A 57,671-nucleotide genomic window follows, 5' to 3' on the forward strand; every position below is an offset into this window, starting at 1 on the left:
ACACCAGGTGCCGCACCTGTTCGCCGAGGCGGGCCGCGGCTCCCTGGGCGACGATGCCTCCGTAGCTGTGACCGACCATGACGACCGGCCGGTCGACGTCGCGGACGAACCGCACCAGGTCGCCGACGTGGGTCTCCAGGCCGGTGTCCGGGCGCGCTTCGGCCCGCCGCTCGGCCAGACCGGGAAGGGTGGGGGTCAAGACGGTGTGCCCCCGCCGGCGCAGCGAGGTGGCGACGCGGTCCCAGACCCAGCCTCCCAGCCAGGTTCCGTGGACGAGGACATAGGTGGCCATGGGGCTCCTTGGCGCGGTGTGATGCGGTGTGGTGCGGCGTGATGCGTGTAGTGCGGTTTGGTACGGCAGGGTGGCCGGTGCGGCCGTCGCCGGGCCGCGCGATCGGCCGGTCACATGAGCAGGGAGATGTCGCCGCGCCCTCGCGAGACGCAGGTGGTCATGTAGCCGGCGGCGCGTTCGTCACCGGACAGGCAGGTGTCGCGGTGGTCGACCTCCCCGTCGACGACCTGGAGCACGCACGTACCGCAGACGCCTCCTTCGCAGGAGTGCTCGAGCCTGACGTCATGGCGGTGCAGGGCGTGCAGCAGCGACTCGTCCGCCGCCACGGTGATGGTCTTACGCGAGACGGCCAGATGCGCCTGGAAGGGCTCACCGCGGCGCTCACCGGGTGGGACGACCGTGCTGAAGCTCTCCCCGCGCACCCGCTCCGGCGCCCGGCCCGTCGTGGCGGCCTCGATCGCGGTCATCAGCCGAGCCGGGCCGCAGTGGTAGATCGTGGCGGACGACGGCAGCCCGGCGACCAGCTTCCCGACGTCAAGGCGCGAGCCGGCGGAGCTGTCGTGGACGGTCAAGGGCAGTCCGCAGCCGGCGAGTTCCGGCAGGTACGCCGCCTCGCCCGCCGAGCGCACGCAGTAGTGGACCTCGCCTCGGGCGTCGGCGGGCAGGTCGTGCAGCAGCCCGAGGATCGCCGTGACGCCGATACCGCCGGCGACGAACACGTGGTGACCGGCCTCCGCGTCGATCTCGAACCCCGGTTGGGGGTAGGAGACGTAGACGTCGTCGCCGACGTCCAGGTCGTCGTGGAAGAGCATCGACCCACCACGGCCGGCGGGCCGCCGCAGGACGGCGAACCGATAGCGGTCGGTCGCCGTCGGGGATCCGATGAGGGAGTAGTCCCGGCGTGTCCCGTCCGTGTGCTGTACCTGGATGTGGTCGCCGCCCCGGAACGGCGGGAACTCGGGGCGGTGGCGGGGCACCACCTCGATCTCGCGGACGTCGGGTGTCACCGGCCGCGCGGCGGCGACACGGGAGGCCATCAGCAGTCGTACGGTCATGTCCGGTCACCGGGACCAGTTCGGCCTCGGTCACCGGGCCGTTCGGCGGGGGAGGGGTCGCCCGGCCAGTCCGGCAGGGGCCGGATGGCCTGCCCGGGGCGGACCCGGGCGCCTCGCACGATCTGGCAGTTCAGCCCGGAGCGGCCGGTGAGCGGGGTGAAGACCGGCTTGTCGATCAGCCGTTCCAGGTAGTGGCACGGCACGTTGAGACGGCCCGCGAAGACGACGGCGTCGCCGATGGCGAAGTAGGTCCCCAGCAGGTCGTTGAGGGGCGCGCCCCGCGTGACCATGTTGCGCCGGCTCTCCTGGCCGCTGAGCCGGATGCCGGTCTCGGCCTCGACCGCGTCCAGGGTTTCCTGGGCGATCAGCGTCAACTGCCGGTCGGCGTGGGGGAGGTGCGCGTAGTGGCCGCGTCCGGTGGCATAGCGGTCGCCGCGGATGCCGACCCCGGCGAGCAGTTCGGCTTCCTCCAGGGCGTGCATCTCCACGCCGGCGGTCTCGGCGGCGAACACCTCAAGGAGGGCGCCGCTCCAGAGGACGGCGGTGGCGTCGGCATCGGATACGGCTCCCGGAGCCCGGGGATCGGATGCGGCTCCCGAAGCCTGAGGATCGACGGAATGAGACATGATCCGAACGTTCCACAGATCGCGGCCGCGGCCAAGACCGGATCGGCCAACCTCCCGCGGCCAAGCGGGAGTCGCCCAACCCTCTGCGGCCAAGAGCCGGTCGGCCCCCGGCTAACCCTCCGCCGCCACCGCCACCGCCCGCGCCCACCGATAGTCCGCCTTCCCGCTCGGCGAGCGCTGGATGTGATCCGTGAACACGACCGCGCGCGGGATCTTGTACCCCGCGAGGTGGGTGCGGCAGTGGGTCTGGAGCGCGGTCAGGTCCAGGGAGGCGGCACCGTCGCGGAGTTGGACGACCGCCGCGACCCGGTTGCCCCAGCGCTCGTCCGGGACGCCGGCGACCAGCGCGTCGTAGACGTCGGGGTGGGACTTGAGGGCCTGCTCGACCTCCTCCGGGTACACCTTCTCGCCGCCCGTGTTGATGCACTGCGAGCCCCGGCCGAGCACGGTCACGATGCCGTCGGCGTCGACCGTCGCCATGTCACCGAGCAGCACCCAGCGTTCGTCGCCGCGCTGGAAGAACGTCTCGGCCGTCTTCTTGGGGTCGTTGTAGTAGCCGAGCGGGACGTGCCCGCGCTGGGCGATGTGGCCCGGTTCGCCGGGAGAGACGGGGTCGTACGTCGCCGGATCGACCACCTGCGTACGGGAGTTGACCCGCAGCCGGAAGCCCTTCTCGGGGCCCGAGTCGTCTGTCGCGGTGCCGTTGAAGCCGGACTCCGACGAGCCGAAGTTGTTGAGGAGCATGACGTTCGGGGCGAGCGCGGCGAACTGGGCGCGGACCGTCTCCGACATGATCGCGCCCGATGAGGAGACGCTGAAGAGCGAGGAGAGGTCGGTGCCGCGCAGGGGGCCGTTCAGGGCGTCGATGAGGGGACGCAGCATCGCGTCGCCCACCAGGGACACGCTGGTGACCTTCTCCTTCGCGATGGTGCGCAGCACCTCTTCGGGCACGAACTTGCGGTGGATGACGAGGCGTTGGCCGAAGTGGAAGCAGATGAAGGCGGTGAGCGTCGACGTGCCGTGCATCAGGGGCGGGGTCGGGAAGAACGTGATGCCGTCGCCGCCGGCCGCCACCCGCTCGGCCACCTCCTCGGGCCTCGTCACCGGCTCGCCGGTGGGCGCGCCCCCGCCGAGTCCCGAGAAGAAGAGGTCCTCCTGGCGCCACATCACGCCCTTGGGCATGCCCGTCGTGCCGCCGGTGTAGATGATGAACAGGTCGTCCGCGGAGCGCTCCGGGAACCCGCGCTCGGGCGACCCGGACGCCTCCACCTCCGCGAACGTCACCGCTTCGGGCCCGGCCGTCGCGCCGGACGCCGCCGCGTCCCCGACCCGTATCAGATGCCGCAGCTTCTCCGCCCGCGGCAGCGCGGCGACGACCCGCCCGCCGAATTCCGCGTCGAAGACGAGCGCGGCAAGATCGGCGTCCCGGTAGAGATAGGCCAACTCCTCTTCCACGTAGCGGTAGTTGACGTTCACGGGGACTATGCGCGCCTTCAGGCACGCGAGCACCGTCTGGAGGTACTCGACGCCGTTGTAGAGGTGCAGGCCCAGATGCTCGCCCGGCTTGACGCCGTGGTCGATCAGATGGTGCGCGAGACGGTTGGCGGCCGCGTCCAGCTCCGCGTACGTGAGGGTCCGCTCCGCGCCCGTGCCGGGGTGGTCCACGTACAGCAGCGCCGCACGGTCGGGCACCACGTCGACGACCGACTCGAACAGGTCGGCAAGGTTGTACTCCACCGCTCCTCCTGACCCTGACGCCATCCCGTGTGGCGGTCATGAGAGCAGAGCCGCGCACAAGTGGGAAGGGGCCCCGCAGAAGAAAACTGACTACCTGTCAGAAAACTATTGAACTGGCACGTCGCCTCCTGCAACCTGTTCCAGGTCTGAAGACGGGAGGACGGCTATGGGTGGTACGGAACATCTCTCCGGTACGGAACATCTCTCCGTAGAGCGCGAAGGCGCCACGCTGATACTCACGCTCAACCGGCCGGAGGCCAGGAACGCGCTCTCGCTGCCGATGCTCGTGGGCCTGTACGACGGGTGGGTGGCCGCCGACGAGGACGACGCGGTGCGCTCCGTCGTGCTCACCGGGGCGGGCGGCGCCTTCTGCGCGGGCATGGACCTCAAAGCGCTCGCGGGGCAGGGCATGGGAGGCGAGGAGTACCGCGACCGGCTCAAGGCCGACCCGGACCTGCACTGGAAGGCGATGCTGCGCCACCACCGCCCCCGCAAACCCGTGCTCGCCGCCGTCGAGGGGCCCTGCGTGGCCGGCGGCACCGAGATCCTGCAGGGCACCGACATCCGCGTCGCGGGGGAGTCCGCGACGTTCGGGCTCTTCGAGGTCAAGCGCGGCCTGTTCCCCATCGGCGGCTCGACGGTGCGCCTGCAGCGGCAGATCCCGCGCACCCACGCCCTGGAGATGCTGCTCACCGGCCGCCCCTACTCGGCCCGGGAGGCAGCCGACGTGGGACTGATCGGTCATGTCGTCCCCGACGGCACCGCCCTGGAGCGGGCCCTCGCCATCGCCGAGCGGATCAACGCCTGCGGCCCGCTCGCCGTCGAGGCCGTGAAGGCGTCCGTGTACGAGACCGCCGACATGACGGAGGCCGACGGGCTCGCGGCCGAACTCAAGCGGGGCTGGCCGGTGTTCGACACCGCCGACGCCAAGGAAGGCGCCCGCGCCTTCGCCGAGAAGCGCCCGCCCGTCTACCGCCGCGCCTGACCCGAGGAGCCGCCGCCGTGACCGAAGTCCTCAGCGCCCCGCTCGTCGTCGAGTTCCCCTTCACCCGCTCCCTCGGCCCCGTCCAGTCCGCCTTCCTCACCGGCCTGCGCGAACGCACCGTGCTCGGCGTGCGCACAGCCGACAAGAAGGTGCTCGTGCCGCCTGTCGAGTACGACCCGGCCACCGCCGAAGAGCTGCGCGACCTCGTCGAAGTCGCCGCCACCGGCACCGTCACCACCTGGGCCTGGAACCATGAGCCCCGCCGCGGCCAGCCCCTCGACACCCCCTTCGCCTGGGTCCTCGTGCGCCTCGACGGCGCCGACACGGCCCTGCTGCACGCCCTCGACGCCCCGGGCCCCGACGCCGTACGCACCGGGATGCGCGTCCGCGTCCGCTGGGCCGCCGAACGCACCGGCGCCATCACGGACATCGCCTGCTTCGAACCGTACGAGCAAGTCGATGCGACGGGCCGTCAAGTCACCGCGCACAGTGGTGAGTTCGCGGGCGCGGCGGCCGTGACCGGGATCGTCGCGCCCGCCCGGCTCGACTACACCTACAGCCCCGGCCGCGCCCAGTCCCAGTACATCCACGCCCTGTCCGGCCGCAGGACGGTCGGCGAGCGCTGCCCGTCCTGCCGCAAGGTGTACGTGCCGCCGCGCGGCGCCTGCCCGACTTGCGGGGTCGCCACCGCCGAGCAGGTGGAGGTCGGGCCGTGCGGCACCGTCACCACCTTCTGCATCGTCAACATCAAGGCCAAGGGCCTCGACATCGAAGTGCCGTACGTCTATGCCCACATCGCCCTCGACGGCGCCGACCTCGCCCTGCACGCCCGGATCGCGGGCATCCCCTACGACCAGGTCCGCATGGGGCTGCGCGTGGAACCCGTGTGGAGCGAGGGCGGCCGCTACCCAGACCACTACCGGCCCACCGGTGAGCCCGACGCGGACTACGACACGTACAAGGAGCTGGTGTAGATGGCGCACGCCGCCCACGACGCCGCCGGGGCACGGGACGTCGCGATCGTCGCCTTCGGGCAGACCGACCACCGGCGCGGCAGCGACGAGCTCTCGGAAGTCGAGATGCTCATGCCCGTCCTGCACGAGGTCCTCGCCGCCACCGGCCTGAAGACCAGCGACATCGGCTTCACCTGCTCCGGCTCGTCGGACTACCTCGCCGGGCGTGCGTTCTCCTTCACCATGGCCCTCGACGGCGTGGGCGCCTGGCCGCCGATCTCCGAGTCGCACGTGGAGACGGACGGCGCCTGGGCGCTGTACGAGGCGTGGGTGAAGCTGCAGACCGGCGAGGCCGACACCGCGCTCGTCTACTCCTACGGCAAGTCGTCGCCCGGCTCCGTGCGCGACGTCCTGACCCGCCAGCTCGACCCGTACTACCTGGCGCCGCTGTGGCCGGACTCCGTCGCCCTCGCCGCACTCCAGGCGCAGGCGCTCATCGACGCGGGCGACACGGACGAGCCCGCCCTGGCCGGGGTCGCGGCCCGCAGCCGGGATGCCGCGCGCGCCAACTCCCATGCGCAGCTGGTTGGTTCGGTGCCGCAGGGTGACTACGTCGTACGTCCCTTGCGTACCGGGGACTGCCCGCCGATCGGCGACGGGGCCGCCGCCGTGGTGCTCGCGGCGGGGGAGCGGGCCCGGGAGCTGTGCGGACGCCCCGCGTGGATCCGCGGCATCGACCACCGCATCGAGCCGCACAGCCTGGGCGTGCGCGACCTCACCGACTCGCCGTCGACACGGCTCGCGGCCGAACGCGCCGGGGCCTTCGAGAGGCCCGTGGACACCGCCGAGCTGCACGCGCCGTTCACCTCGCAGGAGGTCGTCCTGCGCACGGTGCTGCGGCTCGGCGACGACGTGACGGTCAACCCCTCCGGCGGCGCGCTCGCCGCCAACCCGGTCATGGCGGCCGGTCTGATCCGGCTCGGCGAGGCCGCGGCCCGCATCCACCGGGGAGCGTCCGACCGGGCCCTCGCCCACGCCACCTCCGGCCCCTGCCTGCAGCAGAACCTGGTCGCCGTCCTGGAAGGAGACCCGCGATGAGCAGCGTGTCCGGCAAGGAACCCGTCGCCGTCGTCGGGATCGGCCAGACCAAGCACGTCGCCGCGCGGCGCGACGTGTCGATCGCCGGACTGGTCCGCGAGGCCGCCCGACGTGCCCTGCTGGACGCCGAGTTGACGTGGGCGGACATCGACGCCGTCGTCATCGGCAAGGCGCCCGACTTCTTCGAGGGCGTGATGATGCCCGAGCTGTACCTCGCCGACGCCCTCGGCGCCGTCGGCAAACCCATGCTGCGCGTCCACACCGCGGGCTCGGTCGGCGGCTCCACCGCGCTCGTCGCCGCGAACCTCGTCGCGGCCCGCGTGCACGGCACGGTCCTCACCCTGGCCTTCGAGAAGCAGTCGGAGTCCAACGCGATGTGGGGCCTGTCGCTGCCCGTCCCGTTCCAGCAGCCGCTGCTCGCCGGGGCGGGCGGATTCTTCGCGCCGCACGTCCGCGCGTACATGCGGCGCACCGGCGCCCCCGACACGGTCGGCTCGCTGGTCGCGTACAAAGACCGCCGCAACGCGCTGAAGAACCCCTTCGCACACCTCCACGAGCACGACATCACGCTGGAGAAGGTGCAGGCCGCACCCATGCTGTGGGACCCCATCCGCTACTCCGAGACCTGCCCGTCCTCCGACGGGGCGTGCGCGATGATCCTCACCGACCGCGCCGGAGCGGCCCGCGCGCCCCGGCCGCCCGCCTGGCTGCACGGCGGCGCGATGCGCAGCGAGCCCACCATGTTCGCGGGCAAGGACTGCGTGTCGCCGCAGGCCGGGAAGGACTGTGCGGCCGACGTCTACCGGCAGGCGGGCATCGCGGACCCGCGCCGCGAGATCGACGCCGTCGAGATGTACGTGCCGTTCTCCTGGTACGAGCCGATGTGGCTGGAGAATCTGGGCTTCGCCGCGGAGGGCGAGGGCTGGAAGCTCACCGAGTCCGGTGTGACGGAACTGGATGGTGACCTTCCGGTGAACATGTCGGGCGGTGTGCTTTCGACCAACCCCATCGGCGCGTCCGGGATGATCCGCTTCGCCGAGGCCGCGCTCCAGGTGCGGGGGCAGGCCGGTGAGCACCAAGTGCCCGGTGTGCGCAGGGCACTCGGGCACGCGTATGGAGGGGGTTCGCAGTTCTTCTCCATGTGGCTGGTCGGCGCGGAGCCGCCCACGACGTGATTCGCGACCCGCCTCGCACAGGAATCCGTCCTGCCGTCGCGGCCTGTGCTGCGCCGGAGGTGAAAGCTAGGCTGGCGGCGGACGACGCATCGGGAGGAGCACGGACGTGGCCGAGAGCACCATCACCCAGCAGCATCCGCTCGCGGGTTGGGACAAGCCGGACCTCGACCTCAGCACCGCGGAATGGCGGTCGAGCAGCGACGGTCGCGGGGACGTGGAGATCGCCTTCGTGGAAGGCTTCATCGCGATGCGCAACGGCGGCCGGCCGGAGAGCCCCTCCCTGATCTTCACGCCCGCCGAGTGGGGGGCGTTCGTGCATGGGGCCCGGGAAGGGCGGTTCGACCTGACGTAGCGCGTACGGGGTCGACGGTTCGACGTCGCGCAGCGCGTATGTGGGCGCGTCGCGTCCATCTCTGCGACCGGGCCACCCCCATGTCTGTGCGACCCGGCCCCGGTCCTCCTGCACGTCAGGGGGGCCGGGGCCCGACGCGTATCAGGAGGCGACGCCCGCGGCGGTCGCGTCGGCGGCGTCGCCCGCCTCGCCCTCGACGAAGGTGCGGACCACCTCGATGTCCCCGATCCGCGCGGGATCCACCCGCCTCGGGTCGTCGCCGAGGACGACGAGGTCGGCGCGCTTGCCGGGCGTGATGCTGCCCGCGCTGTCCTCCCAGTGGCAGGCGTACGCCGCGTCGGTGGTGTACGCGCGCAGCGCCGCGTCCACGTCGATGCCCTCCTCGGGGCCGATGACCGCGCCCGACGCGGAGGCCCGCTCGACCATGAACTGGATCGCCCGCAGCGGCGCCCCGTCGGCCACCGGCCGGTCCGAACTGCCCACCAGGCGCACCCCGTGGTCGAGGAAGCCACGGCCCCGGTACAGCCACGGCGCCCGCTCCGCACCCATGATCGCGGCGTAGTCGTCGCCGAAGTACCGCAGGAAGTTCGGCTGGACGACGGCCGTGACGCCGAGCCGGGCGAACCGGCGCAGCTGGTCGGGGCGCACCAGTCCGGCGTGCTCCACGCGGTGCCGGGCGTCCGGGCGGGGGCGGGCGCGCTGGGCCGCCTCGATCCCGTCCAGGGCCACATCGACCGCGCGGTCGCCGATGGCGTGCACGGCGAGCTGCCAGCCTGCGCGGTGGCCCGCCACGATGGTGTCCTTGAGCAGGTCCGGGTCCATCTGGAGCTGACCGTTGGAGTCACTGCCCACATAGGGGTCGGTGAGCGCCGCGGTGCGCGCCATCATGCCGCCGTCGGTGAACACCTTGAGGGCTCCCAGCGAGAGCCGTCCGTCGCCGAAGCCCGTGCGCAGGCCGAGTCCGAAGGCGCGTGTCGTGGTGTCCTCGCGCGCCGCCTCGACCGCGCGCAGCGCGTCCGCGGCCACCATGAGCTGGACGCGGACGGGCAGCCTGCCCGACTCATGGGCGAGCTGGTAGGCCGCGGCCTCGATGGGGCTGTGGGCGAACAGCTCGCTGCCCACGCCCGCCTCCGCGACGGCCGTCACGCCCTCGGAGCGGCAGACACGCGCCGAGTGCTCGATGGCGTCGGCGAGTTCGCCGAGCGAGTGCGGCGGCCGGAGCCGGAGCACCGCGCCCATGTCGTCCTCGGCGAGGAAGCCGTCCGAACCCGCGAGGCTCGGCGGCAGCAGATCCAGGACAGCCGTGTTCACCAGGCAGGCGTGGCCCGAGATGTGCCCCAGGTACACCTTGCGGCCGTCGCTGACCGCGTCCAACTCCTTGGCGGTCAGGGGCCGGTCGAGTTCGCGCTGGTCGTACCCCGCCAGGCTGACCCAGCCGCCCCGGGGCCGGGCGGCGACGGCGTCGGCCACCACTTCGAGGATGTCGTCGACACGCCTGCTGGGCGCGACGCTCGGCGCCTGTGCCTTCAGGCCCGCCCAGACCATGTGCACGTGGCTGTCGATGAAGCCGGGCAGCACGGTCGCGCCGTCGAGGTCCAGGACCCGTCGTGCCGGAAGCCCCGCCACGTCGTCGTCGAGACCCACGATCCGGCCTCGCCAGACGCCGAGTTCGCGGGCGGTGGGGTGGTCCGGGTCCATCGTGACGACATGGGCGTTGGTGATCCTGGCGCAGAGCACGAACAGATCCCTTCGGGGAGGCGGCGTGTCGAATCCGGTCCTCGTTCGAACGAGCTATTGTTCTATTGTTAGGTGAGGCTACCCTAAGTTCTAATGGTGGTGAGTTGGTGGACGAGGAACGGGTGGAGCGGCGGGCGGTGGTGGTCAACCGCCTTGAGGCCTGGGCCGATGGTGTGGTCGCGGGGCTCGACGCGCAAGAAGACGTCGATCGCTCCTTACTCCACGCGCTGGGCGGGCGCCCGACTCTGCGTGAGGAGAACGCGGTCCGCAGGGCCGACGCGGTGCGTGCGGCCGCCCTCGGGCTCGGCCCGGCCGGCTGCGCGGCCGCGGCGGGCATCTCGGAGCGGCTCCTGCTCAACTGGCAGGCGCGGGAACCCACGTTCGCGGCGGCCATGGCGGCCGCGACGCACATGGCCGCGCGCGAGGGGGAGCGGGCCCGCCTGGTGGCGGGGCCCACGGGGCCCGGCGCGGCCGGGCTGCGCGTCGTCCTGCGAGCCGTGCGGGGCGGCGTCGCGCAGCCGACCGCGGCGGCGCTCGGCGGCTGGTCCGAGCGGTCCTTCCTGCGGCTGCGCAGGCAGAGCCCAGAGGTCGCGGCCCTCCTCGCGGCCGCGCGGCGGGCCAGGGCGCGGGCCAGGAGGGCGGAGCGGCGCGGGGGTTCGCGGGGCGGGCGCGGGTACCGGCTGGTGCGGGTGGACGACGGGCCGTTCGAACCGGCGGGGCCCGGGGCGGATCGCTGAGGAGTGTCCGGTGCGGCCATCAGAGGTTCACCGGGTGGTCGTCCAGGCGTGGCGGAACAGGGTGCTCGGCAGGCCAAGTTGCTTTGAGGCGTGGCTTGTTCACAGTCACTCCACATCGGCCGGGCAACTGTCGAGGGGCCCGTCACGTCTGGGTCGACAAGGGCACTTCGACAGCAGGAAACGCACCGGTGAAACCCGGTGACGACCGGCCGTCGCGCCCGGGAATCATCGATCCACTTTGCTACGCATTGGAGAAAGACATGGCTGCCTTCGAAGCGCCGGTTTCGCCCCTGGAGCACACCCTCATCGCCTCCCTCTTCGACGGGAGCCAGGTCGGCGCCGCCATCGAGGAGTTGCGTCAGGCCGGCCTCGGCGACAAGCTCGACTCCTGGGTGAGCACGGGCGAGAACCTGCCCCTCACGGCCGATGAACTCACCAAGGCCCTCGGCGGCAGCGTCGAGCGGATCGCCGCCGTCATCGGCTCCAGTGCGGACGAGGTCGCGGAGAAGGTCGCCGCGGTGCTGCCGGTCAGCGTGGACACGATGAGCCCGAACGGCGAACTGCCCTCCTGATTCAGGGAAAGTGAAGGGCCGGGCCGCGAGATCACTCGCGGCCCGGCCCCTTCTCGTGTCGCACGTGCTCGCGCGCGTGTCAGCTTTCGCCGCGCGCGTCAGCCGCGGGCCGTCTCCTGGAGGCTCTTCGGCCGCAGGTCGGTCCAGTTGGCCTCGACGTAGTCCAGGCAGGACTGGCGGTCGGCGGGGCCGTGGGCCACGCTCCAGCCGGCCGGCACCTCGGCGAAGTCGGGCCACAGGCTGTGCTGGCCCTCGTCGTTGACCAGCACCGAGAACTGGCCCTCGGCGTCGTCGAACGGGTTGCTCATCTGCGGTGTCTCCTCAGGACTCAGGGCTCAGGGCTCGGCGTCAGGGGCGGCTGGTCAGGTAGCCGCCCATGGAGGTGAAGTACTCCGTGGCGGCCAACTCCCGGCCGTCTTCGGTCCGTACGCGCGTGATGGCCAGGCCGTGGTTGCGGCCCGAGCGGGCGTCGGCGCCGGCGACGATCGCCACGCCCTCGCCCTCACGGTAGAAGATGCGGCCGGGGGTGCCGCCGTACCGGCCCTCGGACACCACCGCTGCCAGGATTTCGAGGCGCTTGCCCTTGTGGAAGGTGTACGCGCTGGGGTACGGCTCCGACTGGGCGCGGACCAGGCGCTCGAGGTCCTCCGCCGGCCAGTTCCAGTCGATGCGGCTGTCCTCGTCGGCCCGCTTGTGGAAGAAGCTCGCCTGGGAGCGGTCCTGCTTGGTGAACTCCGTCTGTCCGGCGGCGATGAGGTCGAGCGCGCGGATGGTGACCGGGGCGATGAGGTCGACGGTCTTGTGGAACAGGTCGGTGGCGGTGTCCGTCGGCCCGACCGGGACCGCCTCCTGCCGGACGATGTCACCGGCGTCGAGCTCGTCGTTCATCATGTGCGCGGTGACGCCCACTTCGGGCTCGCCGTTGATCAGCGCCCAGATCAGCGGGGAGAAGCCGGCGTACTTCGGCAGCAGCGAGTCGTGGATGTTCAGCGTGCCGTGGCGCGGCAGGTTGAACAGGTGCGGCGGAATCCAGGTGCGCCAGTTGTTGGCGACGATGATGTCCGGGTCCGCGCTCTTGAGCGCCTCGAACAGCTCGTCGTCGTCGGGCCGGTTGCGCAGGAGGACGGGGATGCCGTTGTCCTCGGCGAGATCGGCGACCGAGTCGCTCCAGATCTTCTCGTAGGCGTGCTCGCTCTTGGGGTGCGTCACGACAAGCACCACGTCGTGCTCGGAATCGAGAAGGGCCTGGAGCGTGCGGTGCCCCCAGGTCTGATAGCCGAACATGACGACCCGCATGGGGTTCCTCCTCAGGGCAGGGGTTGACCCGCGTCAGTAAAGCAAGGCTTACCTTAGTTTTCAAACGCGGGTCTGTGGAGGTCCGGGGGCTGTCGGTCTTGGGAACCTGGTTGCTCCGCCGAAACGCCACTAGGTTTAACTTAGGCTCACCTAAACTCCGGGGTGCGCCGTTGCGTAACCGATCAAAGGGATAACGTACTTCGCCATGGGCACGACTGCAGTTGAGCGCCCCGCAGCCAGGGTCGCCGAGGCCCGTCGGCGCCGGGTGGCGGGTTTGGGCACGCTGGTGGCGATCCTCGTGATCGCGGCGGTGGTGTCGTTGGCCGTCGGCGCGCGGGCCTTGAGCCCCGCCGACGTGTGGCACGGATTGTTCTCGGCACCGGACTCCGACCAGCGGCTCACCGAGATCAGGCTCATCGTGCAGACCGTCAGGGTGCCCCGGACGGTGCTCGCGATCGTGGCGGGCATTGCCCTGGGCGTCGGCGGAGCGCTGATCCAGGGATACACGCGCAACCCCATCGCCGACACGGGCCTGTTGGGGGTGAACGCGGGCGCCTCGTTCGCCGTGGTGTCGGTGATCGCGGTGTTCGGGCTCTCCAACCCGTTCCAGTACGTCTGGTTCGGCTTCGCGGGGGCGGCGGTCACCGGTGTCGTCGTGTTCGGGCTCGCGAGCATCGGCCGGGGGGCCGGGAATCCGCTGACGCTCGCGCTGGCCGGGCAGGGGATCACGGTGTTCCTCGCGGCGATGACCACGGCCGTTGCGCTGTCCGACAAGGAGTCGCTGAACGCGCTGCGGTTCTGGAACGCGGGCTCCGTTGCCGGCGTCGGATTCGACGTCATCTGGCCGGTCACCGGGTTCATCGTGGCCGGGCTCGTCCTCGCGGCGATCACGCTGCCCGCCCTCAACCTGCTCAACCTGGGCGACGACGTGGCGCGGGGCCTCGGCGTGAACATCGCGCTGACCCGGACCATCGGCATCGCCGCCATCACGCTGCTCGCGGGCGCGGCGACGGCGGCGTGCGGCCCCATCGCGTTCATCGGGCTCATGGTGGCCCATGTGGCCCGCTACCTGACCGGCCCGGACTACCGCTGGCTGGTGCCGTACGCGGGTGTGCTCGGCGCCGTCGTTCTGCTGGTGTGCGACATCGTGGGGCGCCTGGTGGTGCGGCCGGGCGAGTTGGACGCGGGGGTCGTCGTGGCCCTCGTCGGCGCCCCGTTCTTCGCGGGCCTGGTGTGGCGTGGAAAGTTCAAGAGCGCATGAACGGGACCCAAGAGCGCATGAACGGGACAAACGTGAAGTCATCGGTGGCGCCGGGGGTGCGCCTCGGCCGGGTGTCGTTCGTCTGGCGGCCCTGGATCGTGAGCGTGACGCTGCTGCTGGCGGCGGCGGCCTTCCTGGTCTTCTGCCTGTCCATCTCCATCGGGGACTTCCCCATCGGCCTGCCCCAGGTGATCGCCACCATCTTCGGCCGGGGCGAGCAGGTCGACCAGTTCATCATCATGGACCTGCGGATGCCGCGTGCCCTTGCCGGGCTCGTCGTGGGGATCGCGCTCGGCGTGTCCGGGGCCCTCACCCAGTCCATCGCGCGCAATCCGCTGGCCAGCCCGGACGTCCTGGGCATCACCCACGGCGCCAGCGCCGTCGCGGTGTTCCTGGTGACGGTGTCGGGCGGGGCCAGCGCGGCGATCACGGGCACTGTGGGCCTGTCCGCGGCGGCGCTCGCGGGCGGTCTCGGCACGGGCCTCCTTGTGTACTTCCTGGCGTGGCGGCGCGGGATCGACGGCTTCCGGCTCATCCTCATCGGCATCTCGGTGAGCGCCGTGATGGAGGCGATCACGACCTGGCTGCTCGTCTCGGCCGACATCAGGGATGTGGCCCGGGCCCAGGCGTGGTTGGTCGGCTCGCTGGACGACCGGTCGTGGGACGAGGTCCGGTTGGCGATCTGGGGCACGCTCGCCCTCCTGGTCGTCGTGTCCTGCGTGGCATTTCAGTTCAAACCGATGCATTTCGGCGACGAGGTGGCCGCGGGCCTCGGCGTCCGCTACCAGATGGTGCGGGCGGTCCTGCTGCTCTGCGCGGTCCTGTTGGCCGGTGTGGCGGTGAGCGCGGCCGGGCCGGTCCCGTTCGTCGCGCTGGTGGCGCCGCAGGTGGCGATGCGCCTCGCGAGGTGTCCGACGCCCCCGATGGCGGCCTCCGGCATGGTCGGGGCGCTGCTCCTCATCGGCTCGGACCTGGTCGCGCGCACGGCTCTGCCGATCACGCTGCCCGTCGGCGTGGTCACCGCCGCGATCGGCGGCCCCTTCCTCGTATATCTGCTGGTACGGGCGAACCTCAGGCAAGGGGCAGCCTGAGATAGCTGGTACAAAGGTGAGGCAAACCTTAATAGGCGAGGGGGGCTTGTGGTCGCTCAGCACATAACCGAGATCGAGTCCGGGGTGGTCGACCCCGCACGGCTGGCAGCCAAGGGCGTCACCGTCGGGTACGGCGCCCGGACCGTCATCGACGATCTCGACGTGACGATCCCGCCAGGGGTGATCACCACGATCATCGGCCCCAACGGCTGCGGGAAATCGACGCTCCTGCGGACCCTGACGCGGCTGCTCAGGCCGACCAAGGGGACGGTCGTCCTGGACGGCGAGGACATCGTCAAGCTCAAGACCAGGGACGTGGCCAAGAAGCTCGGCCTGCTGCCGCAGGCGCCCGTCGCGCCGGAGGGGCTCACGGTGGCGGACCTGGTCGCCAGGGGCCGCCATCCGCACCAGAGTTGGCTGCGCCAGTGGTCGTCGGACGACGCCGACGTCGTGGAGCGCGCCCTCGCCATGACCGGGGTGTCCGACCTGGCGGACCGGCCGGTCGACGCGCTGTCCGGCGGTCAGCGCCAGCGTGTCTGGATCTCGATGACCCTGGCCCAGGGCACCGACCTGCTGCTCCTCGACGAGCCCACCACCTATCTGGACCTGGCGCACGCGGTCGACGTGCTCGACCTGGTGGACGACCTGCACGAGTCGGGGCGCACCGTCGTCATGGTGCTGCACGACCTCAACCTGGCCACGCGCTACAGCGACAACCTCATCGTGATGGCGGAGGGGTCGGTGCTCGCGCAGGGGCACCCGCGTGATGTGATCACCGCCGAGCTGCTGCACGAGGCGTTCGGCCTGCGGGCCAGGGTGATTGACGATCCGGTGGGCGATCGGCCGCTGATCGTGCCGATCGGCCGCACGCACGTCCAGATCGACCTGGCCCCGGCGCCGACAAGTTGAGACTTAGGCTAGGCTAACCTCATCTTGGCGAGATAAAGTTTGCCTGCCCTAAGTAGGGGCGAAAACCGGACAGCGTGAAGGCAAGGGATCTTGGATGCGACTCCATCGAACGACGCTCATGCGGCCCTGGCGGCGGGTGGCGGCCACAGTGTCCGCCGCGGCCCTCGGTGTCGGCCTCCTCGCGGGATGCGGTTCTGACTCCTCGGACGACAAGAAGAGTGACGACGCTCCCGCTGCCGCGGCCGGCAACTTCCCGGTCACCGTGGAGCACGCGTTCGGGTCGACGAAGATATCCAAGGCCCCCAAGCGGGTCGTCACCGTCGGCTACACCGACGACCAGGCCGTCCTGGCGTTCGGCGTCAAGCCGGTCGGCATGACCGACCAGTACCCGAACCCCTCGGGCAAGAGCCCCGACATCAACACCCAGTGGCCCTGGGTGAAGGACAAGTGGGGCGACACCAAGCCCGAGGTCGTCATGAAGAACGGCGACTCCGGCCCCAACTACGAGAAGATCGCCGCCCTGCGGCCGGACCTGATCATCGCGGTCTACTCCGAGATCGACAAGGGCGGCTACGACAAGCTCTCCAAGATCGCCCCGACGGTGGGCCGCACCAAGGCGGAGAAGGAGCCGTTCAGCGCTCCGTGGCAGGACAACGCGGTGCACATCGGCAAGGCGCTCGGCCAGGAGGCCAAGGGCAAGAAGCTGGTAAAGGGCATCCAGGCCAAGCTCGACAAGGCCAAGAAGGACCACCCGGAGTTCGCCAAGCAGACCGCCGTCCCGCTGTCCTGGTACAAGGACTCGATCGCGCCGTTCACCACCACCGACGTACGCGGACGCCTGGTCACGGGCATCGGCTTCAAGGGCCAGAAGAAGATCGACGAGATCGCGGACGGCAAGTTCTTCACCGTCCTTTCCCCCGAGCGCATCGACCTGGTCGACGTCGACCACCTCTTCGTCATCAACGACAAGGCCGACCAGGAAGCCCTGAAGAAGTTCAAGTTGTTCACCAACTTGAAGGCGGTCAAGAAGGGCAACGTGTCGTACCTGCTGGACAGCGAGGGCCCGGCGGTCGGCGCGGCGATGTCCCAGGGCACGCTGCTGTCCCTGCCGTACGCGATCGACGAGCTCGTCAAGTCGGTCGACTAGGTGTGAGCACGACGGAAACACGCGTCGCCCCGGCCACCCTGGGCACGGCGAGCGGACGCGAGGCCACCCGATGGGTCGCGGCACACTGCCGCGAGATGCCGTGGCTGACCGCGGCCACCGTGCTCAGCACGGTGGCCGGGGCGGCGCTCCAAGTCCTCCCGGTGCTCCTGCTCGGCCGGGTGGTCGACGGAGTGGTCGAGGGGGAGTCCCGCTCGATCCTGGTCACCGTGGGCGTGTTGATGGCCGCCGCCGCGCTGCTCGGCGCGGCGGCCACCGCGGTGTCGACCTACCTGATCGGCAGGCTCGGCGCGGATCTCCTCGCCCAACTGCGGGAAGCCGCCGTCCGCGCGGTCCTCGGCATGCCGAGCCAACGCATCGAGCAGGTCGGCCGCGGGGACGTGCTGTCCCGGGTCGGTGACGACGTGGCCGTGCTGTCCAAGGGCATCCGCACGGCCATCCCCACGGTGTTCTCCGCGGGCGTGCTCGTCTTCATCGCCACGGTCGGCATGTTCGGCCTCGACTGGCGGCTCGGCCTCGCGGGCGCCGGCGCCCTGCCCGCGTACGCGCTGGCCCTGCGCTGGTATCTGCCCCGGTCCGCCCCGCTCTACCGCAAGCAGCGGGTGGCCCAGGCCGACCGCGCGCAGGCGCTGATCAGCGGCCTGAACGGGATCGACACGGTCCGGGCGTACCGCCTGGAGGACACCTTCCGCGAGAAGGTCACCGACGAGTCCTGGCGGGTGCGCAACTACGGCATCGACGTGTTCCGGTTCTTCGGCAGGTTCGTCGGCCGGGAGAACCGCGCCGAGTTCATCGGGCTCGTCCTCATCCTCGTGGTGGGATACGCCCTGTTGGAGGCCGACGCGGCCAGCCTCGGCGAGGTGTCGGCGGCGCCGCTGATGTTCCACCGGCTCTTCACGCCGCTGGGCGCCATCATGTTCACCTTCGACGAGGCGCAGAAGTCCGGCGCGAGCCTGACCCGCCTGGTCGGCGTGCTGGGGGAGGACGCCGAGGACCGCCTGGTGGGCGACACGACCGTCGCGCCGGCGGACTCCGCTCCGTACGCGGTGACGGTCCAGGGGCTGACCTTCAGCTACCCCGACACCGAGGAACCGGTGCTCAGGGACGTCGACTTGACGATCCCGGCAGGCGGTTCGCTCGCCCTGGTGGGCGCGACGGGCGCGGGCAAGACGACCCTGGCCGCGCTCATCGCGGGCATCGGCACCCCGCAGGCCGGGTCGGTACGCATCGGCTCGACCGACCTCGCCGACCTGGACGAGGCCGGGGCGCGGGCCCTGGTGAGCATCCTGACGCAGGAGACGCATGTGTTCTCCGGCACGCTCGCCGACGACCTGCGGCTCGCCGCGCCGGACGCGACCGACGCCGAGCTGATGGACGCGTTGCGCACGGTCCGCGCGGACGGCTGGGTCGACGCCCTGCCCGACGGCCTCGACACCCTGGTCGGCGAGGGCGGCGAACGCCTGGACGTCACCAAGGTCGCCCATATCGCCCTGGCCCGCCTCGTGTTGGGCCGGGCCCCGGTGGTGGTGCTCGACGAGTCGACCGCGGAGGCCGGCAGCGAGGGCGCCGCCGAGCTGGAGCGGGCCGTGCTCGCCGCGTGCGCGGGCCGGACCACGCTGTTCGTGGCGCACCGGCTGACCCAGGCGATGGCGGCGGACCGGATCGCCGTGCTCGACGCGGGCCGCGTCGTGGAGCAAGGCACGCACGACGAGTTGGTGGCGCTGGGCGGCCGGTACGCACGACTGTGGCGAGCCTGGCGAGAAGGTAGTTAGGTAAGCCTTAGTAAGGTGGGACTAACTTAGGTCCTTGGAAGGAAATGCTGAGTCTCCGATGATGGAATCGCCCGCTCGTCTCGTACTGCTCTCTCCCGCGCGCCTGGCCGACGTACGCCGGCGAGCGGGCGACTACCCCGACAGGACCATCACCGAAGCCTGCGCCATCGGCCTTGCGTACTGGGCGACGGGCCGGAGCCCCGAGGGCATCGACCTCGCCCCCGGCACCCTGTTCGCCGACGTCCTCGGGTGGGTCGACAACGGCGGTGCGGGGCCCGGCGATTGGCGAGTCGGCGCGGACGACCGGAGCATCACCGTCCCGGACGGAGTCGAGCCCGCCGACGCGCAGCTCGCCCTCGACGACCTGGCCGACTTCCCGGACCGGCCCCTCGGCACCATCGGCCCGTCCGGCGTGGCGGCGCGGCTCGCGACCCTGGCCGAATGGAACGACACCGCCGCCGACCGGGTCCGCCCGACCATCGTGGAGATGTTCCGCGAGCAGGCGCGCACCCGGCCGGACGCCGTCGCCATCGTCGACGAGCACCGGTCGCTGACCTACCGTCAGGCCGCCGAACTCTCCAGCCAGTTGGCCCACCACTTGATCGCGCGCGGGCTCACCGCCGAACAGGTCGTCGGCATCTCGCTCGGCCGCTCCGCCGAGATGGTGATCGGGCTCCTCGGCGTGCTCCAGGCGGGCGGCGCGTTCGTGCCGCTCGACCCGCAGTGGCCCGCCGCGCGCCGCGCCGTCGTCATCGACGACGCCCGGGTCGTGCTGCAGCTCAACGACTCCGGCGCGCACGACCCGAGCGAACCCGAAGCCGTCGCCGTCGACCTCGACGACTGGCGGTTCGGTGCCCTGCCGGCCGAGGGGACCGGAATCACCGCCCCCGGCAACGCTCTTGCGTACGTCATCTTCACGTCCGGTTCGACCGGGCGTCCCAAGGGCGCGATGATCCGGCACGAAGCCATCAGCGAGCGCCTGCTGTGGCAGGTCGACGAGATCCTGGGCTTCGGCCACGACGACGCGTCGCTGTTCAAGGCGCCGCTGTCCTTCGACATCTCCATCAACGAGATCTTCCTGCCGCTGGTGAGCGGCGGCCGCCTCGTGGTCCTGCGGCCCGGCGGCGAACGCGACCCGCACCACCTGCTGAGCGTGATCGCCGAGCAGCGCGTCACCTTCACGTACCTGGTGTCGTCCATGCTGGACGTGCTCCTGGAGATCGCGGGCGACTCCGGCCGCCTGGACAGCCTGCGGCACGTGTGGTGCGGCGGCGAGGTGCTGACCCCGGAGCTCTACGAGCGGTTCCGCACCAAGCTCGACATCCCCATGTACCACGGGTACGGCCCCGCCGAGACGACCATCGGCGTCTCGCACGTCATCTACCGCGGCGCCGCGGAACGACTGTCGACGTCGATCGGCAAGGCCAACCCCAACACCCAGCTGTACGTCCTCGACGACGAACTGCGCCCGGTGCCGGTCGGCGTCGGCGGCGAGCTGTACGTGGGCGGGTTCCTGCTGGGACGCGGATACGTCAACGCGGCAGGCCTGACGGCCTCCCGGTTCGTGGCGAATCCTTTCGCCGGGGACGGGTCCCGGCTCTACCGGACCGGTGACCTCGCCCGGTTCGCCCCGGACGGATCCCTCGACTTCCTCGGCCGCGCCGACAACCAGATCAAGATCCGCGGCATGCGCCTGGAGATCGAGGACGTCGAAGCCGGCCTCGCCGAGCACCCGGGCGTACGCCACACCTGTGTCGTCGCCAAGAAGAACGCCGCGGGCGGCACCTACCTGGTCGGGTACGTCATCCCTGCAGCAGGGAGCGAGGACCTGCGGGCGGACGACGTCAAGGCGTGGGCCACCGAGCACATGGTCGAGTACATGGTGCCCGCCCACCTCGTCGTGATGACGGAGTTCCCGCTCACCGCGAACGGCAAGCTCGACCGGAACGCACTGCCGGAGCCCGTCATCGGCACGGGCACGCTCGTCGCACCCGCCACCGAGAACGAGCGCGTGGTGTGCGCGGCCGTCGCGGCCCTGCTGCAACTCGACGAGGTCGGCGCCGACCAGGACTTCTTCCAGCTCGGCGGCGACAGCATCCTCGCGATATCCCTGCTGAGCGCGCTGCGCGACGCGGGACTCTACGTCACCGCACGACAGATCTTCACCAACAGCGTCCTGGGCGCCCTCGCGGCCGTCGCGAGCCGCGAGGACGTCGCCGCCGTGGACCACGCCGACGCCGCCACCGGCACCGTCGTCGGATCGCCCATCGTGCAGTGGCTCGGCGAGACCACGGACGCCATCGACGGCTTCGTGCAGTCCGTCGTCCTGAACACCCCGGCGGACCTGACCGCCGACGCCCTCGACGAGATCCTCGGCGCTCTGGTCGCGCGGCACGACATGCTGCGCGCCAAGCTGGTGCGCGGCGACCGCTGGAGCTTCGACATCCCCGAGGCGGACCAGGCAGGCGCCGCCTGGCAGGAGAGCGACCGGCCGCTCGACGAGTGCGTCACGCTCGCCACCGAAGGACTCGACCCGGCGGACGGCGCGATGCTGCGCGCCGTCTGGCGCCGCGAGGCACGACAGCTCGTCGTGGTCGTCCACCACGTGGTGATCGACGGCGTGTCCTGGCGGGTCCTGATGGACGACCTGGCCACGGCGTGGCGGCAGTTCACCGCGGGCACGCCGATCGAGCTGCCCCCGGTGGGGACGTCGTTCCGGCGCTGGACGCAGCTCCTCGGCCGCGCGGAGTTCGACGCGGACCGCGCCTACTTCCAGCGGCCCCTGCCGGGAGCGGACCAGCCAGTGGGCAGGCGGGAGCTGACCGAGGCCGACACCGTCGCCCGGGAGCGGATACGGACCGTCTCGGTCGGCCCCGAGGTCACGGCCGCGCTGCTCGGCGAGATACCCGCCAAGTTCCACGCGGGCGTCAACGACGTACTCCTCACCGCCCTCGCCGTCACCCTCGCCCGCTGGCGCCGCGACCTCGGGCAGGACCAGACGTTCGCGCACATCGAACTCGAAGGCCACGGCCGCGAGGGGCAGTTCGTGGCGGGCACCGCGGGCTTCGAGCCGGACCTTTCGCGGACCGTGGGCTGGTTCACCACCCTGTTCCCGGTGACCGTGGACCCCGGCACCGCGGCCGGCTTCACCACGCCCGCGTACCTCGCCGCCGCGCTCAAGGCGGTCAAGGAAGACCTCGCCCGGGTGCCGAGCAACGGCGTCTCGTACGGCGCCCTGCGCTACCTCACCGACACCGCGTTCGACGCGCCCGCGCCGCAGGTGCTCTTCAACTACCTGGGCCGCTTCGACGCGGGCTCGCCCGGGGACTGGCAACTCGCGGGCGCCACCGGTCAGTTGGGCGAGAAGCGCGACCCGAAGATGCGGCTGCCGCGCGCCCTGGAGTTCAACGCGATCGCCGAACCCGCCGCGAGCGGCTCGACCGGCTCATCCGACTCGAACGGCTCGTCCGGCGAGTACGAACTGGTCACCACCATCTCCTGGCCCGACGGGATGTTCACCGACGAGGACATCACGACCATCGGCGCGTACTTCCGCGAGACCCTGGCCGCGCTGGCCGCGCTCGACGGCGGCGGCCACACCCCCAGCGACTTCCCCCTCGTCCCGCTCACGCAGGCCGACGTCGACGCCCTGGACGGTCCGGCGCTGCGGGACGTCCTGCCGCTGACCCCGCTCCAGGAGGGCCTGTACTTCCACTCGGTCTTCGACGACGACTCCGCGGGCGCCTACGTCGAGCAGCAACTCCTCACCCTGGACGGCGAGGTGGACGCCGACCGGCTCGCGGCGGCGGCCACCCGGCTGCTCACGCTGTACCCGAACCTGGCCGCGAGGTTCGTGGCCCTCGCCGACGGCCGCGTGGTCTCCGTCCTCGACAGCGGCGTCCAGGCACCCTTCACCACCCTCGACCGCCCCGGCATCACCGACGCCGAGATACGCGAGTACGCCGAGGGCGACCGGCGCGCCGGGTTCGACCTGGCCACCGGACCGCTGATGCGCTGCACGCTGATCCGCGCGGGCTCCGGCCGGAACGTCCTGGTGCAGACCGTGCACCACATCATCGCGGACGGCTGGTCGGTGCCGCCGATGCTCCGCGCGCTCCTCGCCGAGTACCACGCGCCGGGCACCGTCTACCCGCTCGGCGGCTTCGCCGACTACGTACGCTGGCTCGGCGAACGCGACGACGACGAGAGCGACCGGGTCTGGCGCGAGGAGCTCGCCGAGCTGCCCGGCTCCTCACTGGTCGCCGAGGGGCACACCCCCTCCGACCGGTTCGCCGACATCGCCGTGGAGCCGGGGGACGACATCGACGCGGCCGTCCGGTCGGCCGGTGTGCCGCTGAGCGTGGCCGTGCACAGCGCCTGGGCCCTGACACTGGGCGGCATCCTGCACGGCAAGGACGTCGTGTTCGGCTCCACCGTGTCCGGGCGGGACGCGGAGGTGCCCGGCATCGAGGACATGGTGGGCCTGTTCATCAACACCATTCCCGTACGCGCCCGTTGGGCCGCCGACACCACGGCGCGCGACCTGCTCGCCTCGGTGCGCGCACACCAGAGCGCGGTGCTTCCGCACCAGCACGTCTCGCTGGCGCGGATCGGCCGCCAGGCCGGTGCCGGTTCCCTGTTCGACACCCTGGTGGTCTTCGACGTCGCCACCGACGTCGCCGCACTGCGCGGACCCGGACACAAGCTGGTCATCTCCGACATCGTGAACGAGGGCGCCCCGCACTACCCGTTGACGCTGGTGGTGGAGCGCGCGCTCGACGGCCGTCCCCGCTTCAACTTGATCTACGACGGTGAGCTGCTGCGCGAGGCGAGCGCCCAGGCGATCCTGGACACGTTCACTGAGACCCTCACCCGCCTGCTCGCCCGCCCGGACGCCCTGGTCGACGACCTGGTGCCCGAGGGCGACCGGAGCCCCGAGCGGATCACGCCGACGACGCTGGGCGGTCTCTTCGACGCCGCCGCACGCCGCGACCCGGCCGCCACCGCCGTCACCCAGTGCGGCCTCGACGGCGACACGAGGTCACTCACGTACGGCGAACTGGCCGACGCGAAGGACGAGTTGGCCTCGGCCCTGCGCGCCGCCGGGGTCGGCCCCGGCAAGCGGGTCGCCGTGGCCGCCCCGCGCTCCCTCGAACAGGTCGTCGCCCTGGTCGCGATCGTCAGCGCGGGCGGTGCCTACGTCCCCCTCGACCTGGCGTACCCGGACGAACGCCTCGAGTACATCCTCGCCGACGCCGCCCCGCAGGTCGTCCTCGTGGACGGCGAGCAGCGGGACCGCTTCACCGAACTCCTCGCCAAGGCGGGCGTGTCGGCCCGCGTGCTGGTGCAGGGCGACGAGCTGCCGACGGACACCGGTGGCGTCGCGCCCGAGGCCGACTGGCACGACCCCGCGTACGTCATCTACACGTCCGGATCGACCGGCCGCCCCAAGGGCGTCGTCGTCCCGCACTCCAGCGTGGTGACGCTGCTCGCCAACACCCGGCCGGACATGGACTTCGGGCCCGACGACGTGTGGGTCCAGTTCCACTCGTACTCCTTCGACTTCGCGGTCTGGGAGCTGTGGGGCGCGCTCGCGCACGGCGGCGAGCTGCTGCTGCCGGAGTACGCCCTCACCCGCTCCCCGGTCGACTTCCACCGCCTGGTCCGCGAGCGCGGGGTGACCGTGCTCAACCAGACGCCGTCGGCGTTCTACCAGTTCATCGAGGCCGACCGGCACGCCGGTGAGCCGGTCACGGCGCTGCGCCGGATCATCTTCGGCGGTGAGGCGCTCGATCTCGGGCGGCTGCGCGGCTGGGCCGAGCGGCACGGCACCGGCACGCCCGAGCTGGTCAACATGTACGGCATCACCGAGACCACCGTGCACGTCACCCACCGGGTGCTGACCGACGACGACTTCGGCCTCGGCGACGACGTCAGCCCGATCGGCGGTCCGATCCCCGGCCTGGCCACCTACCTGCTCGACGACCGGCTGCGGCCGGTGCCGCCGGGCCGTGTCGGTGCCATCTACGTCGCCGGCGACCAGGTGTCGCTCGGCTACCTGGGCCGACCTGGCCTCACCGCGGGCCGGTTCGTGGCCGACCCGTTCGCGGCCGACGGCTCCCGCATGTACCACACGGGCGACCTCGCCCGCCGCACGCTCGACGGCGAGCTGGAGTTCGCGGGGCGCGCCGACGACCAGGTCCAACTCAAGGGATTCCGGATCGAGTTGGGCGAAGTTGAGGGCGCGTTCCGGGAGCTCGACGGTGTGGTCGACGTGGCGGTCACGGTGGCGGACACCGACGACCACCTCGTCGCGCACGTCGTGGGCCGAGCGCCCGACGACTTTGCCGCGCTGCTGTCCACGAAGCTGCCGGTGCACATGGTGCCGGGCCGGGTGCTCCGGGCGGACGCCCTGCCCCTGACGGTCAACGGCAAACTGGACCGCAAAGCATTGGCTGCCCGCGCAGCACAGGCCGACGTGCAGGCGGACTCCCTTAGGGGCGCGGGGAACTGCGCGACCAGCCCCCACAGCCCCGCAGGTGAATCACAGTCCTCCCAGCGAAGCGGGCCCGCGCTCGACGAACTGGTCGGCGTCTTCGCCGACACCCTGCCCGGCGCAGCCGTGGACGCCGACACCGACTTCTTCAAGGCCGGAGGCGACAGCATCGTCGCCATCACCCTCATCAACCGCGCAAGGGCCCTCGGCCTGACGTTCGCGCCCAGGGACGTGTTCCTGCACAGGACGCCGCGCGGACTCGCGGAACACGTGGGGACGCGCACACCGCAAGCCGCGCCTGCGCAGACGCCCGTCCGCCACGAGGACGGCCCCCTCGCGCCGACCCCCATCATCCTGCGCCAGCGCGAACTGGGCGGCTCGCTCGCCCGGTTCGCCCAGGCCAGGACGCTGGCGGCACCCGAAGGCACCGGGTTCGCCGACGCCGAGCGCGCCGCGAACGCCGTCGTGGCCGCGCACCCGGCGCTCCGGCTCCGGCTGCGCGTCGAGCACGGCGTGTGGGCGCTGCGCACCGAACCCGCCCGCGAAGTCACCGTCGTCCGCACGGACGCGACCGACGCGTTCGACGCGACGGCCGTGGCGAACGAGGCCGCCGGACGGCTCGACCCCGAGTCCGGGGACGTCATCGCGTTCTCGTGGCTGGAGGCGAGCCGGACCCTGGTCGTCACCGTGCACCACATCGCCGTCGACGCGGTGTCCTGGCTGGTCCTCCTCGACGACCTGACCACGGCCATGAGCGGGGAGAGCCTGGCGGCGCCGACCACGTCGTACGCCGAGTACGCGGAAGCACTGACGCTCCAGGCCGCCGAGGCCATCGACGACCTCGGGCACTGGGTCACCACGCTCCAGGCGCCCGAACTGCTGTCGACAGTGGGGGAGTTGCGCGAGACCACCGTCGTCCTCCCGCCTGACGTGAGCGACAGCGTCACCCGCACCGCGCCCGCCGCACTCGGCGTCGGTCTCACCGAATTGCTGTGCGGCGCGCTGCGCACCGCGCTGACCCACATCCAGCCGTCGCCGACCGACCTCGCCGTCGAGATGGAGCGGCACGGCCGGGTCCCGGCGCTCGGCCACCACGACTACACCCGCACGGTCGGCTGGTTCACCTCCATAGCGCCCGTGCGGCTCACGGCGCACACCGACCCCGTCGCGGCGGCGCGCGAGATCGCCGGGCGCCAGCCGGACGAGGGCGCCCACGTCGCGTACGGCCAACTCAGGTACCTCAACCCGCAGACGGCCCCGCTGCTCACCGCCCGCCCGCAGGTGCTCTTCAACTACCTCGGCCGGGGCAGCGAGTCGCGAGCGCTGCACATCACCGGCGGCGATCAGGGCAGCCCGTACGCCGTCGAGGTCAACGCGTGGGTCGACGCGGCCACCGGCAGCCTGCACGCCACCTTCACCCTCGCCGACGGCATCCGCGACGAGATCACCGGGCACTGGCACAACGCGCTGGAGCGCATCGCGGACGCCTCCGCGACGGCCGAGCGCACCGCGCCGGTCACCCCGCTCCAGCGGGGCCTGTTCTTCCAGGCCCAGATGGCGGGCCAGGCCGGACACTACGTCGCGCAGAGCTGGTTCACCTTCGACCGGCGCCTGGACACCGACGCCCTTGCCGAGGCGATGGCGTACGTCATCGCGCGGCACCCCGTCGTCGGCGCCGGGTTCACCACCGACGACGAGGGAAACCCGGTCCAGGTCCTCAAGGCGGGCCGGCGGGTCGACGTCCGCACGGTCGAACTGGCCACGGACGCCGAGGTCGAGGCGCTGCGCGTCCGGGATCGCGACACGGGCTTCGACCCGGGCGAGCCGCCGCTGATCCGGCTGACCGTGGTGCGGCTGCCCGGTGACCGCGACGGCCTGCTCCTCAGCTACCACCTGCTGCTGTGGGACGGCTGGTCCCGCGAGATCGTGCTGCGGGACCTGTTCGACGCGTACGAAGCCGTCCTCGCGGGCGAACCGCTCGACGCGGCCCCGGCCACGCCGAGCTTCGAGGACTACGCCCGCGCGCTCGACGCCAAGGACCCCGCCGTATCGGAACGCTTCTGGGCGGACCACCTGGCCGCGCTCCCGGGCCCGACGCTGCTCGCCGGACCGACACCCACCGTGTCGGACGACCTGCCGGATGCGCTCGTCCACACGCTGTCCGCCGAACAGTCGGACCTGCTGCGGGACGCGGCCAAGGCGCACGGCGTCACCCTCAACTCGGTCCTCACCGGCGCGTTCGGCCTCCTGCTCGGAGCGCACACGGGCCGCAGCGACGCCGTGTTCGGCGTGACCGTGTCCGGCCGCGACGGCGAGGGACTCTCCGACATCGTCGGCGTACTCCTCAACACCGTGCCCATGTGGACGCGGGCCAGGCCGGACGACACGGTCGGCGCCTACCTGTCGGCCGTACAGAAGGCCAGGGTCGAGGCGATGGAGCACGAGCACCTCGGCCTCGGCGAGATCCAGCGGGCCAGCGGGCACGACACCCTGTTCGACAACCTCTTCGTGCTCCAGAACTTCCTGGACATGGACGCTTTCGCCGAGATGAACTCCCGGCACGGCATCACCTCGGTGAAGGCCGACGACTCCACCCACTACCCGTTCACGTGGGTCGTCACCCCTGGTGACCGACTCACAGTCAAGCTGGAGCACCGCGACGGCGACACCGCGGGCGCCCGTCGTCTCCTCGACGACTACGTGCGCGTGCTCGAAGACCTGGCCCGCTCGACCGGACCGGTCGGCGCACTGCCCGGCCTGGGACAGCGGCCCGAGGCCGCCGACCGCACGGACATCGGCACGGACACCGTCGTCGACCGCTTCGACCGGGCGGCCGACCGCGACCCGCAGCGGGTGGCGCTCGTCGCCCACGGCGCGACCCTGACCTTCGCCCAACTCCGGGACCGCAGCCGCGCGGTGGCGGGCGTGCTCGCCGCACGCGGCATCGGCCCCGAGACCACCGTGGGTCTCGCGATCCCGCGCTCCCTCGACTCGATCGTGGCGCTCTTCGCCGTGCTGCGCGTCGGCGCCGCGTACGTACCGCTGGAGCTGGACCACCCGGACGAGCGGATCGCCGCGATCGTGGAGGACGCCCGCCCGGACGTGATCCTCACCGTGAGCGCCGTGTCGCCCCGGCTGACCGGCGGCCCGATGGGGACCGACGACCTGATCGAGCTGGACCGCCCCCTGCCGGACGCCGAGCCGTACGTGACGTTCGCGCCGGACGACCCGGACCGCCTGCGCCACCCCGCGTACACGATCTACACCTCCGGATCCACCGGGAAGCCCAAGGGCGTGGTGACCGAGTACGCCGGCCTGACGAACATGCTGATCAACCATCAGCGGCGGATCTTCGAGCCGGTCCTCGCGGACCACGGCCACCGGGTCTTCCGGATCGCGCACACCGTGTCGTTCGCGTTCGACATGTCGTGGGAGGAGTTGCTCTGGCTCGCCGACGGCCACGAGGTGCACATCTGCGACGAGGAACTGCGCCGCGACGCGCCAGGACTCGTCGAGTACTGCCTGGAGCACGGGATCGACGTCATCAACGTGACCCCGACCTACGCGCAGCAACTGGTGGCCGAGGGCCTGCTCGACAATCCCGGACGGCGGCCAGCGCTCGTCCTGCTCGGCGGCGAGGCCGTCACCCCGACGCTGTGGCAGCGGCTCGCCGAGACGCAGGGGACGGTCGGCTACAACCTGTACGGACCCACCGAGTACACCATCAACACCCTCGGCGTCGGCACCTTCGAGTGCCAGGACCCGGTGGTGGGTGTGGCCATCGACAACACCGACGTGTACGTCCTCGACCCGTGGCTGCGGCCGCTGCCCGACGGGGTTCCCGGCGAGCTGTACGTGGCGGGCGTCGGCATCGCGCGCGGCTATCTCGGCCAGCCCGCGCAGAGCGCCCACCGGTTCGTGGCGTGCCCGTTCGGCGCGCCCGGCGAGCGCATGTACCGCACCGGTGACCTGGTGATCCGGCGGCCCGACGGGAACCTGATGTACCTGGGCCGCACCGACCAGCAGGTCAAGATCCGCGGTCACCGGGTCGAACTGGGCGAGGTCGAGGCCGCGTTCGCGGCGCACTCGGCGGTGCGGTTCGCCGCCGCGGTCGCGCAGCCCGACCCGCAGGTCGACGGGGCCTACCGCCTCGCCGCCTACCTCGTGCTCGACGGCCGTGACCTGGCCGGAGTCGCCGCCGAAGTGGGCGCCGGCCTGCCGGACTTCCTGCGCCCGACGCACTACGCCGAGGTCGACAGCATCCCGCTCACGGTCAACGGGAAGGCTGATACGAAGGCGCTGCCGGAGGCAAAGCCGCTCGGCGCGCTGACCACGGCTGGGGAGCGCGGTCCGCAGACGGAGACCGAGACCCTGGTGTGCGAGTACTTCGCCGAGGCACTTGACCTGGATGATGACGAGGTGAGCGCAGTGAGCGACTTCGTGGCCCTCGGAGGGCACTCCATGCTGGCGGTGCGGCTCATCGGGCTGCTCCGCCGGGAGTTCGGTCCTGTCATCACGATCCGTGACCTGTTCACCCTGCGAACCCCGGAAGCGATAGCTCGCCACCTCGATGAGACCCGATGAGACCCGCCACCTCGATGACAACTGACACGCAGCGGCCCCGCCCGGGGTCCGACATCCTCCGCACCGCACTGCGGCGCAACACCGGCGCCATGGTCTGGGGCACCGTCCTCATGGGCCTGTACCAGGCCGGTGAGACGGCGTTCCCCATCGCGCTCGGCCTGATCGTCGAGCACACGATGCGGGACGACCGGACCCTCGGCTCGCTCGCCCTGTCCATCGGCGCGCTCGCCGTGATCATCACGACGGTGTCGCTGTCGTGGCGGTTCGGGATGCGCATCCTGCAGAAGGCCAACACGACCGAGGCGCACCGCTGGCGGGTGAAGGTCGCGGGCTGCGGGCTGCAACCGGTGGCCAGGGACGTCGACCTGAAGTCCGGCGAGGTCCTGACCATCGCCACCGAGGACGCCGACCAGACCGCCGACATCGTCGAAGTCGTGCCGATGCTGATCAGCTCGATGGTCGCGGTGGCGGTCGCGGCGGTCGCGCTCGGCCTGGCCGACCTCAGGCTCGGCGCGCTGGTGATCGTGGGCACCGTCGCGATCCTGTCGATACTGAGCGTGATGTCCAAGCGCATCGGCTCCAGCACCCGCGAACAGCAGGCCCGGGTGGCGCGGGCGGGCGCGAAGGTCGCCGACCTGATCACCGGCCTGCGGCCGCTGCACGGCTTCGGCGGCAACCACGCGGCGTTCGGGTCCTATCGGAAGGTCAGCGCGGAGGCGCGGCGCCAGTCGGTCACCGTCGCCAAGGTGAACGGCGTGTACGCGGGCACCGCGCTGGCCCTCAACGCGGTCCTCGCCGCCGCCGTGACCCTGACGGCGGGCTGGCTCGCGTTCGGCGGCCAGATCACCGTCGGCGAGCTCGTCATGGCCGTGGGCCTCGCGCAGTTCATCATGGAACCGCTCAAGCTGTTCTCGGAGATGCCCAAGTACGTGATGGTCGCGCGCGCGTCGGCCGAGCGCATGGCGCTGGTGCTGACCGCTCCGCCGGTGACGACCCCGGGCACGGAGCGCCCGGCGGCGGGCGGGGACCTGGACATCGACAGCGTGCGTTACGGAACCCTGCGCAAGCTGAACTTCAAGGTGCCCGCGGGCGAGTTCGTGGCGATCACCGCCTATCAGCCGCGCGCGGCGGCCGACCTCGCCTCGATCCTCGCGGCGAAGGTCCCGCCGCACGCGTACGACGGAGTGGTGCGGGTCAGCGGGCAGGAGATCGGGGACCTGTCGATGGAGGCGGTGCGCGAGCACATGCTGGTGAATCCGTACGACGGGGAGATCTTCGCGGGCTCCCTGCGCACGAACATCGACCCGTCCGGCACCAGCGCGACGGTCGCCGAGGCCGTCGAGGCGTCCATGCTCACCGACGTCGTCGCCCTCCACCGCGAAGGCCTCGACTACGCCGTCCGCGACCGCGGCGCAAACCTCTCCGGCGGCCAGCGCCAACGCCTCTCCCTGGCCCGCGCCCTGGCCGCCGACACCGACGTCCTGGTCCTGCACGACCCGACGACGGCCGTGGACGCGGTCACCGAACAACTCATCGCGCGCAACATCGCAAAGCTGCGCCGAGGCCGCACCACCCTGGTCATCACCAGCAGCCCGGCCCTCCTGGACGCCGCGGACCGCGTCCTCGTCCTGGACGAGGGCGCCATCGTGGCCGAGGACACGCACCGGAACTTGCTGGCGGGGGATGAGGCTTACTGCTCGGCGGTGGCGCGGTGATCCGGTGGCCCGGCGACGGGCCGAAGTGACCCACTGACGGGCTGAGCGGTTCCGGGGATGTACGAACTCCCCGGAACCGCTTCGTCGTTGAGTGCCTGAGCGTGTGCCTAGGTGAGCGCCCAGGCAACATCCCGGAGCAGCGCCTCCCGCCACCCCGCCCGGTCATGGCCGGAGGCCGCCCGCGAGACCCGCACCGTCGCACCGGCCTGCTCGGCCAAAGCCTCGACCGGCTCGCAGTGGGGCAGCATCCGCGTCTCGTGTGCGCCCACGTCGAACGCGACCCGAAGCCCGGACAGATCGGGGCGTTCGTCACGAAGTCGTGCGGCGATTGTCCCGCCGACCGGACCGTCCAGGAGGTCCGCGCGGTCCAGGGCGCCGGGCGCCCACCAGAACGAGCCCGACTGGCAGGCGACGCGGGACACCAGGTCCGGGAACTCGAGGGCGGCGTACAGCGCGCTGAGTCCGCCGAGGCTCTGTCCGGCGACCACGAGCCGGTCCGGGTCGGCGGGGACGCCGGACTCCGCCACCAGCGGCAGGAGTTCGTCGCGGACCGCCTCCCACAGCTCGGGCCTGCACGTGAACTCGGCCTCCCGGTCCTTGGCCGGGAGGAAGACGAGCGTGACCGGGGGCATGTCGCCGGCGGCGACGGCCGCGTCGAAGGCGGTCATGGCCGGGTGCAGGTAGAGCCAGTCGTCCCCGTCGAGCAGCAGGACGACAGGGCCGCCGCCGCCCGCCGCGTGGACCCGCACGGTGCGCCGCCCGCCGAGCCGTTCGCTGGCCCAGCGGATCCGGGTGCGCGGGACGGGCAGGACGTCCTCGGCGCCGACGAGGGGCCAGTGCGGCTGGGCCGGGGCGTCGGGGGTCGCGGCGATGGACCGGTCGCCGCCCGCGCCGGCCGGGTTGAGCGGGTCGGCGTACGCCGCGTCGCCGGCGCGGAACTGGTACGTCACCCGCAGCTTCGCGGGCATCCGCACCTCGGCGTACCAGCAGTCCGTATCGTCGAAACGGCTCAGCAGCACGGGTTCTGACCAGCTCTCGAAGTCGATGCTCGCCGGATCCGCGCCCCGCCACAGGAACAACGTCGTCCAACCCCCGTCCGCGTCCGGTATCGACGCCGGAGCCGCCGCCGCCCCCGCGGCCGCCCAGAACTCGTCGCTGCCGGGCTTGCCGGGCAGCCCGAACTCGGCGAAGCCGCTGTCCGTCAAGACCCGCATGAACGTCTCCTTGTGAGGGGGAAGGGGAAAGACCAAATTCATCAGAATGAGGCGAGCCCAATCTAACCTCGGTGTCCTAACCTCGGTCTTCGCGACTGGACTTGCGAATTAGGTAAGGCTAGCCTAACCATGATGTTGTGTCGGGGTGACATGGCGACGAGCCGCTCTTCGACCGTCGAACCGAGGAAGGAAGCCCTTGATCACGGCTACGCCGCGCCCTGTCCCACAGCCGCACGCGCACACGCACGTACCTTCACCCGCGCCCGCGCTGCTCGCGCCGACGACCTCCGTGCGCACAGCCCGGCCGGAGGACGCCGAAGCGCTGACCGAGCTGTCGCGGCCCTTCGTACGCTCGGGGGCATTGCGGGAACGGCCCGTCGCGCTGTACGCCGCCCAGGCCGCCGACTTCCTCGTGGCGCAGGCCCCCGACGGTGCCTTGGAGGGGTGCGTGGGTCTGCGCGCACATCCGGCGGCCGCGGGGGAGGTCGGCGTTGTGTACAACTTCTGCGTGGCCGCGCACCGGCAAGGAGACGGACTGGGGGCGGAGCTCCTGCGCGCCGTCCTGAACGCGGCGCGCGCCCGCTCGCTCGACGCCCTGTTCACAGCGACGACTGGCAGTGGCGGCCTGTTCCTCCGGTACGGATTCGAGCTCACGACCGCGCGCCTCGCGCCGCCGTCCTGGGCGGCGTCCCTGGACCCGCGACGCAACGCGCGGATCCTCACGAAGACCGTGTAGGGGACGGAGACTCGGGAACCACGGTCGTGCCGGGGCTGCTCGGGCCGAGGACGCCGCGCAGCACCGCGTGCGGCACGCGTCCGTCAAGGACGTGTGCCCTGCGCACGCCGCCGCGGACGGCCCGCAGGCAGCCCTCCATCTTCGGCAGCATCCCGCTCGCCAGCTCCGGCAGCAGCTCGTCCAGCTCGTCGGCCGTCAGGCGATCGATCACGTCGGTGCTGTGCGGCCAATTCGCGTACAGGCCCTCGACGTCGGTGAGCATCACGAGGCGCTCGGCGTCCAGGGCCACGGCCAGGGCCGACGCCGCGAGATCGGCGTTGACGTTGTAGATCTGGCCGTCCTCGCCGCGTGCCACGGGGGACACCACCGGGATGTGCCCCTGGTCCAGAAGTGCGCGCACCATGCCGGGGTTCACGTCCACGATCTCGCCGACGAGCCCGATGTCCACGGGCTCGCCGTCCACCCAGGCCGGCCGCCGTACGGCCGTCATCGTGTGCGCGTCCTCGCCGGTCATGCCGACGGCGAACGGCCCGTGGGTGTTGATGTGGCCGACCAACTCCCGCTGGACCCGGCCCGTAAGGACCATGCGGGCCACTTCCATGGTCTCCGGTGTGGTCACCCGCAGGCCCGCCTCGAAGCGGCTCTCCAGGCCGAGGCGGTCGAGCATCGCGCTGATCTGCGGCCCGCCGCCGTGTACGACGACCGGGCGCAGGCCCGCCTGCCACAGCTCCACGACGTCCTGCGCGAACGTCCGCTGGAGGCCCGGGTCCACCATGGCGTTGCCGCCGAACTTCACGACGACCGCGCTGCCCCGGAGCTCCTCCGGCCACGGAAGAGTGGGCTGGGGTTCGCCGGATTCCTCGACCTCGGCGGACATCCCGCTCGCGGGGAATCCCCGGGCAGCGGTCACGCTCACGGAGCCACTCCATTCATGGGCAGGTCATGGGCAGGCCCGCCCATTTCGGGCGGGCCGAGGGGTGGGGAAGGGATGCCGGATCAGCCGGATCTTCTTAGCTTAGCCTAGCCTAAGTTTCGGTCTCCGCCGCGGTGGCCGCGCGCTGGTCGGCTCCCCCAGAGGGGCGCGTGATGTGCGCTACGGGCGCGCCGTCAAGTACCCGCCCATCGCGCGGAAATAGTCCGTCGCCGCGTACTCGGTCCCGTCCTCCGCCCGCACCCGCTTGAGCGCGAGCCCGTGGCAGCGGCCCGAACGCGCGTCGGCGCCCGCGACGATGACGACCGTGTCGCCCTCGCGGATGAAGACGCGTCCGGGAGTCCCGCCGTAGCGGCCCTCGGAGACCGTCGCCTGCAGGATCCGCAGCCGCTTGCCGCGGTGGTACGTGAAGGCGTTGGGGTACGGGTCGCACTGGGCGCGTACGAACCGGTCCAGGTCCTCGGCCGGCCAGGTCCAGTCGATGCGGCTGTCCTCGATGGAGCGCTTGTGGAAGAAACTGGCCTTCGCGCGGTCCTGCGGCACCCACTCCGCCTTGCCCGAGTCGATCAGTTCGAGGGAGTCGCGCACGATCGGCGCGATGAGGTCGACCGTCCTGCGGAACAGGTCCGCCGCCGTGTCCGTGGGCCCGACGGCCACCGAGCGCTGGAGCAGTATGTCGCCCATGTCCAGATCGGCGTCCATGCGGTGGGCGGTGACGCCGACTTCGGGCTCGCCGTTGATGAGCGCCCAGATCAGCGGCGAGAACCCGGCGTAGGACGGCAGCAGCGAGTCGTGTACGTTCAAAGTCCCGTGCCGCGGAAGAGCGAAGATCTCCGGGGGCAGCCAGGTGCGCCAGTTGTTGGCGACGATCAGGTCGAGCTCCGCGGACTTGAGCGCTTCGAGCAGTTCGTCGTCGCCGGGACGGTTGCGCAGCAGCACCGGCACGCCGTGCTCCTGTGCGAGGTCGGCCACCGAGTCGTCCCAGATCTTCTCGTACGCGTGCTCGCTCTTGGGGTGCGTGACGACGAGGACCACTTCGTGCCCGGAATCCAGCAGGGCGCGCAGCGTGCGGTGGCCCCACGTCTGGTAGCCGAACATGGCGACCCGCATGTGGATCCTCCTCAGACGTTGCAAGGTAAGGCTAACCTTATCTAACATGTGCCTGCTTAGGGAGGCGATGACGCGGGTGAACACTCTGCACAGCGGGCCGGATTCGACGTACGGCGGCACGGAAGCGACACATGAAGGGCCGGAAGTGACGTACGACGTCCTGGGGATCGGTTTCGGGCCGTCCAACCTCGCCCTCGCGATCGCGGTCGAGGAACACAATGCGAAGGCCGCCGAGGGAGAGCGGATACGCGCGGGATTCCTGGAGAAGCAGCCCCAGTTCGGCTGGCACCGGGGCATGCTCATCGACGACGCCACGATGCAGGTGTCGTTCCTGAAGGACCTGGTCACGATGCGTGACCCGACCAGCAGCTACAGCTTCCTGTGCTATCTGCGGGAGCGGGACAGGCTGGTGGACTTCCTCAACCAGAAGACGCTCTTCCCGCTGCGCATCGAGTTCCACGACTACCTCGAATGGGCCGCCGCGCGCGTGGCCGGGCTCGTCGAGTACTCCGCCGAGGTCCTCTCCGTGCAGCCGGTGACCGAGAACGGGGAGATCGTCTTCTTCGACGTGGTCAGCCGTCACCCGGCGAACCCGGAGGCGACGATCGTGCGCCGGGCGCGCAGCCTGTGCGTGGCGACCGGCATGGAGCCGCGGATGCCGTCCAACGCCGTGCGCTCCGATCGGGTCTTCCACAACAGCGAGTTGATCCCTCGCGTCGCCGATGTCCTCGAGAAGGGCACCCCGGTGCGCCGCGCGGTCGTGCTGGGCGCCGGCCAGAGTGCCGCCGAGAGCGTGGACTACCTCCACCGGCACTTTCCCGAGGCCGAGATCTGCTCGGTGTTCGCCAAGTACGGCTACACGCCCGCCGACGACAGCCCGTTCGCCAACCGGATCTTCGACCCGGAGGCCGTGGACATCTTCTACAACGCGCCGCCGGAGGTGAAGCAGTCCCTCGTCGACTACCACCGCGGCACCAACTACTCGGTCGTCGACATGGACCTCATCGAGTCGCTCTCGCGGACCATGTACCAGGAGAAGGTCCAGGGGCGGCAGCGCATGCGCATGCTGAACATCTCCCGGATCCGTGACATCGACGCGCACGACGACGGCCTGGACATCGGCATCGAGTTCCTGCCCACCGCCGAACGCGACGTCCTGAGCGCCGACCTGCTGGTGTGCGCGACGGGCTACCACCCGCGCGGCATCGACGAACGCCTCGGCGAACTCGGCAAGCTGTGCCGCCGCGACGACGAGGACGCCCTCGTCGTCGGACGCGACCACCGCGTCGCCACCCACGCGAACGTCACCGCCGACATCTACCTCCAGGGCGGCACGGAACACACCCACGGCCTGACGTCGACCCTGCTGTCGAACACCGCCGTGCGGGCGGGGGAGATCTACGCTTCCCTGCTCGAACGGCGCCGCGACCAGGCGGCGTTGGGGCGCTGAGCCGCGGGCTCTGACAACAACGGCCTGCCCGACCCCGCTGGGGGCCGGGCAGGCCGTTCGCTGTGTCACAGGCCGTTGTCAGTGCCTCCCCATAGAGTGAAGACATCACTCGGGGAGCCTCGGAGGGGGAATAGAAGCGTGTCTGCAAACAGGATTCAGCACAAGGTGAATCACGTCGCGCTGGTAGTGGACTGTTCGGGTTCCATGCACCCGCACCAGAGCCAACTCATTCGCGTGGTGGACGAGTTCGTGGCGGGGCTGAAGGCCGAATCGGACAGCCTCGGTCATGAGACACGGATCAGCCTCTACTCCTTCGACCACAGGGTGGAGAACCTGGTCTGGGACATGGACGTGAAGCACCTGCCGTCCATGCGCGGGCTGTATCAGGTCAACAATGGCGCCACGGCCCTCATTGAGGCTTCTCTGAAGTCCCTGGACGACCTGGGCCACATCTGGGAGGAATACGGCGAGCACAGCTTCCTCCAGATCGTGGTGACGGACGGCGAGGAGAACGCCTCCGGCGGCGACAGGCGGCACGACGGCGACATGGCGATCCTCGGCCCCTGGCTCGACAGGATCACGGCGAAGATGAGCGGGCTTCCGGGCCACTGGACTTCCGCGATCCTCGTTCCGAACTCCCTGGCCAAGCGCACCGCACAGAACTACGGCTTCCCGGCCGGGAACATCGCCATCTGGGACGCGGATTCCCAGCAGGGCGTCGAGGAGGCCATCGGCACCGTGCGCGCTGCCGCCACCAGCTTCCTGCGGGGGCGAGAGCAGGGAGTGCGCGGCACCAAGAACCTGTTCGCCGTCGGCCAGGACATATCGGTCGACGAGGTGCGGGCGAACCTCGAACCGATTCCGGCCGACAAGTACCGCCTCCTGAAAGTCGACAAGGAGGTCGAGATCCGCCCCTTCGTCAACTCCCATCCGGGTGTGGCGTACGAACGCGGTGCGTGTTACTACCAGTTGGGCGCCCGGGCGCAGGTTCAGCAGAACAAGGAAGTCATCGTGGTGGAGAAGGACACCGACCGCGCCTATACGGGCGACGCGGCGCGCAGCCTTCTGTTCGGCACGGATATCAAGGGCACCGTCTCCGTGAAAGCGGGAAACAACCCGAAGCTGGAGGTGTACGTGCAGAGTCGTTCGGTGAACAGGAAACTCAAGCCGAACACACGTCTGCTCATCATGCTCTGAAATCAAAGTCGGCACACTGGACGGCTAGCGCAGCACCACGCACCCTCGTTTGCGCAGCGCCGTCAGGGGCTCCTCGCCGTCCCGGACGTCGTTCCAGCGCAGGTCCAGCTTCTCCAGGGACGGCAACTCGGCCAGCCAGGGCGGTACTTCACGCAGGTGGTTGGCACGCAGGTCGAGGCGGCGGAGGCGGGGGAGTCCGCGGATCGCTTCCGGGACTGCCTCGAACGCGTTGTCCCTCAGCTCGAGTTCGCGGAGTTCGACGAGGTGGTGCAGGGCGTGGGGGAGGGCCGTGAGGCGGTTGCCGCGCAGCCACAGTTCGCGCAGGGAGCGCAGGTCGCCGACGGTGGCGGGGAGTTCGGTGAGGACGTTGTGCTGGGCGCGCAGTTCGACGAGGGACGTCATGCGGCCCAATGCGTGCGGCAGGGCCGTGAGTTGGTTCTCGCCCACGTTCAGGTACGTGAGGTGGGTGAGGCCGCCCAGTTCCTCCGGCAGCGCGGTGAGGCGGTTGTCGTGCAGGTACAGGAAGTCGCTCAGCGCGGGGAGCGTGCCCAGCTCCGGCGGGACGGACGTGAGGTGATTGTGGCCGAGGTCCAGGGTGCGGAGGGCGGTGAGGGCGGCGACCTGCGCGGGCAAGTGCGTCAGCACGTTGTCGGCGAGGAGCAGGACCTCCAGGCGAGGGTGGTGCCACACCTCTTCGGGTACGTCGTCGAGCCCGGCGCGCCAGTAGTCCAGTACGGTCCCGTCGGGCATGGCGAGGCTCTCCGCTCCTCCGGCCCGATGGAGTTCCCCGGTGGGGTCCCGGCGACGGGTGCGGCGGCGGGGATGGCGGCCGGGCGGCTCGGGCGCTAATGGTTGGCGCGGAATCTATCATTAGCCCCATGCCCGCCCCGCACGCGGCCCCGCCCGCCGCCCCGCACTCCACCCACCTCACGCTCGCCCTCGCCTCGACCATCCGCCACGACGGCCAGGGCGGCGTCGCCGACGACCTCGACACGACGGACGGCCTCACCGCCTGGGTGCGCGCCCACGCGGAGGCGCTGCCCGGAGCCCTCGGCGCCCGGCGCTACCGGGCCGACGAGGGCGCACTCGAAGCAGTACGGGGGGTGCGCGCCGCCGTCCGTGCGCTGTTCGCGCGAGCGGTGCGTCCGGGAGATCCGAGCCCCGCCGACGCGCGGCGCCTACTGCCCTTCGGCGAGGCCGTGACCCGGCTCAACGAAGCCGCCGCCCGGGTGCCCACCGTGCCCGTCCTGAGCTGGCCGCGCGGCGGCGACCCCGTCGTGCGTGACGTCCCCGTCGTACGCGATGGGCCCGTCGTACGTGACGAACCCGCCGTGCGCGACGAGCTCGTCGTACGTGACGAACCCGCCGTGCGCGACGAGCCCGTCGTACGTAATGGGTCAGCCGTGCGCGACGAGCCCGCCCCACCGCGCGGGCGCACCGGCGCCGCCGCACGTGCGGAACTCCTGAACGCGGCCCTCGCCCACGCCGCGCTCGCCTTCCTCGCGGGCCCCGACCGGCAGCGTCTGCGCGCCTGTCACGCGCCGCGCTGCGTGCGGTACTTCCTGAAGGACCACCCCCGTCAGGAGTGGTGCAAGCCCGCCTGCGGCAACCGTGCCCGCGTGGCCCGCCACCACGAGCGCGGCCGGGAAACCGCCTGAGACCTCACCGGCGGGCCCGTGGCCCGGGCCCGACCGGCGCGAACCGCACCTCACCGGCCCTTTCCCGGCTCCGCCGCGCCCCCTTCCCGGCCCCGCCCCCGCGCCGGGATCACCGCGCCGGACACGTACCATGGCCGCATGTCCTTCCTCCGCCGCCGCAGCTCCGCCACACCCGCGGGCCCGGACTTCGACGTCCTGGCCATGGACCCGGGTGACTGGCCCGGCAACCTCGGCGCCGGCCTGCTGCCCGCGCCCGACGGCAGCTGCCAAGGCGTCTTCCTGCGCTATGACCTGTTCGGCGGCCGCGGCCCCGCGATGATCATCGGCAATCTGCCGGAGGGCTCCCCGGCCCGTGAGCTCGCCGACGGCGAAGCGCCCTTCGAGGTGGCCCAGCTGCTGCTCGCGCTGGAGAACGACGAAGAGGTCACCGTCGTCTCCAGCGAGGACGTGCCGGTGATGCAGGGCGACAACCTCCTGATCGTGCGCCGCCTGCGGCTGTCCGAAAGCCGCATCTCCTGCGTGCAGTTCGACCGCAGCGACAACGTCCTGGTGACCATCGCCGCCTGGGACCGCCCCATCACGGACGACCTGTACGCCCTCCTCAAGCCGCTGCCCGCGGAGCTGTTCCAGCAGGGCTGAGCCCGTCCCGAACGCACACATCTCCCCAAAGTCCACGTGCCTGCCCACTCCGTCCAAGGAGTGGGTTTGTCATGTGCCTTGTCAGGCTAGTCATCGGACTTTTAGCGTGGCGGCTCATGAGACGACAGTCCAGCAGACGCCAGCCGGAGCGGCCCGGGATCACCCGCAGAACCACCATGCAGTCAGCTTTGGGCGCGGGTGCAGCGCTGGCCTTGGGCGGTCCCGCGCAGGACGGCCGGGCCGCCGGCCAGGACCCCAAGGGCCCGCAGGACTCGACCGAGTCATCCGATGACCTGCGGCTCTGGTACCGGGCCCCCGCCGCCGACTGGGAGCGGGAGGCGCTGCCCGTCGGCAGCGGCGCCCTCGGCGCCATGGTCTTCGGCACCCTCGCCTCCGAGCGGCTCCAGCTCAACGAGAAGACGCTGTGGACCGGCGGCCCCGGCGCGAAGGACGGCTACGACTTCGGCAACTGGCGCATGCCCCGGCCCGACGCCCTGGCCGCCGTCCAGCGGGACCTCGACGAGCACGGCAGGCTCGCCCCGGACGCCGTCGCCGCCGAGCTCGGGCAGGCCCGGCGCGGCTACGGCGCCCACCAGACCCTCGGAGACCTGCGCATCGACGTGCCCGGAGCCCCGGACGCCCCCGACGCCTCGTACCACCGCTCCCTGAACCTGCGCGAAGCCGTCGCGAGCGTCACGTACATCCATCAAGGCGCCCGCCACACAAGGGAGTTCTTCGCCTCCCACCCCGACGGCGTGCTCGTCGGACGGCTCGGCGCCGACCGCCCCGGGGCCGTCACCTGCACCCTGCGGTACACCTCACCGCGCGCCGACTTCACCGCCGTGGCCGACGGCGACCGCATCACCGTACGCGGTGAACTCGCCGACAACGGCCTGCAGTTCGAGGCCCAGCTTCGCGTCGCGCACCGCGGCGGCACGTCGGCCGCGAACGCCGACGGAAGCCTCACCGTCAGCGGCGCCGACCACGTGTGGTTCGTGCTCGCCGCCGCCACCGACTACGCCGACACCTACCCGCGCTACCGCGGCGACGACCCGCACCCAGCCGCCACGCGGACCGTCGACGCGGCACTCGCCCGCGGTCACCAGGCGCTGAGGGCACGTCATGTGCGCGACCACCGGGCCCTGTTCGACCGCGTCGCCCTGGACCTCCGTCACCAGGCGCCGCCCGACCTCCCCACCGACCAGCTCCTCAAGTCGTACGGCAGCGGAACGCCCGTCGCCGACCGGGCGCTCGAAGCGCTGTTCTTCCAGTACGGGCGCTATCTCCTCATCGCCTCCTCCCGCCCCGGCTCACTGCCCGCCAATCTCCAGGGCGTGTGGAACCACAGCACATCGCCGCCGTGGGCCGCCGACTACCACGTCAACATCAACCTCCAGATGAACTACTGGCCGGCCGAGGCCGCGAACCTCGCCGAGACCACCGCGCCCTACGACCGGTTCGTCGAGGCGCTGCGTGCCCCCGGGCGGCGCACCGCCCGTGAGATGTTCGGTTCGCCCGGCTGGGTGGTGCACAACGAGACCAATCCGTACGGCTTCACCGGCGTCCACGACTGGTCGACCGCGTTCTGGTTCCCCGAGGCCGCCGCCTGGCTGACCGCGCAGCTCTACGAGCACTACCGCTTCGGCGGGTCCACGCACTACCTGCGGCACACCGCCTACCCCGTCCTGAAGGAGGCCGCCGAGTTCTGGCTCGACCAGCTGCGCACCGACCCGCGCGACGGGACGCTCGTCGTCACCCCCAGCTACTCACCGGAACACGGCGACTTCACCGCGGGCGCCGCCATGTCCCAGCAGATCGTCCACGAACTGCTCACCAACACCCTGGAGGCCGCCCGCGTCCTCGGCGACGAGCCCTCCTTCCGCGCCCGCCTGGAGAACACCCTCGACCGGCTCGACCCCGGCCTGCGCGTCGGCTCCTGGGGGCAGCTCCAGGAGTGGAAGGCCGACCTCGACGACCCCGACGACGACCACCGGCACGTCTCCCACCTCTACGCCCTGCACCCCGGGAGGCAGATCGAACCCGGCAGCAAGTGGGCCGAGGCCGCCAAGGTGTCCCTGACCGCGCGCGGCGACGGCGGCACCGGCTGGTCCAAGGCCTGGAAGATCAACTTCTGGGCGCGGCTCCGCGACGGCGACCACGCGCACAAGATGCTCGGCGAACAGCTGAAGTCCTCCACGCTGCCGAACCTGTGGGACACCCACCCGCCGTTCCAGATCGACGGCAACTTCGGCGCCACGTCCGGCATCGTCGAGATGCTGCTGCAGAGCCAGCACGACATCATCGACGTGCTGCCCGCGTTGCCTGCGGCCTGGCCGGACGGATCCGTGCGCGGACTGCGGGCGCGCGGCGGCGCCACCGTCGACGTCGATTGGGCGGACGGCCACGCGACCCGCGTCGTTGTGCACGCCTCTCGGGCCCGCGAACTTGCCCTGCGCTGCACGCTGTTGGAGGGGGGCGAGCACACCTTCAAGGCGGTGGCGGGCCGTCGCTACGTGTTCCGCTGAGCGCTTCGCTGGATGTGCCGCATCAGGCCGTCGTTCGTCTGCGGACCGTCGTGGCTGGTCGCGCAGTTCCCCGCGCCCCTAACGGGGCGCGGTACCACCGCCGGGCGCCGCACACGACGTCGGACCCGGGCCTGCCCCCACGCAGGTCCGGGCCCGACGGTTTGCGGTGGCCCCTGAAGGGCCTGTCACGACCCGGACGGCACCACCTTTACGTCGGCGGCGCGCACGAACGCCACCCGGTGGCCGAACTGGATCTCGTAGTACGTGTCCTTGCCGCGCACCACGCGGTGCGGGGCGAGGTCGAACGTCGGCGCGTAGAAGTACTCGCCGGGGAGCTTGTCGCCGACCGCGTACTTCTGGCCCGCGAGCAGCTTGTACGGCAGCGGGGAGACGGCCTGCACCGGGACCCCGGCCGGGTACGCCTCCTTCTCCGGGTAGGCGCGGCCGTACACCGGGACCTCGGTCGTGCCGTCCTTCGGCGTCACGACCGGGCCGCGCGCGTCGACGGCCGTCGGCTGCTTCTTCGGGTTCTTGAACCAGGCCTTCTGGCCGAGGTACCAGACGGCCGTCCAGTCGCCCTTGCGTTCGGCGACGGCGTACTGCTGGCCCGTCGACAGGCGCGAACCCATGTCGTTCACGTCGATCGTCGAGGGCTCACCGCCCGGACGCAGACCGATGTCCTTGATGAGCGGGGCGTCCTCGCGCGGCTCGGTGTAGACGCGCACCGCGCTGGAACCGTGTGGCGTGCACGTCTCGCCCGGCTTGGCGCAGCCCGTGAACACCGGCTTGTTCTCGCTGAACCGGGGCGCCACGGTCACCAGGCCGCCCGAGGGGCCCGCGGTGCGGTGGAACGGCTTGCCGAGCAGCGTGAAGTAGTGCTGCCAGTCCCAGTACGGGCCGGGGTCGGTGTGCATGCCGCGGATGGTGGCGGCCGTGGTGCCGGGCACGGTGTCGTGGCCGAGGATGTGCTGGCGGTCCAGCGGGATGTCGTACCGCTTGGCGAGGTACTTCACCAGGCGGGCGGACGAGCGGTACATCGCCTCCGTGTACCAGGTGTCGGGCGCCGTCAGGAAGCCCTCGTGCTCCAGGCCGACGGACTTGGCGTTGACGTACCAGTTGCCCGCGTGCCAGCCGACGTCCTTGGTGCGGACGTGCTGGGCGACGTGGCCGTCGGAGGAGCGCAGCGTGTAGTGCCACGACACGTACGTCGGGTCCTGCACCATCTTGAGGACGCCCTCCCAGGTGCCCTCCGTGTCGTGCACGACGATGTACTTGATGCCCTGGCTCTTGGGGCGGTCGGCCTTGTCGTGGTTGCCGTAGTCGCCGTCGCCGAACTCCTCGTACGGCGCCGGGATCCACTCGCAGGCGAGGGTCTTCGGGCAGTCCGTCTCGGCTGCCTTGGTCTTGCGCAGGCCCATGTTCCGCAACTGCGCTGCGTCCGGGGTCAGTTGGGGCTGGGCGGCGAGCGCGATCCGCTGGCCGGCGTCGGTCGTGCGCCGCTGGCCGTCGCGGATCACGGCGAACACGTCGTTGGCGTACGCGGCCGCGCTCGCCCGGTCGTCGGCTCCGGAGAACCGGGCGATCGCTCCGTACCAGTCGGCCGGATCGGCGCTGAGCGGCTTGCCGAGTTGCTTCTGTGCGGCGGCGAGCAGGGCCGCGCCGCCGCGGACGTTGGCGGCCGGGTCCTCGCGAAGCCGGTCGGCGGGCAGCCCGCTGAGCTTCGCGGCACGCTTCAACGTCTTGAAACGGGCGGGCAGTTGGGACTCCGTCGGCGGTTCGCCCTTCGGTAGCAGGGTGCGCCGCGAGGTGTCGCCGCGCGGGTCCTCCTTGCCGTGGCTGTGATGCGGGGCGGTGGCGAGGGCGGTGCGGGCGTCGGTGAGGTGCATGGGGCCGTAGCCGCCGGTGACGCTCGGGGCGCCGCCGTGCGCGTCCCAGCGGGACTGCAGGTAGGAGACGCCGAGCAGCACGCTCTGCGGCACGTCGTACTCGGCGGCGGCTGCGGCGAAGGCGCTCTGCAGCCGCCCGGTCGACGCGGACGACTCGGACGGGGCGGACGACGACGGCGCGGCGCCGATCAGTGGGACCAGCAGGGCGGCCGACGCGAGGGCGCCCGCCACCCTCACGGTGCGTCTGCGCGCGGGCGGGGCGGGGGCGGTGACGGATCCTCGCAAGACAGCCTCCTGGGACTTCCGGGCCGGTGAAGCGTGCTGGGTCGTGCGGGGCCGGGCGTGCGTCAGTGGTACCGGCTCTCCGACGATCCGTCAATCATGCCCAGGAGAAGGGATTTCCCATGTCAACGCCGGTCTGGTGTGTTTTCGCCACGGGCGGTGTCATCGCCTGCGGCGCGTCAGTGGAGTGGACCAATGTGCGGACCTGGCGGCGGACATGGCGGCACCCCGCGGCGGGGGCGCGGGGTGCGGATGACCGGGGGCGATCGGGGGTGACCCGGGTTGTCCACCTGTTCGGCGGACGGGGTGGGGCCGGTCGGCTGTGACGTGCCGACGATTACGCGTCGGTGCCGGGGGTGCCGGGGGTGCCGGACGTGGCGGCCGGCTTCGTCGCGCGTACGACAGCCGAGTGCATGCCGTCCGCGACGGCGTGCGTCGGCGTGATCTCGACGCCGGTGAACCCGGCGGCTTCGAGGCCCCGGCGGTACTCGGCGAAGGACAGGGCTCCGGCGATGCAGCCCACGTAGTCGCCGCGTTCGGCACGCTGCGCGGGGGAGAGCGTGTCCTCGGCGACGACGTCGAGCACGCCGACGCGGCCGCCGGGGGCCAGCACGCGGAAGGCTTCCGCGAAGACCGCGGGCTTGTCGGTCGACAGATTGATGACGCAGTTGGAGATCACGACGTCGACCGAGGCCGCGGGCAGCGGGATCGCCTCGATGGTGCCCTTCAGGAACTCGACGTTCGTCGCGCCCGCCCTCCGCTGGTTGGCCAGGGCGAGAGCGAGCATCTCGTCGGTCATGTCCAGTCCGTACGCCTTGCCGGTGGGCCCGACGCGCCGGGCCGACAGCAGTACGTCGATGCCGCCGCCGGAGCCGAGGTCGAGGACGCGCTCGCCCTCCCGCAGGTCCGCGACGGCGGTGGGGTTGCCGCAGCCCAGGGAGGCGGCGACGGCTTCGGCGGGGAGGACGTCGCGGTCGGTGGGGGCGTAGAGGGCGGAGCCGAAGTTCTCGTCGACGTCGACGGCGGCAGGTGGGGCGGTGTCGCAGGTGCTGCCGCAGCAGGCGGCGCCGCCTTCGGTGACCTGGAGGGCCGCCGCGGCGTAGTTGCGGCGGACGCTTTCGCGGAGGTCGGAGCACTGGTCGGTCATGGTTGCTGCGCTCCTGGAGGAAGGGCGGACGAACCACCTGTATCGATGTCTGTCGATTCAAGACTGCGCCTTGAATCGAAGCCTGTCAACATAGAGGTATGCCGAATCAAGAGTTCACGGGTTCCTGAATTCAGGAATCCGTGTACTGTTGGAGACGTGCTGACCCTCGCCGCCGACATCGACGTCCTCGCCCGCTTCGGCCGTGCCCTCGCCGACCCGATCCGGTGCCGGCTCCTGCTGGCCCTGCGCGAGGCCCCGGCCTACCCCTCCGACCTCGCCGACGCGCTCGCCATCTCCCGCACCCGGCTCTCCAACCACCTTGCGTGCCTGCGCGACTGCGGGCTCGTCGTCACCGTCCCCGACGGCCGCCGCACCCGCTACGAGCTGGCCGACGAGCGCCTCGGCCGCGCCCTCGACGACCTGCGCAGCGCCGTCGTCGCCGTCGAGGCGGACAGGACCTGCGTGGACGCCGAGGAGAAGGGCTGCTGCTGATGACGGCGACATCCCTCGGGCCGTCCCCGGCCCGCCGCGACGCGCTCACCCGCCGCATACGCCTGCTGGTCGCGGCGACGATCTCGTACAACGTCGTCGAGGCGGCCGTCGCCCTCACCGCCGGGACTCTCGCGTCCTCCACCGCGCTCATCGGCTTCGGCCTGGACTCCGTCATCGAGGTCTCCTCCGCCACCGCCGTCGCCTGGCAGTTCTCGGCCCGCGAGCACGCGGTGCGCGAGGCCCGCGAGAAGACCACCCTGCGGATCATCGCGCTGTCCTTCTTCGCTCTCGCGGCGTACGTCTCGGTCGACGCGGCGCGCACGCTGGCCGGTACCGGCGAGGCCGAGAGCTCCCTGCCGGGCATCGTCATCGCCGCGCTCTCCCTGCTGGTCATGCCGTTCCTGTCGGCGGCGCAGCGCCGCGCGGGCCGCGCCCTCGGCTCGGCCTCGGCGGTGGCGGACTCCCGACAGACCCTCCTGTGCACCTACCTCTCCGCGGTCCTCCTCGCGGGCCTCCTGCTCAACGCCACCCTCGGCTGGTCCTGGGCCGACCCCGTCGCCGCCCTGGCCATAGCCGCCGTCGCCGTGAAGGAAGGCCGCGACGCGTGGCGGGGGAAGGGGTGCTGCGCGGCTCCGGCGTCGGCGCTCGCAGAGGCGGAGGCGCGGGCGGGCGGGTGCGGGGGCGGGTGCGACTGCTGCGAGCATGGCGTGTCATGACCGCAGACGGGGGCTTCGCCGATGGGGATGGGGATCGCGATGGGGATGGGGATCGCGGGGCGGACGGGTGGCCCGACACATTCGGCGACACGGCATTCACCATCAAGATTCCCGAGGCCGACCCCCTGGTCCGGGCCGGTTTTCCCGCCCATGTCACCGTGCTCTACCCGTTCCTGCACGAGAACCGCATCGATGCCCCGCTCCACCGCGAGCTGTCCGCCCTCTTCGCCGGGCACGACGCCTTCACCCTGACGTTCGCCGAGTTCGGCCGCTATCCGGGCGTGCTCTACCTCGACCCGTGGCCGCACGATCCGGTCCAGGCGCTCTCCAAGGACCTCACCCTGCGGTGGCCCGAAGCGGTGCCCTACCGGGGGATCTTCGGCGCGGGACTCGACCCGCATCTGACGATCGCCAACAGCGAGGGCCCCGACACCCAAGCGGCCGTGTACGACGAGCTGGAGACCGAACTCGCCCCCCTGCTGCCGCTGGTCTGCCACGTACGGGAGGTCGAGCTGATCGTCTGGGACGGCGCCCGATGGCGGGGCCGGGCCGCATACCGGCTGGGCGGCCCGGACCGCTGAGCCCGGCCGTCGACGGCGCGCGTCAGCCCGCCGCGTTGTCGACGCGCAGCCGCACCTGCTCCTCCAGCCGCCGGAGGCTGCTGTCCAGCGCGGCGTCGACGGCCTCCTTGCCCGGGTCGTGGCTCTCGTCGAAGAAGGACAGGTGCACCGTCACCTCACTGGAGCCGCCGTCGATACCGGCGACCTGCAGCCAGCCCGTATAGCTGCCCTGGTCGCGGGTGCCCCATTCGAGCCGCATCTGATCGCGCCGGGCACGCAGCAGGGCGGACGTGTCCTCGTCGGTGCGGTCCTCGTGCACGGTGACCGCGGGCGGCTCCTCGGCCCGCACGTGCAGGGCTTCCGGCAGCCAGGTGTCCAGCTGGTCGACCTGGGCGGCCTGGTCGAAGACGTGCTCGGGCTGCGCGGGCATCGTCCGCGAACGCTCGTACTCGGTCATGGCGGTTCCGTCCTCGGATGGCGGCCGTACGGCCCGGGTGCACCCCTCAGCGGCCGAGGGCCTGCTTGAGTTCCCTCTTGTTCATCGACGAGCGGCCTTCGATGTTCTTCTTCTTGGCCTCCTCGTACAGCTGGTCGCGGGTGGGTCCCTCGGCTCCGCTGTGCGAGCGTTCGCCGCCGCGCTGGGATGCGGACTTCTTGTCACGCGTCGAGGTTTTGCTGGCGGACCGGGACTCGCCCGCCCGCGCGCGTTCCTTGTTGACCGTCCGGGCGGCGATTTCCTTCGCACGCCTGGTGGATGCTCCGCGGTCCTCCGCGCTTTCCTTGATGTGCTCGTACTGCCGTTCACGCTTCTTGCCGGCCCCAGCAGGCATGGAATCGACCTCTCTCCGGTTCTGGCGGCTTTCGGCGGCTTCTGTCGGCGATCACCGCCCGCCTTTCCACTCTCCGGGCAATCGGGCGGGCCCGCCTCTTGAGACCGCCGGGCAGGGGAAGGGCGCCGACAGAGCCTGCTGCTTCCTGCTGCTTCCGGCGCAAGCTCCGCCGACGAGTCCCCGCACCCGCTTCCGGCAAACCGGCTATCCCAGGCCGCCGCCCCCGAAGCTGCTGCCGCGGCCCTTCCTGTGGTCGTCCGGGTCCTGGGAGGGGCTGAGGTGTGTGCTCGATTCGCCGTAGCCCTCTTTGAGCTCGTGCGGGGTGAGCCAGCCGCCGTTGTGCGGCACTTCGTCCGGATCCCGATACTCCCGGACCTCCCTGACGGGGCCGCTCTCCGGGAGGTGCGGCTGTTCTTCCGGGCGCGGCCGCCTGGCCTCCCGCGCCACCACGCGGCGGCCCCAAACAAAGGCACCGAGAAGAACTGCGACCACGGCAAGACCGGCAATCCACATCAGCAGCGCCCCGCCGTGAGAGGCGGCAAGCTCCCACTCCATGGTCTCCATGTGAGTGGTGTACCCGCCCCCGTCCGAAACATAGCCAGCCATTTGTGCCTCCCGAATTGATCGGCAGAAATCTCTGTTACGTACTACGCGGCTTCGGAATAGGTATTCGCTTTTGTGCAGCCAAATGCTCTCGCTCGACGCGCGGCATCCGCAGTGCCCGGTGAACGATCCGCGTCAGCCGAGATAGCGGGAGGCCACCCGCAGATCGGACACGAGCCCTCCGAATGCCTCGTCCCTGTCCTTGGCTCGGAGTACCGCCGAGGGATGCACGGTGGCGAGCAGACGGCGGTGGCTGTCGTCGGCACTGCCATTATCCTCCTCGGTGGTCAGCGGCAGCTCTGCCCCTGGTGCCAGGGAGAGCAGGGCACCCCGTGACTCGGTCACTTTGAAGGAACTGCCCAACAGGGATTTCCCGGCCGTCGCTCCGAGTGCGACGACCAGTTCCGGGTCCACTCGCTTGATCTCGGCCGCGAGCCAGGGGCGGCAGGCGGTCAGTTCCCCGAGACTCGGCGCCTTGTGAATGCGGCGCTTGCGGCCTTCGGTGACGGGCGCGAACTTGAAATGCTTGACCGCGTTGGTGAAGTACGCCTGCTCCTCGTCAATTCCGGCTTCGCCGAGAGCCGAGCGGAGCAGGCGCCCGGCCGGGCCCACGAACGGCTCTCCGGCCCGGTCCTCCTGATCGCCGGGCTGCTCCCCGACCAGCATGAGGCGCGCGCGAGCGGCACCGGCGCCGAACACGGTCTGCGTGGCGTTCGCGTACAGCGGGCAGCCGCGGCAGTCGGCGGCGGCACGGCGCAGTGCCGGGATCCCGCCCCGCGCGGGCACGTAGGGACGAGCCCCGTCGGATGCCTGCTTGTCCGGGCCCGGCATGGCGCCTCCTTCTCCTCCGCAAGGCTTCTCAGCACGCTCCGCGGTACCCGCTCCGCCGGGCGGCATGCCAGGTCGTCTTCGCCTCGCTCATGACTCCAGGTCTACGTCGGCCTCCCGCACGCCGCGACCCGGGGCGCGGGCGGCGAAGCCGCACCATGCGGAGGCCGGACAGCGTCCCGTCTCCGTGTACGAGCGGGCGCACGGTCACCCGAACAGATGCGGCCTTCGAACCTGCGGGTCTCACATGGGAGGCGCCGGTGTCACCCTGGAGTTCTCGGGGCTGTCTGGGAGGTTCGCCATGCCCCGCCCCGTATGGTCCGGCGCCATCAGCTTCGGCCTGGTCACGATCCCCATCAAGGTGCTCTCCGCCAGTGAGGACCACTCCATACGTTTCCACCAGTACCACCTGGAGGACATGGGCCGGATCCGCACCCGGAAAGTGTGCGAGCTGGAGGACCGCGAGGTCGCCCAGGACGAGATCGGGAAGGGCTACGAGGTCAGCAAGGACACCGTGGTCGCCGTCTCGGACGAAGAGCTGAGGCAGATTCCGCTGCCGACCGCCAAGGCCATCGAGATCGCCGCGTTCGTGCCGTACGAGTCCATCGACCCCATCCAGATCGGCGAGGGCTACTACCTGGAGGCCGACGGGAAGGTCGCGCACAAGCCGTACACCCTGCTCCGCAAAGCCCTGGAGCGCAATGAGAAGGCGGCGGTGGCGAAGTTCGCGTGGCACGGCCGGGAGCGGCTCGGGCTGCTGCGCGTCAAGGACGACGTGATCGCCCTCCACGCGCTGAAGTGGCCCGACGAAATCCGTTCGCCCGAGGAACTGGCGCCCAAGAAGATCGACCTCACCGACAAGGAGGTCGACGAAGCGATCCTCCTCATCGACTCCATGACTCGCGCGGAGGGCATCGAGGACGCCGAATGGGCCACCGACCACTACACGGAGGCCCTGGAAGAAGTCATCCACGCGAAGGCGGCGGGCAAGAAGCCGCCGCGTGCGGCGACGGAGGAAGCCCCGGCCGGGAAGGTCGTCGACCTCATGGCCGCGCTCGAGCGCTCCGTGCGACAGGCCCGCGAAACCCGCGGCGAATCCGACGCGGATGTGCACGAACTGAAGCCGAAGAGGAAGACGGCGGCGAAGAAGACGTCGACGGCGAAGACCGCCGCGAAGAAGGCGGCGGCCAAGAAGACCACGACCCGGACCGCCAAGACCGCGGCCAAGAAGACCGGTGCGAAGAAGGCCACGGCAAAGAAGGCCACTACGAAGGCCACCACGAAGACCGCGGCGAAAGCGAAGAAGGCCTCGGCCGCCAAGCCCCGAAAGACCGCCTGACCGCGACCGTCCGCGCGCCCGCCCGCCGTACGAAAGCACCGCCCTCGCCCGCCCGCCGTACGAAAGCACCGCCGCCGCCCGCCAGCCGCGCGACAGAACCGCCTCGGGCCCGCCGCCGTACGAAAGCACCGCCTCGGACCCGCCTCAGTGCCCGCTCCCCGCCACCACCCGGTCCACCTCCCTGGGCGACAGCGCGTGTTCCACCGCCAGGATGGCCGCGCCGATCGCCGCGGCGTTCGCGCCGGTGCGGCTCGGCTCGATGCGCAGGACGTGGGTGGCCAGGGGGTGTGAGCGGCGGTAGACCGCCTCGCGTACGCCCGCGAGGAGCTGGTCGTGGACCGCGGCCAGCGCGCCGCCGACCACCACCGTGTCGGGGTTGAAGAAGTTCACCAGGCCCGCCAGGACCTCGCCCACCGCGCGGCCCGCCTCGCGCACCATGCGGACCGCGTCGCGGTGGCCGGATTTCACCAGGCGTACGACATCGCTGCCCGACGTCGCCTCCAGGCCGAGGTCCGAGAGGCGGCGGGCCAGCGCCGCGCCGCCCGCGACCGCCTCCAGGCAGCCGGAGTTGCCGCACCGGCAGGGTTCTTCCAGGTCACCGACGCGTATGTGGCCGATGTCGCCCGCGCTGCCCTGCGCTCCGCGGTGCAGTCGGCCGTCCGCGACGATGCCGCAGCCGATGCCCGTGCCGACCTTGATGTACAGCAGATAGCGCGTGTCCGGAAACGCGCGGCGCTGTTCGGCGAGCGCCATCACGTTCACATCGTTGTCGACCAGCGCGCGCACCCCGAAGCGGTCGGCGAAGAACTCCGGGATCGGGTACTGGTGCCAGCCCGGCATGATGGGCGGGTCGACGGGGCGGCCGGTGGAGAACTCGACGGGGCCGGGCACGCCGACGCCGATCGACTGCAGCGTCGCCGGTGCCCGCCCGGATTCCTCGAGCAGCGCGTGCAGGGTGCGTTCCACATGCCGGAGCACCGATTGCGGGCCGTCCGCGATCGACAGCGGGTCCTCGCGCAGGGCCAGGGTCTCGCCGCCGATGTCCATCAGGGCGACCCGGCAGTGCGAGGCGCCCAAGTCGACGCCCGCGACGGCGTGTTCGCGGGTGCGCAGCCGCAGCTTGCGCGGCGGCCGGCCGCCCGTCGAGCTGCCGTCGGCCTCTTCCGTCACGAAGCCGTGCGCGATGAGCGCGTCCACCCGCTGCGAGACGGTGGAGCGCGCGAGCCCCGTGAGGCGGGCGAGGTCCGCCCGGGTCGCCGCGGATCCCGCGCGCAGCAGGGCGAGGACGTCGCCGGGGGAGGAGGCCGCCGACCCGGGCGGCGCGTCCACGGGCGGAACGGACGCGGGCGGAACGGACGCGGGGTGATCCGGCGCTCCAGGCATGGCAGTCACCCTAGGGACGAGTTTCGCTGCTCACAAGGCCGATACTGTTCGATCGTCGACCTAAGGCGCCGTCAAGTGGATGGGAAACAAACACACTTGAGCCCTTAGCAGGTCAAAGGTGTCGGTCCTTGCCCGGACGCCGGCGCCGGCGAAGCTCACCGCCAGAACTGGGCGAGCACGCCCTCCTTGAACGGGGCGGGGGAGACGGACAGGTCGCCCGAGAACGGATGGTCCAGGGTCACGCACAGCAGCAGGCTCACGCCGATCAGCGCGGCGACCGAGACGACGAACATCAGTTGGGCGCGGAGGTTCTTGATGCCGTAGAAGAACGTCAGCGGCAGCATGACGAGCGCGCCGCCGACCATCTCGTTGTACGTGCCGTCCGCCAGCCGGGAGAATCTGCGCCGCAGCAGCAGCGTGCCGGTCACGGCGACGAGTACGGCACCGCCCCCGAGCAGCACGGCGAGCGTGAGCGTACCGAAGGTGTTCAGCAGCCAGATCCCCACAGTCCCCCAACGCCAGGTGCTCGCACTGGTTACGCGGACACACGAAGACCCGCGACGCGTCCCTGTCCAGCGCGTCGCGGGTCCTCGTCTCCCCGTCAGCGAGTGCCGACCGCCGCACGCACGGCCCGGCGGGCCATCTGGCAGTCGTCGTGCAGCCGCCGCAGGAGCAGCCGCTGTTCCTCGCCGGACGGCGCGGCTCCGGGGTGCGTCTGGCCCGGAGCCGTCGGGGCCGGATCGTGCAGCGTGCGCTGCACGGCCGTCTCGCACATCCTGATCTCCCGGGTCAGCACCAACATCAGGTTCACCAGGAACGCGTCGCGCGCCGCCGGGCCCGCCGCCTGGGCGAGCTGACTGATGTCGCGGCGCGCCACGGGCGCGTCACCGAGCACCGACCACAGGGTGGCGAGGTCGTAGCCCGGCAGATACCAGCCCGCGTGCTCCCAGTCGACCAGGACAGGGCCGGCCGGCGAGAGCAGCACGTTCGACAGCAACGCGTCGCCGTGACTGAACTGCCAGGTCAGCTGCGGCCCGGACGCGTGCGCTATGCCGTGCAGCAGCTTCTGCAGGTCGCCCATGTCCCGGTCCGTGAGCAGCCCCAGCTCGTGGAAGCGGGAGATCCGCCGGCCGTAGTCCAGCGGCCGGCCGAACATCTCCTGCGGCGGCCGCCACTGGTTGAGCCGGCACACCGCGCTCATCGCCGCCCGGATGTCGGCGCGCGGCGGGGCCTCCGCGGGATGCCGCTGCAGCGCCGCCACCCGGCCGGGCATCCGCTCGATCACCAGCGTGCAGTCATCCGGGTCGGCCGCGATGAGACGCGGCGCGCGCACAGGCGGACGATGCCGGACGAACGAGCGGTAGGCCGCTATTTCGTGGCGGATCCGTTCCGCCCACAGGGGCGAGTGGTCGAGCAGGCACTTGGCCACGGCGGTGGCGCGGCCGGTCGTACCGACCAGGAGCACGGTGCGTCCGCTGCGGCGCAACACCTGCACGGGCTGGAATTCCGGACAGATGCGGTGCACCGACGCGATCGCGGTGCGCAGCTGCGCACCTTGCGGGCCGGACAAGTCGAGTCTCCCGCTGAGCGGCCCGGTCCCGGTCGCCGGTACGCGGCGCGGCCGGCCGGCGCCGAGCGGAGCGGCCGCGGGCCGCGCCGGCGCCAGATAGGGGCCACCACCGGGCAACGGGGCCTCCGCCGCGCGGGCGGAGCCGCGGGAGGAGGGATGCGGGCGCAGCGGCCGGGGCGGGGCGGACACGGAGGACGATGCTGCGTACATGGGCGATACAGATCCCTTCGTGTGCCTGCGAGTTGCGGCGCCCTCCCGCCCCGGCCGCTGTGGGTGCACCCTGGGGAATGCCTTGTGGCGGCCGGGTCGGGGTGGCGCATTCCTACCTGACACCCGGTAGCCCCTGGCACACCATGTGGCGCACCCTGGCGAACCCTGGCGAATAGTCGCTCAGCAACTGACAGACGGTTACTGTCAATTCAGCCGAGAACCTGGGGGCTTGACGTGAACGGACAACCCAACACCCGCCTGTCGGATCTCTTCGGCCTGGCGGGCTGGTCCAAGGGCGAACTCGCCAGACTGGTGAACCGGCAGGCGGCCGCGATGGGTCATCCGCAGCTGGCCACCGACACCTCGCGGGTGCGGCGCTGGATCGACATGGGAGAGATCCCGCGCGATCCCGTGCCCAGGGTCCTGGCAGTTCTGTTCACCGAGCGTCTCGGCCGTGTCGTGACCATCGAGGACCTCGGTCTGGTCCGGCACGGGCGCGTAGGCAGACAGCGCGCCGACGGGAGCGTAGAGCACCCCGACGGCGTGCCGTGGGCGCCCGAGCGAACCGCCGCGGTCCTCACCGAATTCACGGGAATGGACCTCATGCTCAACCGACGCGGCTTGGTGGGCGCGGGTGCCGCGCTTGCCGCAGGCTCCGCACTCACCAGCGCCATGCATGACTGGCTGCACACCGATCCGAACCTGAAGTCCGACGCCCCCCGCCTCGACGACCCGCTGCACGCCGACCCCGCCGGATTCGACCGCTATGAGGCCGCCCCGATCGGGTCCCAGGAGATCGAGGAGCTGGAGCGCTCGGTCGAGGTGTTCCGCGCCTGGGACGCGTCCCGCGGCGGCGGCCTGCAACGCAAGGCCGTGGTGGGCCAGTTGAACGAAGTGGGCGGCATGCTCGCCTACCGCCGTCACCCCGACCATCTGCAGCGGCGCCTGTGGGGCGTCGCCGCCAACCTCGCCGTACTCGCCGGCTGGATGTCGCACGACGTCGGCCTCGAACCCACCGCCCAGAAGTACTTCGTGATCGCCGCGCACGCGGCCCGCGAGGGCGGTGACCGTCCGCGCGCGGGCGAGGCGCTGTCCCGCGCCGCCCGCCAGATGGTGCACCTGGGCAAGCCCGACGACGCCCTGGACCTGATGAAGCTCGCCAAGTCCGGCTCCGGCGAGCAGACCCTGCCGCGCACGCAGGCCATGCTGCACACCATCGAGGCCTGGGCGCAGGCGTCGATGGGCAAGGGCCAGGCGATGCGCCGCACCCTCGGCCGCGCGGAGGACCTCTTCGTCTCCGACAAGGGCGACGTGCCGCCGCCGAGCTGGATGCAGATGTTCGACGAGGCGGACCTGCACGGCATGCAGGCCCTGGCGTACCGCACCCTCGCCGAGCACGAGCCGTCCGCGGCCCAGCTCGCCCAGCGGCACGCCAAGGAGGCCATCGAGCTGCGCTCCAAGGGCCGCGACCGCTCGACGATCTTCGACTACATCTCGCTGGCGTCGGCCTGCTTCATCGCCGACGACCCCGAACAGGCCGACCGGTACGCGCGCCTGGCGCTGGTGTCCATGGGCTCCAACTCCTCGCACCGCACCTGGGACCGGCTGCGCGAGATGTACCGCCTGACCGCGCAGTACGCGGGCTATCCGAAGATCGAGGACCTGCGCGCGGAGATCAAGCACGCCCTGCCCAAGGCGGCGGCCCGGCCCGGAGGAGGCAAATGGGTCCAGGCATAGGATAGCCAGTCATGGACAGAGGAAACGGCCGGTACGGGCGCTACGAAGTCGTGGCTAGGGCTTCGTCCGCGTACGCGACCTGGACTTGGGCGTCGACCTGGTCCTGGGCGTCGATCCCGACCCGGCCGTCGATCCTGGCCTAGGCGTCGATCCTGGCCACCAGCAGACAGGCGTCGTCCTCCCGTGGGGCCACGCCGAACTCCTCGACAGCGACACGCACACAGTCCTGTGCCGCTTTCGCCTCGGCGAAGCGCGGTGCCAGGGCGAGCAGCCGGTTCGTCGCGGCCTCTCGGGAACGCCGCGGCACGAGGCCGTCGGTGTGCAGCAACAGCAGGTCGCCGGGGCGCAGTCGCTCCTCGGCCTGTTCGTAGCAGGCACCGGACGTCGCGCCGAGGAGCACACCGTCCGGTGGTGTCAGCGCGCGCCCCGTCCCGTCGCGGAACAGCAGCGGGGCGGGGTGGCCCGCCTGCGCCCAGGTCAGGGTGTGGTCGGCGGCGTCGTACAGACAGCAGACGGCGCTGCCGAGGGCGGGCTGCACGGAGGCGTCGAGGAGCTGGTTGAGCCAGCCCATGAGCCGGCCGGGCCGGGTGCCGGCGACGGCCATGCCGCGCAGCGCGCCGAGCAGCATCGCCATGCCGGAGGTCACCGTGACGCCGTGGCCGGTGAGGTCGCCGACGCTCAGCAGGGTGCGGCCGTCGGCCAGTTCGAGCGCGTCGTACCAGTCGCCGCCGATCAGCGCGGTCGACGACGACGGCAGGTAGTGGGCGGCGAGGTCCAGCCTCGCGGGGCCGCCGTGCGGGAACCGCAGGGAGCCGCGCCACGGCGGCAGCACGGCTTCCTGCAGTTCGACCGCGAGCCGGTGCTCGGTCTGCGCGAGGTGCCGCTGGTGCTGCAGTGAGTCACGGGTCTCGCTCACCACCCGCTGGCTGCGGCGCAGTTCGCTGACGTCCCGCAGCACCGCCCACATGGAGGCGGTGGAGCCGTCGGCGGCGAGCACGGGCTCGCCCATCATGTGCACCT

47 protein-coding genes (2 of these 47 only partly in view) are annotated in these 57,671 nt (G+C 71.4%); 26 read left to right on the plus strand and 21 right to left on the minus strand.

Features of this window, described 5'->3' with window-relative positions:
• The 4 genes from AC0KTA_RS35865 to AC0KTA_RS35880 all read right to left on the minus strand — a co-directional run.
• Positions 1–292, minus strand: partial view of an alpha/beta fold hydrolase gene (locus tag AC0KTA_RS35865; RefSeq protein WP_481052358.1) — the 5' portion only. Its footprint begins 158 nt before the window's first position; the window shows 292 of its 450 coding nt (coding positions 1–292); the start codon lies at positions 290–292; its stop codon lies beyond the left edge, outside the window.
• Between the two features lie 110 nt (positions 293–402).
• Entirely contained in the window at positions 403–1,347 is a 945-nt protein-coding gene (locus AC0KTA_RS35870; protein WP_481052359.1) for a PDR/VanB family oxidoreductase, read from the minus strand.
• Positions 1,344–1,973 (minus strand): MOSC domain-containing protein, encoded by a 630-nt coding sequence (locus AC0KTA_RS35875; RefSeq protein ID WP_481052360.1) that lies wholly within the window; start codon positions 1,971–1,973, stop codon positions 1,344–1,346. Before AC0KTA_RS35875 ends, AC0KTA_RS35870 begins: the two co-directional genes overlap by 4 nt.
• A 111-nt stretch (positions 1,974–2,084) precedes the next feature.
• A complete protein-coding gene (locus AC0KTA_RS35880) occupies positions 2,085–3,710 on the minus strand; it encodes an acyl-CoA synthetase (protein WP_481052361.1) in 1,626 nt (541 codons plus the stop codon).
• 166 nt (positions 3,711–3,876) lie between these two features.
• Here AC0KTA_RS35880 and AC0KTA_RS35885 point away from each other — a divergent pair, with 166 nt between their 5' ends.
• The 5 genes from AC0KTA_RS35885 to AC0KTA_RS35905 all read left to right on the plus strand — a co-directional run bounded on the left by AC0KTA_RS35885 (position 3,877) and on the right by AC0KTA_RS35905 (position 8,273).
• On the plus strand, positions 3,877–4,695 hold the full coding sequence (locus AC0KTA_RS35885; protein WP_481052362.1) for a crotonase/enoyl-CoA hydratase family protein: 819 nt from the start codon (positions 3,877–3,879) through the stop codon (positions 4,693–4,695).
• Positions 4,696–4,712: 17 nt separating this feature from the next.
• The gene (locus AC0KTA_RS35890) at positions 4,713–5,669 is read left to right on the plus strand and encodes a Zn-ribbon domain-containing OB-fold protein (RefSeq protein WP_481052363.1); all 957 of its coding nucleotides are present in this window, start codon (positions 4,713–4,715) and stop codon (positions 5,667–5,669) included.
• A complete protein-coding gene (locus AC0KTA_RS35895; RefSeq protein WP_481052364.1) occupies positions 5,670–6,746 on the plus strand; it encodes a thiolase domain-containing protein in 1,077 nt (358 codons plus the stop codon).
• Positions 6,743–7,921: a thiolase domain-containing protein gene (locus tag AC0KTA_RS35900; protein WP_481052365.1), complete on the plus strand. Its 1,179-nt coding sequence runs from the start codon at positions 6,743–6,745 to the stop codon at positions 7,919–7,921. The genes AC0KTA_RS35895 and AC0KTA_RS35900 overlap by 4 nt, the downstream gene beginning before the upstream one ends.
• A gap of 106 nt (positions 7,922–8,027) precedes the next feature.
• Positions 8,028–8,273, plus strand: a complete 246-nt coding sequence (locus AC0KTA_RS35905; RefSeq protein WP_481052366.1) for a DUF397 domain-containing protein — start codon at positions 8,028–8,030, stop codon at positions 8,271–8,273.
• A 141-nt stretch (positions 8,274–8,414) separates the two neighbouring features.
• Here AC0KTA_RS35905 and AC0KTA_RS35910 read toward each other — a convergent pair whose 3' ends face one another.
• The gene (locus AC0KTA_RS35910) at positions 8,415–10,010 is read right to left on the minus strand and encodes an amidohydrolase (RefSeq protein WP_481052367.1); all 1,596 of its coding nucleotides are present in this window, start codon (positions 10,008–10,010) and stop codon (positions 8,415–8,417) included.
• Between the two features lie 107 nt (positions 10,011–10,117).
• On the opposite strand from AC0KTA_RS35910, the gene AC0KTA_RS35915 reads away from it, so the two are divergent.
• Entirely contained in the window at positions 10,118–10,747 is a 630-nt protein-coding gene (locus tag AC0KTA_RS35915) for a hypothetical protein (protein WP_481052368.1), read from the plus strand.
• Between the two features lie 260 nt (positions 10,748–11,007).
• Positions 11,008–11,319: a YidB family protein gene (locus AC0KTA_RS35920; protein ID WP_481052369.1), complete on the plus strand. Its 312-nt coding sequence runs from the start codon at positions 11,008–11,010 to the stop codon at positions 11,317–11,319.
• Positions 11,320–11,417: 98 nt separating this feature from the next.
• Here the strand turns inward: AC0KTA_RS35920 and AC0KTA_RS35925 are convergent, their stop codons facing one another.
• Positions 11,418–11,627, minus strand: coding sequence for an MbtH family protein (locus AC0KTA_RS35925; RefSeq protein ID WP_481052370.1), 210 nt, complete (start codon positions 11,625–11,627; stop codon positions 11,418–11,420).
• A gap of 40 nt (positions 11,628–11,667) precedes the next feature.
• Positions 11,668–12,615, minus strand: coding sequence for a methionyl-tRNA formyltransferase (locus tag AC0KTA_RS35930; protein WP_481052371.1), 948 nt, complete (start codon positions 12,613–12,615; stop codon positions 11,668–11,670).
• 205 nt (positions 12,616–12,820) lie between these two features.
• On the opposite strand from AC0KTA_RS35930, the gene AC0KTA_RS35935 reads away from it, so the two are divergent.
• From AC0KTA_RS35935 to AC0KTA_RS35965, 7 genes are all read left to right on the plus strand, one after another.
• Complete coding sequence (locus AC0KTA_RS35935) at positions 12,821–13,876, plus strand: FecCD family ABC transporter permease (protein WP_481052372.1); 1,056 nt, start codon at positions 12,821–12,823, stop codon at positions 13,874–13,876.
• A 17-nt stretch (positions 13,877–13,893) separates the two neighbouring features.
• Complete coding sequence (locus AC0KTA_RS35940; protein ID WP_481052373.1) at positions 13,894–14,967, plus strand: FecCD family ABC transporter permease; 1,074 nt, start codon at positions 13,894–13,896, stop codon at positions 14,965–14,967.
• Between the two features lie 48 nt (positions 14,968–15,015).
• Positions 15,016–15,876, plus strand: a complete 861-nt coding sequence (locus tag AC0KTA_RS35945) for an ABC transporter ATP-binding protein (RefSeq protein WP_481052374.1) — start codon at positions 15,016–15,018, stop codon at positions 15,874–15,876.
• Positions 15,877–15,970: 94 nt separating this feature from the next.
• On the plus strand, positions 15,971–17,023 hold the full coding sequence (locus AC0KTA_RS35950; protein WP_481052375.1) for an iron-siderophore ABC transporter substrate-binding protein: 1,053 nt from the start codon (positions 15,971–15,973) through the stop codon (positions 17,021–17,023).
• A gap of 2 nt (positions 17,024–17,025) precedes the next feature.
• Positions 17,026–18,813, plus strand: coding sequence for an ABC transporter ATP-binding protein (locus tag AC0KTA_RS35955; protein ID WP_481052376.1), 1,788 nt, complete (start codon positions 17,026–17,028; stop codon positions 18,811–18,813).
• Between the two features lie 58 nt (positions 18,814–18,871).
• Positions 18,872–29,893, plus strand: coding sequence for a non-ribosomal peptide synthetase (locus tag AC0KTA_RS35960; protein WP_481052377.1), 11,022 nt, complete (start codon positions 18,872–18,874; stop codon positions 29,891–29,893).
• Positions 29,894–29,907: 14 nt separating this feature from the next.
• The gene (locus tag AC0KTA_RS35965; protein WP_481052378.1) at positions 29,908–31,608 is read left to right on the plus strand and encodes an ABC transporter ATP-binding protein; all 1,701 of its coding nucleotides are present in this window, start codon (positions 29,908–29,910) and stop codon (positions 31,606–31,608) included.
• Between the two features lie 107 nt (positions 31,609–31,715).
• Here AC0KTA_RS35965 and AC0KTA_RS35970 read toward each other — a convergent pair whose 3' ends face one another.
• Entirely contained in the window at positions 31,716–32,822 is a 1,107-nt protein-coding gene (locus tag AC0KTA_RS35970; protein WP_481052379.1) for an alpha/beta hydrolase-fold protein, read from the minus strand.
• Between the two features lie 196 nt (positions 32,823–33,018).
• On the opposite strand from AC0KTA_RS35970, the gene AC0KTA_RS35975 reads away from it, so the two are divergent.
• Positions 33,019–33,558 (plus strand): GNAT family N-acetyltransferase, encoded by a 540-nt coding sequence (locus AC0KTA_RS35975; RefSeq protein ID WP_481052380.1) that lies wholly within the window; start codon positions 33,019–33,021, stop codon positions 33,556–33,558.
• On the opposite strand, the gene argB is transcribed toward AC0KTA_RS35975, so the two are convergent.
• Together argB and AC0KTA_RS35985 are read right to left on the minus strand one after the other, a co-directional pair.
• Positions 33,542–34,435, minus strand: coding sequence for an acetylglutamate kinase (gene argB, locus AC0KTA_RS35980; RefSeq protein WP_481056683.1), 894 nt, complete (start codon positions 34,433–34,435; stop codon positions 33,542–33,544). The genes AC0KTA_RS35975 and argB overlap by 17 nt on opposite strands.
• Positions 34,436–34,651: 216 nt before the next feature.
• The gene (locus AC0KTA_RS35985; RefSeq protein WP_481052381.1) at positions 34,652–35,599 is read right to left on the minus strand and encodes a methionyl-tRNA formyltransferase; all 948 of its coding nucleotides are present in this window, start codon (positions 35,597–35,599) and stop codon (positions 34,652–34,654) included.
• A gap of 67 nt (positions 35,600–35,666) precedes the next feature.
• Here AC0KTA_RS35985 and AC0KTA_RS35990 point away from each other — a divergent pair, with 67 nt between their 5' ends.
• Together AC0KTA_RS35990 and AC0KTA_RS35995 are read left to right on the plus strand one after the other, a co-directional pair.
• Positions 35,667–37,049, plus strand: coding sequence for a lysine N(6)-hydroxylase/L-ornithine N(5)-oxygenase family protein (locus tag AC0KTA_RS35990; protein ID WP_481052382.1), 1,383 nt, complete (start codon positions 35,667–35,669; stop codon positions 37,047–37,049).
• Positions 37,050–37,187: 138 nt separating this feature from the next.
• On the plus strand, positions 37,188–38,246 hold the full coding sequence (locus tag AC0KTA_RS35995) for a vWA domain-containing protein (RefSeq protein WP_481056684.1): 1,059 nt from the start codon (positions 37,188–37,190) through the stop codon (positions 38,244–38,246).
• A gap of 24 nt (positions 38,247–38,270) precedes the next feature.
• Here AC0KTA_RS35995 and AC0KTA_RS36000 read toward each other — a convergent pair whose 3' ends face one another.
• Entirely contained in the window at positions 38,271–38,996 is a 726-nt protein-coding gene (locus tag AC0KTA_RS36000; protein ID WP_481052383.1) for a leucine-rich repeat domain-containing protein, read from the minus strand.
• 128 nt (positions 38,997–39,124) lie between these two features.
• Between AC0KTA_RS36000 and AC0KTA_RS36005 the strand changes: the two genes are divergently transcribed.
• The 3 genes from AC0KTA_RS36005 to AC0KTA_RS36015 all read left to right on the plus strand — a co-directional run bounded on the left by AC0KTA_RS36005 (position 39,125) and on the right by AC0KTA_RS36015 (position 43,068).
• Positions 39,125–39,904, plus strand: coding sequence for an ABATE domain-containing protein (locus AC0KTA_RS36005; protein WP_481052384.1), 780 nt, complete (start codon positions 39,125–39,127; stop codon positions 39,902–39,904).
• A gap of 138 nt (positions 39,905–40,042) precedes the next feature.
• Positions 40,043–40,543 carry a hypothetical protein gene (locus AC0KTA_RS36010; RefSeq protein ID WP_189736028.1) on the plus strand — a complete coding sequence of 167 codons (501 nt, stop codon included), beginning with the start codon at positions 40,043–40,045 and terminating at the stop codon, positions 40,541–40,543.
• A gap of 176 nt (positions 40,544–40,719) precedes the next feature.
• The gene (locus tag AC0KTA_RS36015) at positions 40,720–43,068 is read left to right on the plus strand and encodes a glycoside hydrolase family 95 protein (RefSeq protein ID WP_481056685.1); all 2,349 of its coding nucleotides are present in this window, start codon (positions 40,720–40,722) and stop codon (positions 43,066–43,068) included.
• Between the two features lie 185 nt (positions 43,069–43,253).
• Here AC0KTA_RS36015 and AC0KTA_RS36020 read toward each other — a convergent pair whose 3' ends face one another.
• A complete protein-coding gene (locus AC0KTA_RS36020; RefSeq protein WP_481052385.1) occupies positions 43,254–45,239 on the minus strand; it encodes an N-acetylmuramoyl-L-alanine amidase in 1,986 nt (661 codons plus the stop codon).
• Between the two features lie 334 nt (positions 45,240–45,573).
• A complete protein-coding gene (arsM, locus tag AC0KTA_RS36025) occupies positions 45,574–46,383 on the minus strand; it encodes an arsenite methyltransferase (RefSeq protein ID WP_481052386.1) in 810 nt (269 codons plus the stop codon).
• Between the two features lie 156 nt (positions 46,384–46,539).
• On the opposite strand from arsM, the gene AC0KTA_RS36030 reads away from it, so the two are divergent.
• The 3 genes from AC0KTA_RS36030 to AC0KTA_RS36040 are packed head-to-tail and all read left to right on the plus strand — an operon-like array spanning position 46,540 to position 48,172.
• Positions 46,540–46,875 carry an ArsR/SmtB family transcription factor gene (locus AC0KTA_RS36030; RefSeq protein ID WP_481052387.1) on the plus strand — a complete coding sequence of 112 codons (336 nt, stop codon included), beginning with the start codon at positions 46,540–46,542 and terminating at the stop codon, positions 46,873–46,875.
• The gene (locus AC0KTA_RS36035) at positions 46,875–47,591 is read left to right on the plus strand and encodes a cation efflux transmembrane domain-containing protein (RefSeq protein ID WP_481052388.1); all 717 of its coding nucleotides are present in this window, start codon (positions 46,875–46,877) and stop codon (positions 47,589–47,591) included. The genes AC0KTA_RS36030 and AC0KTA_RS36035 overlap by 1 nt, the downstream gene beginning before the upstream one ends.
• A complete protein-coding gene (locus AC0KTA_RS36040) occupies positions 47,588–48,172 on the plus strand; it encodes a 2'-5' RNA ligase family protein (protein WP_481052389.1) in 585 nt (194 codons plus the stop codon). Before AC0KTA_RS36035 ends, AC0KTA_RS36040 begins: the two co-directional genes overlap by 4 nt.
• A 22-nt stretch (positions 48,173–48,194) precedes the next feature.
• Here the strand turns inward: AC0KTA_RS36040 and AC0KTA_RS36045 are convergent, their stop codons facing one another.
• The 4 genes from AC0KTA_RS36045 to AC0KTA_RS36060 form a co-directional block, all read right to left on the minus strand.
• Complete coding sequence (locus AC0KTA_RS36045) at positions 48,195–48,608, minus strand: SRPBCC family protein (RefSeq protein WP_481052390.1); 414 nt, start codon at positions 48,606–48,608, stop codon at positions 48,195–48,197.
• Between the two features lie 46 nt (positions 48,609–48,654).
• A complete protein-coding gene (locus AC0KTA_RS36050; protein ID WP_481052391.1) occupies positions 48,655–48,981 on the minus strand; it encodes a plasmid stabilization protein in 327 nt (108 codons plus the stop codon).
• Positions 48,982–49,185: 204 nt separating this feature from the next.
• Positions 49,186–49,545: a DUF6479 family protein gene (locus tag AC0KTA_RS36055; RefSeq protein ID WP_481052392.1), complete on the minus strand. Its 360-nt coding sequence runs from the start codon at positions 49,543–49,545 to the stop codon at positions 49,186–49,188.
• A 174-nt stretch (positions 49,546–49,719) separates the two neighbouring features.
• Positions 49,720–50,415, minus strand: coding sequence for a UdgX family uracil-DNA binding protein (locus AC0KTA_RS36060; protein ID WP_481052393.1), 696 nt, complete (start codon positions 50,413–50,415; stop codon positions 49,720–49,722).
• Between the two features lie 298 nt (positions 50,416–50,713).
• Between AC0KTA_RS36060 and ku the strand changes: the two genes are divergently transcribed.
• Positions 50,714–51,751, plus strand: coding sequence for a non-homologous end joining protein Ku (gene ku, locus AC0KTA_RS36065; RefSeq protein WP_481052394.1), 1,038 nt, complete (start codon positions 50,714–50,716; stop codon positions 51,749–51,751).
• 144 nt (positions 51,752–51,895) lie between these two features.
• On the opposite strand, the gene AC0KTA_RS36070 is transcribed toward ku, so the two are convergent.
• The 3 genes from AC0KTA_RS36070 to AC0KTA_RS36080 form a co-directional block, all read right to left on the minus strand.
• The gene (locus AC0KTA_RS36070) at positions 51,896–53,134 is read right to left on the minus strand and encodes an ROK family protein (protein WP_481052395.1); all 1,239 of its coding nucleotides are present in this window, start codon (positions 53,132–53,134) and stop codon (positions 51,896–51,898) included.
• A 155-nt stretch (positions 53,135–53,289) separates the two neighbouring features.
• Entirely contained in the window at positions 53,290–53,640 is a 351-nt protein-coding gene (locus tag AC0KTA_RS36075) for a bestrophin-like domain (protein ID WP_481052396.1), read from the minus strand.
• Between the two features lie 95 nt (positions 53,641–53,735).
• Positions 53,736–54,914: an aminoglycoside phosphotransferase family protein gene (locus AC0KTA_RS36080; RefSeq protein ID WP_481052397.1), complete on the minus strand. Its 1,179-nt coding sequence runs from the start codon at positions 54,912–54,914 to the stop codon at positions 53,736–53,738.
• Positions 54,915–55,148: 234 nt separating this feature from the next.
• Between AC0KTA_RS36080 and AC0KTA_RS36085 the strand changes: the two genes are divergently transcribed.
• Both AC0KTA_RS36085 and AC0KTA_RS36090 read left to right on the plus strand, forming a co-directional pair.
• A complete protein-coding gene (locus AC0KTA_RS36085) occupies positions 55,149–56,651 on the plus strand; it encodes a DNA-binding protein NsdB (protein WP_481052398.1) in 1,503 nt (500 codons plus the stop codon).
• A gap of 11 nt (positions 56,652–56,662) precedes the next feature.
• Entirely contained in the window at positions 56,663–56,794 is a 132-nt protein-coding gene (locus tag AC0KTA_RS36090; RefSeq protein ID WP_481052399.1) for a hypothetical protein, read from the plus strand.
• On the opposite strand, the gene AC0KTA_RS36095 is transcribed toward AC0KTA_RS36090, so the two are convergent.
• On the minus strand, positions 56,791–57,671 hold the 3' portion of the coding sequence (locus AC0KTA_RS36095) for a PP2C family protein-serine/threonine phosphatase (RefSeq protein ID WP_481052400.1). Its footprint extends 541 nt past the window's final position; only the last 881 of its 1,422 coding nucleotides appear in the window; its start codon lies off the right edge, out of view — the gene reads right to left on this strand; it ends in the stop codon at positions 56,791–56,793. The two genes, AC0KTA_RS36090 and AC0KTA_RS36095, sit on opposite strands and share 4 nt — an antisense overlap.

The sequence above is a fragment of the Streptomyces sp. Y309 genome (assembly GCF_056712025.1).

Bases quoted from the DNA above. Each gene is read 5' to 3' on its own strand.
- AC0KTA_RS35870 (WP_481052359.1), bottom strand. From the start codon at position 1,347: ATGACCGTACGACTGCTGATGGCCTCCCGTGTCGCCGCCGCGCGGCCG.
- AC0KTA_RS35875 (WP_481052360.1), bottom strand. From the start codon at position 1,973: ATGTCTCATTCCGTCGATCCTCAGGCTTCGGGAGCCGCATCCGATCCC.
- AC0KTA_RS35885 (WP_481052362.1), top strand. From the start codon at position 3,877: ATGGGTGGTACGGAACATCTCTCCGGTACGGAACATCTCTCCGTAGAG.
- AC0KTA_RS35895 (WP_481052364.1), top strand. From the start codon at position 5,670: ATGGCGCACGCCGCCCACGACGCCGCCGGGGCACGGGACGTCGCGATC.
- AC0KTA_RS35900 (WP_481052365.1), top strand. From the start codon at position 6,743: ATGAGCAGCGTGTCCGGCAAGGAACCCGTCGCCGTCGTCGGGATCGGC.
- AC0KTA_RS35920 (WP_481052369.1), top strand. From the start codon at position 11,008: ATGGCTGCCTTCGAAGCGCCGGTTTCGCCCCTGGAGCACACCCTCATC.
- AC0KTA_RS35925 (WP_481052370.1), bottom strand. From the start codon at position 11,627: ATGAGCAACCCGTTCGACGACGCCGAGGGCCAGTTCTCGGTGCTGGTC.
- AC0KTA_RS35930 (WP_481052371.1), bottom strand. From the start codon at position 12,615: ATGCGGGTCGTCATGTTCGGCTATCAGACCTGGGGGCACCGCACGCTC.
- AC0KTA_RS35935 (WP_481052372.1), top strand. From the start codon at position 12,821: ATGGGCACGACTGCAGTTGAGCGCCCCGCAGCCAGGGTCGCCGAGGCC.
- AC0KTA_RS35940 (WP_481052373.1), top strand. From the start codon at position 13,894: ATGAACGGGACAAACGTGAAGTCATCGGTGGCGCCGGGGGTGCGCCTC.
- AC0KTA_RS35950 (WP_481052375.1), top strand. From the start codon at position 15,971: ATGCGACTCCATCGAACGACGCTCATGCGGCCCTGGCGGCGGGTGGCG.
- AC0KTA_RS35960 (WP_481052377.1), top strand. From the start codon at position 18,872: ATGATGGAATCGCCCGCTCGTCTCGTACTGCTCTCTCCCGCGCGCCTG.
- AC0KTA_RS35965 (WP_481052378.1), top strand. From the start codon at position 29,908: ATGACAACTGACACGCAGCGGCCCCGCCCGGGGTCCGACATCCTCCGC.
- AC0KTA_RS35970 (WP_481052379.1), bottom strand. From the start codon at position 32,822: ATGCGGGTCTTGACGGACAGCGGCTTCGCCGAGTTCGGGCTGCCCGGC.
- argB (WP_481056683.1), bottom strand. From the start codon at position 34,435: ATGTCCGCCGAGGTCGAGGAATCCGGCGAACCCCAGCCCACTCTTCCG.
- AC0KTA_RS35985 (WP_481052381.1), bottom strand. From the start codon at position 35,599: ATGCGGGTCGCCATGTTCGGCTACCAGACGTGGGGCCACCGCACGCTG.
- AC0KTA_RS35990 (WP_481052382.1), top strand. From the start codon at position 35,667: ATGACGCGGGTGAACACTCTGCACAGCGGGCCGGATTCGACGTACGGC.
- AC0KTA_RS36000 (WP_481052383.1), bottom strand. From the start codon at position 38,996: ATGCCCGACGGGACCGTACTGGACTACTGGCGCGCCGGGCTCGACGAC.
- AC0KTA_RS36005 (WP_481052384.1), top strand. From the start codon at position 39,125: ATGCCCGCCCCGCACGCGGCCCCGCCCGCCGCCCCGCACTCCACCCAC.
- AC0KTA_RS36010 (WP_189736028.1), top strand. From the start codon at position 40,043: ATGTCCTTCCTCCGCCGCCGCAGCTCCGCCACACCCGCGGGCCCGGAC.
- AC0KTA_RS36015 (WP_481056685.1), top strand. From the start codon at position 40,720: ATGCAGTCAGCTTTGGGCGCGGGTGCAGCGCTGGCCTTGGGCGGTCCC.
- arsM (WP_481052386.1), bottom strand. From the start codon at position 46,383: ATGACCGACCAGTGCTCCGACCTCCGCGAAAGCGTCCGCCGCAACTAC.
- AC0KTA_RS36035 (WP_481052388.1), top strand. From the start codon at position 46,875: ATGACGGCGACATCCCTCGGGCCGTCCCCGGCCCGCCGCGACGCGCTC.
- AC0KTA_RS36040 (WP_481052389.1), top strand. From the start codon at position 47,588: ATGACCGCAGACGGGGGCTTCGCCGATGGGGATGGGGATCGCGATGGG.
- AC0KTA_RS36045 (WP_481052390.1), bottom strand. From the start codon at position 48,608: ATGACCGAGTACGAGCGTTCGCGGACGATGCCCGCGCAGCCCGAGCAC.
- AC0KTA_RS36050 (WP_481052391.1), bottom strand. From the start codon at position 48,981: ATGCCTGCTGGGGCCGGCAAGAAGCGTGAACGGCAGTACGAGCACATC.
- AC0KTA_RS36055 (WP_481052392.1), bottom strand. From the start codon at position 49,545: ATGGAGACCATGGAGTGGGAGCTTGCCGCCTCTCACGGCGGGGCGCTG.
- AC0KTA_RS36060 (WP_481052393.1), bottom strand. From the start codon at position 50,415: ATGCCGGGCCCGGACAAGCAGGCATCCGACGGGGCTCGTCCCTACGTG.
- ku (WP_481052394.1), top strand. From the start codon at position 50,714: ATGCCCCGCCCCGTATGGTCCGGCGCCATCAGCTTCGGCCTGGTCACG.
- AC0KTA_RS36070 (WP_481052395.1), bottom strand. From the start codon at position 53,134: ATGCCTGGAGCGCCGGATCACCCCGCGTCCGTTCCGCCCGCGTCCGTT.
- AC0KTA_RS36080 (WP_481052397.1), bottom strand. From the start codon at position 54,914: ATGTACGCAGCATCGTCCTCCGTGTCCGCCCCGCCCCGGCCGCTGCGC.
- AC0KTA_RS36090 (WP_481052399.1), top strand. From the start codon at position 56,663: ATGGACAGAGGAAACGGCCGGTACGGGCGCTACGAAGTCGTGGCTAGG.